Genomic DNA, 57,671 nt, shown 5'->3' on the forward strand with positions numbered 1-57,671 from the left:
AAAGACGGCGTCACATTTTCGGCTGATAGCCATTCGTGAGCGCGTGAAATCCCCGCGCCGCGACATCGGAAAAATGTGGCGGCCCATGGCTGGATTTCGTCAGGAATATGGTCCCGAACCGCATTAAGGTTCGAGAGAGAGGGCACACCAAAGATATAGGAATTTTATAGGAATTTCGGTCAAACACGGCGGCTCTAGCAGGCCGCCACCGTACGTCGGATCTGCGGCAATCGCCGATATGCGGCGCTGTCAAAAGCATGTGGATCGCCCCATATGCCCGCGGACTATCTCACCAAATAAAAAGGGCACGGTTTTCACCATGCCCCTTCATCATTCCAGGTCGCGGGACGATCAGTCCTTGGCGCGCTCGACATAGGAGCCGTCTTCGGTCGCGATGACGACGCGGGTGCCAGCTGTAATGTGCGGCGGAACGAGCGTGCGCACGCCGTTCGAGAGAACTGCCGGCTTGTAGGACGACGATGCGGTCTGCCCCTTGACGACCGGCTCCGTCTCGGTGATTTCGAGGGTTACGTGGCGTGGCAGCTCGATGGCGATCGCGAGGCCTTCGTGGATCGACAGAATGCAGGTCATGCCTTCCTGCAGGTAGGCCTTGAGGTCGCCGATATCTTCGGTCGACATGACCAGCTGGTCATAGGACTGCGGGTTCATGAAGTGGAAGCCTTCGCCGTCTTCGTAAAGGAAGGTGTGCTCGGTGTCCTCGACGAAGGCGCGCTCGACCTGCTCGGTGGTGCGGTAGCGTTCGGAAACCTTCACGCCGTCAGAAATGCGGCGCATATCGACCTGGGTGACCGGCGTGCCCTTGCCGGGGTGGAAGTTCTGAGCCGTCAGCACGACGTAGAGCTTGCCGTCGACGTCGAGAACATTGCCCTTGCGGACCGAAGAGGCGATTACCTTGACCATAAGTCTTCCTTGCAACAGAGGCTGTCGCGTCGTAGAGGAGCGCACAAAGCCTGCCCAGACGCTGATTTCAGAGTTTTCGGGCCGCACCTATCCTATATTCATGCAAATTGCCAGCGGGGCGAGCCTGCGAGGCAAAAGAAAGGCGGAAACACGCGGCGCTAGCGTCTTTTCAGCCAAACCGGAACCGATCGAATGGCAAACGCTTCGCTGACCGCTTCTCCCTGGTGGACGCCGGATGTCCATGCGGATCGACGCGGCTTCCTGCTCGGCCGCAACAAAATCCTGGCGGCCCTGCGCGGCTTTTTCGCGGAGCGCGCGTTTGTCGAAGTCGATACGGCAACCTTGCAGATATCCCCCGGAAACGAGGCGCATCTCCATGCATTCGGCACGGTTGCCATCAATCCCGATGGCAGCGAGACGCCGCTGTATCTCCATACCTCACCTGAATTCGCCTGCAAGAAACTGCTGGCGGCAGGGGAGGAGCGCATCGCCTGCTTTGCCCATGTCTACCGAAATCGCGAGCGTGGACCCCTGCATCATCCGGAATTCACGATGCTGGAATGGTATCGAGCCCGGGAAACCTATCACTCGCTGATGGATGATTGCGCCGACATGCTGGCACTGGCGGCAGACGCTGCAGGCCACGATGTACTGCGCTATCTTGACCGCACGACCGACCCTTTCGCCGCACCCGAGCGCATCACGGTTGCCGAAGCCTTTGATCGCTATGCGGGGGTCGATCTCCTTGCGTCCATCGATGGGTCCGGCGAGACGGATCGTGAAACGCTCGCCGGCAGTCTGTGCATTGCCGGTATCCGCGTCGCGCAGGATGACACCTGGGCCGATCTCTTCAGTCGTGTCATCGTTGAAAAGGTCGAACCCAATCTCGGAATGGGGCGTGCGACGATCCTCTACGAGTATCCCGTCGCCGAGGCTGCACTAGCGCGACCGACGCCGCATGACCGGCGTGTCGCCGAACGGTTCGAACTCTATGCGTGCGGCGTGGAACTTGCCAATGCATTTGGCGAGTTGACGGATGCCGGCGAGCAGCGTCGTCGCTTCGGGCTGGAGATGGCCGAAAAACAGCGCGTCTACGGCGAGACCTATCCTCTGGATGAAGATTTCCTGTCGGCACTAACAATCATGCCCGACGCAAGTGGTGCCGCGCTCGGTTTCGACCGTCTGGTAATGCTGGCAACGGGCGCACCCCGAATTGATCACGTTATCTGGGCGCCTGTCGCGGAGACCGTCCGGTGAACGCGCCGATTGCTCAACCGGTCGCCCGGTCGCTGAAAAGCGTCGAGGATCTGCATTTTGCGGGTCTGATTGCGTCAGAAGACGCACCGTCGCTTGCGGCGATCGGCGACCATTACGCCGTTGCCGTCACGCCTGCGATGGCGGCGCTGATCGACCCTACCGATGTTAATGATCCGATTGCCCGCCAGTTCATTCCCGATGCAGCGGAGCTGACCCGTCTGCCGGAAGAGCGGGACGACCCCATCGGCGATGGCGCCCACAGTCCCGTTGCCGGCATCGTGCATCGGTATCCTGATCGCGTCCTTCTGAAGGCGGTCCACGTCTGCCCGGTTTATTGCCGCTTCTGCTTCCGTCGCGAAATGGTCGGGCCCCAGGGACTGGGAACGCTGACGCTTTCGGAAATGGATGCCGCTTTCACTTATATCGCCGGCCATCCGGAAATCTGGGAAGTGATCCTCACCGGCGGCGATCCGTTGGTTCTGTCGCCGCGTCGCCTGCGTGCGATCACCGAAAGGCTGGCAGCGATCGAACATATCAAGATTGTGCGGTTTCACACTCGGGTTCCCGTCGTGGAACCTGCCCGGGTCGATGCGTCGCTGATCGAGGCCTTGAAGGCGAGCGGCAAGGCCGTTTATGTGGCGCTCCACGCCAATCATCCGCGGGAGTTTACCGAGGATGCAAGGCGCGCCTGTGCCCGGCTCGTTGATGCCGGCATCGTTATGGTCAGCCAGTCCGTGCTGCTGAAGGGCGTCAACGACGATGTCGAAACACTGGCCGCGCTGATGCGCTCCTTTGTCGAAAACCGCATCAAGCCCTACTATCTGCATCACCCGGATCTTGCGCCGGGAACCAGCCACTTACGTTTGTCGATCGAGGAGGGACAAGCCTTGGTCGGTGCCCTTCGCGGCCGCGTTTCCGGTCTTTGCCAACCGACCTACATTCTTGATATTCCAGGCGGTCACGGCAAGACCGTGGTGACCGCGACGACGATCGAAAGTCAGGGGGGCGGCTGCTACACCGTCACCGATTTCCGCGGTCAGGAGCATACTTACCCGCCCGTTGCGAAATAGGTCCCGAAGCCGTCCTTCAGTCGGGGTTGTGCGTGCCTGTCTTGTCCGTTTGGACCGTCTTTTCTCTTCCAATGCCGGTGATGCTGTGGCCGCGTTCGCGAATCCACTGGAAGGCCACGTAGAGAGCGGGAATAAGGAAGATACCGATCAACGAGGCCGCAAGCATGCCACCGGCGACGCCGGTGCCGACGGCGCGGCGGCTCAGCATGCCGGCGCCCTCGGCGATGATCAGCGGCACGAGGCCGATGATGAAGGCGAAGCTCGTCATCATCACCGCGCGGAAGCGGGTTCTCGCGCCTTCGATCGCGGCATCGATAATGCCGGCGCCCTTCTCGCGCCTGTCTTTCGCAAACTCCACGATCAGGATGGCGTTTTTCGAGGCCAGGGCAATCAGCACCACCAGACCGATCTGGGCATAGATGTTGAAAGAAAGACCTGCGACCAGAATTGCGATCAAGGCGCCGGCAACGCCGACGGCGACCGACAGCAGAACCGGCACGGGAATGGTCCAGCTTTCATAAAGGGCGACAAGGAACAGATAGGCAAACAATACCGCGAGCGCGAGAATCGCCGTCGTCTGCCCCGCGGCCTCAAGTTCCTGCAATGCCGTTCCGGTCCATTCGTAGCTGTAGCCCGAGGGCAATGTGGTCGCGGAAAGCTGCTCCATGGCAGCCAGCGCCTGGCCCGAGGAGACACCGGGAGCGGGCTGGCCGTTGAGGGTGATCGAACGGTAGTTGTTGTACCGCACGATCGATTGCGGGCCGACGATATATCGAACCTGGGCGACTGATGCCACGGGCACCATCTCGCCGGATGAATTGCGGACATGCAGGCGAGAGATATCGTCAATGGAGGCACGGTCGGCCTCGGCAGCCTGCATGGTTACTTTCCAGCTTCTGCCGAACAGATTGAAGTCGTTGATGTAATAGGAGCCAAGCGTTCCCTGAAGCGTGGTGAAGAGGTCGCTGACAGACACGCCGAGCGCCTGCAGGCGGTCTCGATCGAGATCGAGATAGAGCTGGGGCGCGCTTGCGGAATAGGTGGTGAAGGTCGGGCCAAGCAGCGGGTTCTGGTTGGCGGCAATAACGAGGCCCCCCGCCGTGGCGGCGAGTTCCGCCGGAGGCCTACCCTGCAGGTCGAGCAACTGGTACTCGAAGCCGGAACCGGTGCCGAGCCCCATGATCGGCGGCAGATTGAAAGCGAAGATCTGGGCGCCTCGAACGGCCGCACCCCTCATCATGGCCGTGCGGATGGCGGCATCCACCGAAAGCGCGGGGCTTTCACGCTCCTCGAAACCCTTCATCGTGACCAGCGCGAAGCCGCTGTTGGATTTGGACAAGCCGTCGAGGAAGCTGTACCCGCTGACGCTGAAGACGTTGGCAACGCCGTCGATCTCCTTCAGCATCGATTCGACGCCAGTCACGATATCCTGGGTACGATTGAAGGACGCGCCTTCCGGCAGGCGGACTTCCACGAAAAATGCGCCCTGATCCTCGCTCGGCAGGAAGCCCGTCGGCACGATACGGAACAGCCAGCCGCTGGCGCCGATCGCAACGGCGAGCAGCAACACGCCGATTGCGGCGCGCCGGGCGATATGACCGGCGACATAGACATAACCGTCGCGCCCATTGTCGATCCGGCGCGAAAGCCAGCCGAGAATGCCGCGTTTTTTGCCATGATGCGGTTTCAGAAGGATCGAGCAGAGCGCCGGGCTGAGCGTGAGCGCATTGATGGCGGAAAGCACCATCGATACCGAGACGGCAACGGCAAACTGCTGGAACAACTGGCCGCTGAGGCCGGGAATGAATGCTACGGGCACAAACACGGATAGAAGTACGAGTGTAATCGCGACGATCGCGCCGGTGATTTCTCCCATGGCAAGACGGGCAGCCTCGGGCGCCTCCATGCCGGGATTTTCCTCCATCACGCGCTCGATGTTTTCCACCACAACGATTGCGTCATCGACGACGATGCCGATCGCAAGCACGAGTGCCAGCAGCGAGATCGTGTTGAGGGAAAATCCAAGCGCGAGAATGACGGCGAACGTGCCGATCAGTGCTACCGGCACCGCGACCAGCGGAATGAGGGTAGCACGCCAGTTGCCGAGAAACAGGAAGACCACGAGGATGACGAGAGCAAAAGCCTCGATCAGTGTATGCACGACGTTGTCGACGCTTGCCTCGACGAACGTCGAAGTGTCGTAGTTGACCTCATATTTCAAGCCGGGCGGAAAGCTCTGTGACAGCCGTTCCATCGTGTCGCGAACACCTTTCGCTGCCGCAAGAGCGTTCGCACCGGGTGCCTGATAGGTGCCGATCATGGCGACGGGCTTGCCGTTGAAGCGGGCGCTCGAATCCGAACTTGCGGCGCCAAGCTCAACCTCGGCGATATCGCGAATGCGGATATAGGAACCGTCGGGCTGGGCCTTCAGCACCACCTCCTCGAACTGCCGGGGATCGGTAAGGCGCCCCTGGGTCTGTAGATTCAGCTGAAAAAGCGGGTCGTCGGTCATCGGCTGGGCGCCGATGCGACCGATCGCAGCCTGCACGTTCTGAGCCTTCAGCGCCGCAATGATGTCCGATGGCGTCATGTCGAGGCTGGTGAGACGATCTATGTCGAGCACGATGCGCATCGAATAGTCTTCAGCGCCGAACATCGCGGCATCGCCGACGCCGGGAATGCGCTTGATCGTATCCATCAGGTTGATGGTGGCGTAGTTCGACAGGAACAGGCTGTCGAATTCCTCGCCTTCGCCATAGATCGCAATCACCTGCATCAGGGCGGAGGATTTCTTGCGGACGCTGACGCCGGTCTGCTTCACCTCGGCGGGGAGTCGTGCCTCGGCGAGTGAAACCCGGTTCTGCACGTTGACGGTGGCGATATCCGAGTCGGTGCCGACGGCGAAGGTGACGGTGAGGTTATAGGAGCCGTCAGCGCCGCTGGTCGATTTCATGTAAAGCATGTCATCGACGCCGATGACCTGGCTTTCGATCGGCTGGGCAACCGTCGCTTCCACGACGTCGGCGCCGGCACCGGGATAACTGGCGGTGACGCTGATCTGCGGTGGCACGATATCCGGAAACTGGGCGACCGGTAGCCGGGTCAGCGCGATCAGGCCGGCAAGGGTCAGTACGATGGAGATAACCGCGGCGAAGCGCGGGCGATCGATGAAAATCTCGGAGATCATGGCTTAGCCGCCAACGGCAGGAGTTGCATCGACAGTGACGCCAGGGCGGACCTTGCCCACCCCGTCGGTGATCACGTTTTCACCTTCCTTGAGACCGGTGGAGATCACGGCCTGCCCGCGCGACGTGCGGGCCACGTCGACCCGACGAAGTTCGACCTTCTTGTCTGCCCCGACGACCATCACGAAGGCGCCCTGCTGGTCTCGCTGGATGGCCTGCTCGGGAACGGCCAGCACCTCCTGCTTATCTGCCTGTTCGAGGTTCACGCGCACAAGCGTACCGTCAAGCAGGGTGGTTTCGGGATTGTCGAATTGCGCCCTGACAATCACCGTGTCCGTCCCCTGGGACACGTTGCTGGCAATAAAGTCGATGGTTCCCTTGCCGGGGTAGGCCATGCCGCCGGGCAAGGTAATGTTGACGTTGGCGCCGCCGCTGTATCGGCCGTCCGTCACATCCTTCCGGTATTGAAGCAGAAGGGCTGTCGCGACGGGAAATTCCACATAGATCGGATTGAGTCGCGTGAGCGTGACGAGCGCGCCGCTGTCGGGACCAACCAAAGCCCCGTCATCGACGGTCGTCAAGCCGACGACACCATCGAAAGGGGCGGTTATCTTGGTGTAGGATAAATCGAGATCAGCCTTGGCCTTGGAGCCTTCGAGGCTCGTCAGGTCGGCTGCCGCCTTCTTGAGCTGGGCCTCTGCGATATCGACTTTCGATTGTGGCGTCGTGTTGGAGGCAAACAATTGTTTCTGTCGATCACGCTCAATTGCCGCCAGATCATATTGCGCCTGCGCTGCCGCAAGCGCCCCTTCGCTCTGCTGCACGACGGCGGCGTAAGATCCGTCCTCGACCTCATAAAGCACGGTGCCGGCCGTTACCTTCTGGCCCTCGGTAAAGTTTATTTTCTCCAGGAAGCCGGACACGCGGGCGCGGATGTCCACCTTCTGGATTGCAACGATACGCCCCGTGAAATCGACGCTCTGCCGGATATCCATGATCTTGGCGGGTGCGATTATAACGGCAGGCGCCGGAGCCTGCTGGGCAAGGCCGGCAATCGGCAAGAGGGCAACGGCGACAAGGGCGCCGTAGGCAAAAGTGAGGAAAAAGTTTCTCTGCAACGCCATGCTACAACCTCCCCAGAAACCGAAAATGCCCTCACGTCTTCCCGTTTATGTCCTTGTCCTCATAGACTAATCACGGAAGCGTGACTTTGGAAAGACAATTCAGATCGGGTTTCGAGGCGAGCACCGGTTCATGGATTTGCCGCACGAATTCCTTGCATTTACAACCGTATAATGGCGGGGGTTTCTTGAGCTGAGAGCCGAATATCTCTCAAGAGTTTGAAAGAGATGATCGACAACGAAAAAGCCGGCCGCGAAGGCCGGCTTGATAAATCCCGTCGATCGAGGGCGACTTAGCCTTCCTTGATCGGTGCGATCGAGATTTCGACGCGGCGGTTCTGCGCGCGTCCGGCTTCGTCCGCATTCGATGCAACCGGGCGATCCTGGCCGTAGCCGATCGCCGACATGCGACGCTGATCGACACCCTGGCTTGCCAGATAATTCGCGACCGACGCCGCCCGGCGCTCCGAGAGGCCCTGATTGTAGCCGGGATTGCCGGTCGAGTCCGTGTGGCCATCCACATCGATAAGGGTCTTGTTGAACTTGCGCAGAACGATCGCAACGGAATTAAGCGTCGAGTAGAAGCCCGGCACGACCTGGTCCTGATCGGTTGCGAAGGTGATGTTCGATGGCATGTTCAGAATGATGCGGTCGCCTGCGCGGGTCACGGAAACGCCCGTGCCCTGCAACTGCGCGCGCAGTTCGGATTCCTGACTGTCCATGTAATTGCCGATCAGGCCGCCACCGAGCGCACCAATGCCGGCACCGACGAGGGCAGCGTCGCGGCGACCGCGGGCGCTGCCGCCAACGAGCAGGCCCGTCGCCGCACCGAGGCCTGCGCCGATCAGCGCGCCGCCCGCCGTGTTCGACATTTTCTGTTCGCCCGTATAGGGGTCCGTCGTCGTGCAGCCGGAGAGATAGATGGCCGCGACGGCCACGATGGCGGTTTTCTTCATCATAGAATCAGCTGTCCTCAAAAAGTGCTTCCCTGCTTCATACTACCGATTGCGGCGGGAAGATGAAGACACGATGCTTGCCAGACGGTTCGTTTGCCCGCGCGTTTTGTTTGAAAGAGCAGCTGTGTAGATTTGGGAACAGCAAACGCCGGAGCTGAACCCCGGCGCCGCAGCTTCGCAACTATTCGGTCAGGTCGATTTCTTCAGTATTGCCGCCCTGGCAGGTGTAGCAGCAGTCATCGCAGCTTTCGGCATTTTCGGGCCCGGTGCCCCAATACGTGGCCTTATCGCCCGATACCCAGGCGCCATAGCAGATTTTTTCGCCTTCATCGCAGGCGAGCGGGATCTGTTTTGTTTCGCCATCATCAAGGTAGTAAACCTGATTGTTGCCCGGCCAAACATGGTCGCGATCCTGGCTGTAAAGCTCGACTTCTACGGCATTCGGATGGCTGTTGCGCATCTGAAAGGTGACATCGGCGGCAAAAGCTGACGCGATCGTCCCAACGAGGATTGCGGCGGAAAGCGCGCCCAGCTGCGCGCGGCGAAGAATAGACATTGACACTCCCCTTTTTCGTATCGGCGCCCCCGCCGACGAGCAATGGCTAGCATGCAAAAAGCCTAATAGAAAGACGGTCTTATCAACCCTTTTGGCGCCATTTTTGGTTCCGAATGCGGCTCAGCTCGCGCCGAGCGACTTGTAAAAGAAGGTCGATCCGCAGTAGCTGCCATCCGGCATCAGGGCGTATTGAGGGATGACGCCTACCCGTTGCCATCCGAGCCTGGTGTAGATCGCTTCCGCCGGGCTCCCCGTTGCCGTATCGAGCACCAGGACATGGCGTTTGTGGTGCCGGGCTTCTATTTCCGCCCGTTCCATCAGCAACCGTGCAAGGCCCTGACCGCGACCGCGGCGATGCACCAGAAGTTTTTTCAGGTCTGCCCGGTGGGGCTGGTTCGGCATGGTGCCTATTCCAAGCTGGACGGTGCCTAGGATTTCGTCGTTCAGCCGGGCGACGACCAGAACGGTATCGCCGGCGGCGACCGCTGAGGCTACAGTTTCCCAATAGGGCATGGCATCCGCCGGCCGGTAGGGGGACAGGAAGCCGACGGAGGCGCCGCCTTCGACGCAGTCGGAAAGAATCTCGCACAGAGCGGGCAAGGCCGCTTCAGTTTCGGCCGCGGAGAGAACGTTGAGGCTGATCTGGTTCATGGGATCACTTGCTGCGATGGAGAATGACGCTGTAATGCGCCGTTTCGTTATAGGGATTGTGGAAGATGTGGCCGTCGCCGAGTGCCATGAATAGGCAGTCACCGGCTTCGAGCATATAGGTTTTTCTGTTGTGTGTTACGTCGAGCCGGCCGCGAAACAGCCAGAGATGTTGCGTCGTGCCGCTGTCGATCTGATGCGGATCGAATACGATACGGGCTCCGGGTGGAAACTCCACCTCAACGATGTCGACCGGGGATTCGATGCCTTCCGGCGACACGGAGCGGCGAAGATAGCCGGTGTCCGGATCGCGCCATAACCGCTGGTCGCTGCGGCGCGAGAGAGGAGAGGCTGTAGGCTCGTCAGTCGCGAAAAAACGAGAAAGCGTTGTGCCCAGTGCCGCGCAAAGACGGGCGAGAAGCTGGGCTGTCGGACTTGCCTCCGCACGCTCCACCTTCGAGATCATCGCGCGGCTGACCCCTGAACGGATTGCGAGCTCGTCAAGGGTCAATCCGCGTTGTTGGCGGAGCAAGCGTATCCGCTCGCCGATATCGGCCTCAAGCTGGTCGCGTGAAATATCCATTATAGGAGAATTATAGTTTCCGATAATGGAGTCAAGCGTGTTCGGCGCCATGGTATTTATTTTCGTCATGCCGCTTTGACGATAGCGGAGCGACAGGAGCGCCTTTACGATGTGAATGGTATTCGGGCGGAAAAACCATCCCGCGCCAATATGTTAGATTGTGCTTGCGGATCGAGGGAAGGTGTCATGGCAATAGCGGGTGAGCTTGAGGAACCGCGCGTTTCCTTTCTTTCCATCGCCAGCATCGTGGTTTCGATGGCCTGCGTTGCCGTCGGCAATGGTCTCATGCTCGCTTATGTGCCATTTGTCCTCTCGCGCGAGGATGCGCCCTCATGGGTCACGGGCGCTGCCGTAACCGCGCTCGCTTTTGGCGGTTTTGCGGGATGCTTTCTCGCGGGGCCCGTCATTCGCCGGGTGGGGCATGCGCGCGCCTTTGCCTGCTCCATGGCTTTCGTCATCCTATCGGCGTTCCTGATTGCGCTTGGCGTCAATCCGCTGCTCTGGGTCGCGGCACGTGCACTCTACGGCATGTCAGGCAACACGAATTTTATCGTCGCCCAGAGCTGGATCAACCATGCCAGCGCCAACAGCTGGCGCGGAAGGGCGATGTCCGCCTTCTACATGACCTATGTCATTTGCCTCGGCGTGGGCGCCTGGATATTCGGCCAACTGCCGGCTGATGGAAACCTGCCGCCGTTGATGACGATCTTCTTCACAGCCATCGCCATTCTTCCGATCGGCCTGACGCGTTTGCCCAACCCGCCGCCGCCGGCCAAGGTGAGTGTCGATATTCCAATGGCTTGGCGCAACTCACCGGTCGCGTTCGTCGGCGTTCTCGCCGCCGGCGGGCTTTCCATGGCGGTACAAGGATTTACACCGATCTATGCGGCCACTAACGCGGTCAGCCAGCAGGACGTGGCGCTGCTGATGTTCGTCATGCAATTCGGCCTCGTCTTCATCCAGTATCCGCTCGGCGCGCTGTCCGACCGGATCGACCGTCGCATCGTGCTGATCATCACTTGCCTGCTGATTGCGGCTGCGGCGATGACCGCGTTTTTCATTCCCTTCTCTCAGCTTCTCCTGCTGATGCTGGTCTTTGCCATATGGGCCGGTGCAGTCGAGGCCGTCTATTCGCTCGCCAACGCGCATGCCAACGATCGCACTGCGCCCGCGGATTTCGTGCCGCTTGCCTCCACCATGCTTCTCTGCTGGTCGAGTTCGGCAACCGTCGTTCCGTTGGCGATTACCGTTCTGACGCCGATCTTTGGGCCGCAGACCTTCATTTACGCGGTGCTAGGCGTTGCCATTGCGTATGCGGCTTTCGTGGCCGTGCGCTTGCGCAATCGCGAGACTGTGCCCACGCATCTTCGCGAAGGCTTCGAGCTCAAGACCGCGCAGATGCCCAATGCGGAGGCTCTGGTCGAGGGCAGCGAAGGCGTGGCGAAGCCTGGAATATAGTCAATAATCCGTTCATTTCCCGCTTTGCGGCGCATCGGAGCACTGCTATATGCGGCCCATGAGCACAACACCTTCAAAGACGCCCCTGTCGCACATCCGCAACTTCTCGATCGTGGCCCATATCGACCACGGCAAATCGACGCTTGCCGACCGCCTGATCCAGACCACCGGCGGCCTTGCCGCTCGCGAGATGTCGGAGCAGGTTCTCGACAACATGGATATCGAGAAAGAGCGCGGCATCACCATCAAGGCCCAGACGGTGCGCTTGCACTACAAGGCCAACAATGGCGAAACCTATGTGCTGAACCTGATCGACACGCCCGGCCACGTCGACTTCGCCTATGAAGTTTCGCGGTCGCTGTCGGCCTGCGAAGGCTCGCTGCTGGTCGTCGATGCGAGCCAGGGCGTCGAAGCCCAGACGCTCGCCAACGTCTATCAGGCGATCGACAACAACCACGAGCTGGTCACGGTCCTCAACAAGATCGACCTTCCGGCCGCCGAGCCGGAGCGCATCAAGGAGCAGATCGAGGAAGTTATCGGCATCGACGCTTCGCAAGCCGTTCTGATCTCGGCCAAGACCGGCCTCGGCATTCCGGACGTTCTGGAAGCCATCGTGCATCAGCTGCCGGCGCCGAAGAGCGAAGGCGGCGAAGATGCACCGCTGAAGGCGTTGCTGGTCGACAGCTGGTACGACACCTATCTCGGCGTCATGGTTCTTGTCCGCATCCTGGACGGCCGCCTGAAGCGCGGCATGACCGTGCGCATGATGGGCACGGATGCGAAATATCAGATCGAGCGCGTCGGCGTCATCACGCCGAAGATGGTCACGGTCGATGAACTCGGCCCCGGCGAGATCGGCTTCATCACCGCCTCGATCAAGGAAGTGGCCGATACCCGCGTCGGCGATACCATCACCGAAGACAAGCGCCCGACGGCAAAGGCGTTGCCAGGCTTCAAGCCGGCGCAGCCGGTTGTTTTCTGCGGTCTTTTCCCGGTCGATGCTGCCGATTTCGAAGATTTGCGCGCCGCCATGGGCAAGCTTCGTCTCAACGACGCCTCGTTCTCGTTCGAGATGGAAAGCTCGGCGGCCCTTGGCTTCGGCTTCCGCTGCGGCTTCCTCGGGCTTCTCCATCTGGAAATCATCCAGGAGCGTCTCGAGCGTGAGTTCGATCTCGATCTGATCGCAACCGCACCGTCCGTCGTCTATCAGCTCTACATGACCGACGGGACGATGCGCGAACTGCACAATCCGGCCGACATGCCCGACGTCGTCAAGATCAAGGAAATCCACGAGCCGTGGATCCGCGCGACGATCCTGACCCCGGACGATTATCTCGGCGGCATCCTCAAGCTCTGCCAGGACCGGCGCGGTATTCAGGTTGAACTCACCTACGTCGGCACCCGTGCGATGCTGACCTACGACCTGCCGCTCAACGAAGTTGTCTTCGATTTCTATGATCGTCTGAAGTCTATCTCCAAGGGCTATGCCTCCTTCGACTACCAGATCACCAACCATCAGGAAGGCCATCTGGTAAAGATGTCGATCCTCGTCAACGGCGAGCCGGTCGATGCCTTGTCGATGATGGTGCACCGCATGGCGGCTGAAAAGCGCGGTCGCGACATGTGCGAGAAGCTCAAGGAGCTGATCCCGAAGCACATGTTCAAGATCCCGATCCAGGCTGCGATCGGCGGCAACGTGATCGCCCGCGAAACTATCTCGGCGCTGCGCAAGGACGTCACCGCCAAGTGCTACGGCGGCGACGCCACACGTAAACGCAAATTGTTGGACAAGCAGAAGGCCGGCAAGAAGCGCATGCGCCAGTTCGGCAAGGTGGAAATCCCGCAGGAAGCGTTCATCGCGGCGCTCAAGATGGGCGACGAGTAAGGTCGTTCTTCGCCACCCTAAAGTTCGATTTTTTGAAGGCCTCGTTTGCATCGCAGACGGGGCCTTTAATCAATTTCAAGCCGATTTTAGATAGTGCCGCCAACCGCCATAGGCGGTGATGTCGGCGGCGCCGGTCAGCGCCACGGATTCGACGAGAAAACCCTTGCATTGACTGCCGTCCGCCAGAGAAATGGTCCCAATCCCCAAGGGCGCGGGGATGGCGGCGACGAAGGTGCCGAAGGCTTCGGGCGTCAGCTGCCAGACCTCAACGTCGATGCTGGCCCCTTCGGAGCCATCGACCCGCAGCATGCCCGGTTTTGGCGGAACGGTGCCGGGCAGGGCGAAGAGCTTGTAGTCCGGCGCCGTCTGCGCGGCGCGCAGAAAGCGGGCCTTGAGAGCTTGCAGTTGATGATTCAGCGGCAGGCCGGAAAGATGGGCGCCGACGACAACGAGATCGATCATGCCCTCTTCGGACGCGGGTGAAGTATCCGGCTTCAGCGGGGGCAAAGGCAAGCCCGTGGCGCCGAGGGTGACGCCGCTCTCCCGGTGAAGGGTTTGGGCAAGCCCCGCAACAAGCGCATCCTTCCCGAAAGGTGCAAGCAGCGTGACGCTCGCGGGCAAACCGTCTTCCCGCTTTCCGGTCGGGACGGCAATGCCGCACATGTCGAGCAGGTTGACGAAGTTCGTATAGGTGCCGAGCCTAGAGTTTTCGCGGATCGGTTCGGCCTCGAGTTCCGCAACGGTGAAATGGCGTGGCGCGGTCGGAACGCAGAAGAGATCGACCGATGCGATGATCGGCGCGACTTTGCGTTTCAGTGCCTGCAAGGCGTAGAAGCCGCTAAAGGCATCTGCAGCCGTGAGCGATTTCGCGGCACCATAAATCTGCCGGGTAACGGGGTGTAGCGATTGCGGGTGCTGATCGAAGAAATCCTTGATCGCGGCATAACGCTCCGCCACCCAGGCGCCCTCATACAGCAATCGCGCCGTTGCATAGAAATCATCGAAGGGGACTTCGACGATGCGATGTCCAAGCGCGGAGAGGGTTGCGATCGCTTTTTCATAGGCGCTTTCCATGGCGTTATCGCCAAAGAATTGCCGATCATCTTTAGCCGGCACACCAATTGTCAGCGCGGGTGGCGTACTTGCTGGTGAGCGGCCCACATCACGGGAATAGGGATCGTCCGCGTCCGGTTTCGCGGCAATCTCAAAGACGCTCCAGGCATCCTCCACCGTCAGCGCAAAGATCGACACGCAATCGAGCGTGCGGCAGGCAGGCACGACGCCCGTGGTCGAAAGCGCGCCGACGCTTGGCTTCAAGCCGACGATGTTATTGAGCCCAGCGGGGATGCGGCCGGAGCCGGCGGTGTCCGTTCCAAGCGCGAAGCTGACGATGCCGCGTGCCGTCGCGACGGCGGAGCCGGAGCTGGAGCCGCCGGGTACGAGTTCAGGGTCGATGGCGTTGCGGGGGATCGGGTAGGGGCTTCGCACGCCGACGAGGCCGGTGGCGAACTGGTCGAGATTGGTCTTGCCGATAACGATGGCGCCGGCGTCTTTCAAGAGCCGCACGACGGTCGCGTCTTGCCGCGGCAGATAGGCATAGTCCGGGCAGGCGGCTGTGGTCGGCAGGCCCGCGACATCGATATTATCCTTCACGGCAAAGGGAATGCCCCAGAGCGGCTTGGCCACTGCATCAAAGGGACCAAGCGCCGATGCTGCTTCCAGAAGGGCTGCACGGTCGGCGACTTCGATGAAAATGCCGGGATCGGCAGCCTCTTCGAGGCGGGCAAAAACGAGATCGATCATCTCCGAAACCGGCCATCCGGCTGCATAGCCGGCGTGCAGGGAGCCGATGTCGAAAGCCTGAGTGTTGCTCATGCGAATTCCTCTTGCAGTATCTTCACCGGCTGATCCCACTGGATCAGCACCACGCATCCCGTATCGCTCCAGACCGAGTGTTCGCTATCCTTGCGGTTGATCACAAGACAGCCTGGGCCGTAATCGCCGGCCTCGTCCGACTGGGTACCCTGAAGCACCATGATGGTCTCTAACCCCATATGGCGGTGGCGCGGTACGGTGGCCCCGGCCTCGTATTTCAGAAGGGCGACGCCGGGCTGGTCGTTTTCGAACGGCTGAATCCAGTGAATGGTGACGCCTTCGCGGAAGGGGCCGAATTCCAGCTCCTTCCAGCCTCCGGTGGCCAGGCTTTCGCGTGTCGTTTCCGGCATCAGGCAATCCCCTCGATGATATCATCGACCGAGCCGACCCAGCCGACGATCGCGCCCTGCGCCTTGATCATGCTGATCGCGGCCGTCTTGAATTCAGGAAAGTAGCTCTCCGTCGCCTCTTCGGCGAGCAGGCATTCATAGCCGCGGTCATTGGCCTCGCGCATGGTGGTCTGCACGCAGACTTCGGTGGTCACACCGGAGAAGACGAGCTGTTCGATGCCGCGCTCCCTGAGGATATCGCCGAGCGGGGTCGCATAGAAGGCGCCCTTGCCGGGCTTCTCAATGACGATTTCGCCATCGACAGGCGCAAGCTCGGCAAGGATCTGTGTTCCCGGTTCACCTGCAATCAGCACCCGGCCCATCGGCCCCTCGTCGCCAATCTTTAGGGTGGGATTGCCGCGGTTGCGTTTTGCCGGCGGCAGGTCGGAGAGATCGGGGCGATGGCATTCCATGGTGTGGATCACCGGTAGGCCGGCGCTGCGAAAACCCTCGATCAGCCGCTTTACGTCTGGGATGATTTTGGTGATGCGGCTGACGTCATTGCCCAAGCTCGCGCCAAAGCCGCCGGGCTCGGCGAAATCGCGCTGCATGTCGATGACGACAAGGGCGATGGCGTCGCGCTTGAGCGGAAAGGAAAAGGGTTCTGCCTTAATCTCCACCATCAGTGATGCCCCGCCATATGCGCGCCGATCACGGATATATCCGCTGAAATCGCCGGCGTTTCATAAACCAGCTTGCCTTCCGACATGACCATGATGCGGTCCGACATTTCCAAGAGTTCGTCGAGGTCCTCCGAAAGCAGCAGCACCGCCGTTCCGGCATTGCGCGCCTTCATGATACGGGCGCGGATCTCCGCGACCGCGGAGAAATCGAGGCCGAAACAGGGGTTGGAGACGATCAGCAGATCGACATCGCCGGTCAGCTCACGGGCAAGTACCGCGCGCTGCACGTTGCCGCCGGAAAGGGCGGCAATCGGCGAGGAATGGGATGCCGTCTTCACCTTGAAATCGGAGATCAGCGAGGCGGCGCGCTGGCGCATACGCTTCATGTCGAGCCAGACGGCGTTGCCGCCGGCCGGCTTCACGTCGAAGGTGCGGAAGGCGAGGTTTTCCGTCACCGTCATTTTGGGCGCGCAGGCGTTGCTGAGCGGCTCTTCCGGAATGAAACGCACGTTGTTGATGCGGCTTTCCTGGCGGGTCGCACCATAGCGCGTGCCCTTGATAGAGATGCTGCCCGCCTCTGGTGGCCGCTGGCCGGCCAGCACCTCGGCCAATTCCTTCTGGCCATTACCGGAAATGCCGGCGATGCCGACGATCTCGCCGGCATGGACGGTGAGGTTGCCGATATCGATCGATTTCAGGCCGGTGCGATCCGGGGCCTTGATGCCGTTGACCATCAGGATCGGCCGGGCATCTGCGGCGACGGGTAGGCGGGTATCAAGCTCCGGCAGCTTGACGTCGCCGATCATCATCGCGGCCATGTCCTTGGTCGAAAGTTCGCTGACGAGGCCGCTGCCCGCCATCTTGCCGCGCCGGAGTACAGTGACGGCATCGGCGAATTTGGTGACCTCGTGGAACTTGTGGCTGATCATCAGCACGGTCAGTTCGCCGCGCTCAGTCATGCCGCGCACCAGCCCCAGCATCTCGTCGGCTTCCGCCGGTGTCAGCACGGAGGTTGGCTCGTCGAGGACGATGAAGCTGCGGCCGAGATAAAGCTGCTTGATGATCTCCAGCTTCTGCTTCTCGCCGGCCGCCAGTTCCTGCACCGGCCGGTCGAGCGGGATCTGGAAGGGCATTTTTTCCATGAAGGTGGCAAGCTCGCGCCGCTCCTTTGCCCAGTTGATGACGGCCGGCACATGGGCGCGGTTGATGACGAGGTTTTCGGCGCCGGTCAGCGATGGAACCAGCGTGAAGTGCTGGTATACCATGCCGAGCCCATAGGTCGCCGCATCTTTCGGCGATTGCACGACGACCTCGCGGCCATCGACGGACAGCGAGCCGGATGTCTGGTGGTAGAAACCCATGATGCACTTGACCAGCGTCGACTTGCCGGCCCCGTTTTCGCCGAGCAGCGCATGGAACGTGCCGGCGGGCACGTTGATCGAAACATTGTCGAGCGCGGTAAAACTGCCGAAGCGCATGGTCATGCCGATGGTCTGGATGCCGACGGCCTTGCCGGCCTCCGGAAGCGGCGTGTCGCGAACCTGAATCATGGTGTTTTCCTTTTCACGTCGATGGGCGGCAAACGGATGAAATCAAGGAAGTGCGGCAATCAGGTCTTTCGAATTGGAAACGGAGCCGAATACGCCGCCCTGCATCGTCACCATCTTCAGCGCGGCGAGGTGGTTGCCGTAATCAGTCGCGCCGCAGCAATCGCCGAGGATCAGGCATTCAAAGCCCCGGTCGTTGGCCTCGCGCATGGTGGTGTGCACGCAGACGTCCGTTGTGATGCCGGTGAGGATGATGTTTTCGATGCGCTTCTGATTGAGGATCAGCTCCAGATCCGTGGCGCAGAACGAGCCCTTGCCCGGCTTGTCGATGATCGTCTCGCCCTCGATCGGGTAAAGCTCCTCGATGATGTCCCAGCCGGGCTCACCGCGCACGAGAATGCGGCCGCACGGGCCGACATCGCCGATGCCGGCGCCGATACGCTGCGAACGCCAGCGCTTGTTGGCAGGCAGGTCGCCGAGATCCGGCCTATGGCCCTCGCGGGTGTGGATGATGTGATAGCCCTTGGCCCGCATGGCGGCGAGTACGGCCTTGATCGGCTCGATGGGTGCACGCACCAGCGAGAGATCGTAGCCCATATGATCGACATAGCCGCCGGGACCGCAGAAATCGGTCTGCATGTCGATGATGATCAGGGCGGTATTATCAGGGCGCAGAGCGCCATTATAGGGCCAGGGATAGGGATCGGCCTTGACGTATTGCCCGGTGGCGGTTGCCTGCGCGTCCATCGTTGTGAACTCCTGTTAAGGGGACGACCGGAGGCGGTGTCGCCTCCCGTCAGATGTCATTTCGTGATCGACAGGGCGCCGGGTGCGCCGACAAGCGCACGGGTCGGCGAGGATGTCGCGATGAGGATGGCAAGCGTCAGCACGTAGGGGGCCGCGTAGAAGAGGTAGTAGCCCTGTGTCACACCCACGGACTGAAGCGCCGGGCCAAGTGCACCGGCTCCGCCGAAGAGAAGGGCGGCGAGGAAGCAGCCGATCGGGTTCCAGCGGGCGAAGATCACCAGCGCCACCGCCATCAGGCCCTGACCGGAGGAAATGCCTTCGTTCCAGGAGCCGGGATAATAGAGCGAGAGATAGGCCCCGCCGATGGCGGCCAGCGCGCCGCCCGCAGCGGTTGCCAGAAGCCGCACCGTATCGGGGTTCAGGCCCATGGCGCGGGCCGCATCGGAGCTGTCGCCAACGACGCGCAGGATGAGGCCGATGCGGGTGTTGCGGAAGGCCCACCACAAAGCCAGCGCCAGAAGCCCGCCGACGATGAACAGCACATTGATTGTCAGTGCCGATTGCACCTGCGGAAGATCCGACCAGCCGCCGAGCGAAATCGAGGGTAGACGCGGCGCGACCGGCTGGATGAAAGGTTTGCCGAGAAAGAAGGCAAGCCCGAGGCCGAACTGCATCATGGCGATGCCGATGGCGATATCGTTGACCTTGGGGAACTTGCAGATGAAGCCGTGCACGAGCCCGAAGATCGCACCGGTCGCCATGGCCGCGAGCACGCCTATGTAGGGCGATCCGCTCATGACCGCGACGGCATAGGCCGTCATGGCGCCGAAGACGAGCGTGCCCTCAAGCCCCAGATTGATGCGGCCGGAGCGCTCGGTGATCGCCTCCCCGAGGCTGACGAAGATGAAGGGGGTGGAAACGCGGATCGCGCCTGCCAGGATGGCGAGCGGAACGCCCCAGATGCCGATGCCGTCTTCCATCACGCGCTCCTTTTCCAGAGATCGGGGTTGAACATCTTGAAGCGACCGTAGAGCGTTTCGCAGAACAGGATGACGATGAAGAGCGTGCCCTGCAGCACGAGCACAGTCGCATCCGGCAGGCCAAGACGCCGCTGGATCAGTCCGCCCGAGGCATCGATGCCGCCGAGCAGGATGGCGACGGGGATGATGGCGAGCGGGTTATGCCGGGCGAGGAAGGCGACGAGGATGCCGGTATAGCCGTATCCCGCGGCAAGCGAGGCATTGGCGCTGCCCTGTACGGCGGCAACTTCCACCATGCCCGCGAGACCGGCAAAAGTGCCGGCAAGCGCCGTGAAGCCGACAATAAGCTGGCCAACGGGCAGGCCCTGAATCTGCGCTGCCCGCACATTGCCGCCAGCGATACGGGCGGCAAAGCCGACGCTGGTCGTCTCGATGATGATCCAGGAGACGATGCAGGCGACGACACCGATCGCCAGCCCCCAGTTGACGTCCATGCCGGGGATATTGCCGAGCATATAGTCCGCCGGCAGCGGTGTGGTCGAAGGTTTGTTGAGGCTGGCGGGATCACGCAGCACGCCTTCGATGACGTGGTTCATGAGGGCGATGGCGATATAAGCGAGCAGCAGCGAGGAGATGGTTTCGTTGACGCCGCGATAGTGGCGCAGCAGGCCGGCGAGGCCGATCCAGATGCCACCCATGATCATGCCGGCGACGGCCATGATAACGAGCACGATGGCCGGTGGCAGAACGCCAATGAGCGGAAGGGCCGCCGCAGCGGCGGCAACACCGCCAAGCACCACGGCCCCCTCGCCACCGATGATGACGAGACCAAGCCGCGCCGGAAGCGCGACGCAAAGCCCTGTGAGAAGTAGGGGAGCGGCACGGCTAAGACTGTTCTGGATCGAGAACCAGCTGCCGAAGCCGCCTGTGTACATCAGCTTGAAGAGGTCGATAGGCGATTTGCCGACCAGCACGATGAAGATGGAAAAGAGCGCCAGCCCCGCCAGGATCGCCCCCAGCGAGATGACCACCGGCTCCGCCTGTCGTGCCAGCCATTCCAGCACGGCGGAGGGGTTGCGTGTCGAAAGCACAGGCTCGCTCGACAGATTGGCTTGGATCGTCATGGCGCTCTTCCTTCCGATCAGGATGTCGAGCCGACGACACCCTCGACGAGATAGGCCATGCTCTCGAGCTCGATCGCATCTTCGGCGAAGGCCTGCCCTGCCGTCACGACATCAGCGCCCTTGTTGTCCTTGAGCGGTCCTTTAAAGACCGAGAACGTGCCGGTCTTGATTTCGGCGAGCGTCGCATCGAATTTCTTGCGGGCTTCTTCTGAAACGCCCGGCCCGAGCGGGCTCATCTTGACGAAGCCATCCTTCAGGCCGCCCCGGACGAAGTTGCCGAGCGGTTCGCCGGCCTGCGCCTTCTTGATGAAGTCGGTGTAGACATTGCCCCAGGCCCATTCGGCGCCCGTGAGATATTTTTCAGGCGCAAGCGGGCTCTGGTTGGCGTGGTAGCCGCAGATAAAGGCACCACGGCCGGCAGCGGTTTCGACCACCACCTTCGGGCTATCGACATGGCAGGTGATGACGTCGGCGCCCTGGTCGATCAGCGCGTTGGTGGCTTCGGCTTCCTTGACGGCCAGCGACCATTCGCCGGTGAAGATCACCTGGCAGGTGATCGTCGGATCGACGGAGCGGGCGCCGAGCAGGAAGGAGTTGATGTTCTGCAGCACCTGCGGGATCGGTTTGGCGGCGACGAAGCCGATCTTCTTGCTCTTGGTCGCATAGCCGGCATTGATGCCATTCAGGTACTGGCCCTGACCGATATAGCCGAAATAGGAGCCGGTGTTGGCGGGGTTCTTGCCCTCCTGCCAGAGGCCGCCGCAATGGCGGAACTGAACGTCCGGGTACTTCTCGGCCATCGCCAGCATATGAGGGTCGAAATAGCCGAAGGAGGTCGGGAAGATCAGGCCCGCGCCATCGAGGTTGATCATGGATTCCATTGTCTTCTGGACATCCACGGTTTCCGGCACGTTTTCCTCTTCAATAATGGTGACGCCCGGCAATGCTTTGATAACCGCGGCGCCTTCGGCATGGGCCTGGTTGTAGCCGTAGTCGTCCTTGGGGCCGACATAGATGAAGCCGACGGTCAGCGCCGTTTGCGCCGATGCCGAGCGATAGAAGAGGGAGTTGGATAGACCGAGGGCGGCAGTGCCGGCGACGGTTGTCTGAAGAAAACTGCGGCGGGTCATCGGGGTCATGATCAGTCTCCTCGCGGCTCATGCCGGGTTCACAAAAGGTCACAAGAAACTGTATGCAATGTGCATGCCAATTTATAAGAAGCTGTTTTGTAAAGGTTTTGATAAGCTGTTTTGATAGACGTGGATAAACTGTATGCAGTTTTCAGGAAAAATAAGCTATAAATTCGCCATTGTCTAAAATTTACGCATTTCCGTGGATACGGATAGCGAATTATCGTCGGTTTGGAGGTCTCTGCCGAAAATTCCAGGAAAAACGCAATTTTTATAATAGCTTGTATGATATTTGACATCCATGGATGTTCGTTGCATCTGTATGCACTGTGATTGGTTGGATAACATGCCGTCGTGAAATCAGTTCGAAAGAGAGAAATCGTGCGTTCCGGCACCACCGTCGAGCAGATGGTTCGGGCGATTGCGGATCTCATCGTCACCGGCGCCATGCAACCGGGCGACCGGCTGGACGAAATCTCGCTTGCCAACCGCTTCGAAGTGTCGCGCACGCCGGTTCGCGAGGCGCTTAGCCAGTTGTGCGCCATGGGCCTTGTGGATCGACAGCCGAACAAGAGTGCCGTGGTCACCAACGTTACGCAAAAACATCTGACCTCGATGTTCGAGGCGATGGCGGAACTTGAAGGTATCTGCGCGCGTCTTTGCGCCGAGCGCATGACACTGGAAGAGCGAAAGCTTCTGGAGGCAGAGCATCTTGCATCTGCCCGTCTCGTGCATCGCGGTGCCGAGGAGGAATACGAGGCTCACAACACCGAGTTTCATAGCCGGCTCTATTACGGCGCCCACAGCGACCATATCACCGAACTCGTCACCCAGACCCGTGCACGCCTTGCGCCTTTCCGCCGCGCGCAGTTCCGTATCGCCGGGAGACTTGCGCAATCCTTCGCGGAACATGACAAGATCGTTACGGCCATTCTGCAGGCAGATGGCGCCGCCGCAGGACAGGCGGCTTACGCCCATGTCTCGATCGTGCGAGAGGCGAGCAGTGTTTTCGCCACGGTTCCAGTCAAATAATCTCAAACCAGACGGTCGGCCACCATTTGGTAATACCGTACCAGTTCGGGAAGTGCGTCAGGTAGCTCGGAGAAGGCAGGATCTCCGGCATCAAGCGTCCCTCCATATTTGCGCTTCAGAAATTCTTCGTGCTTGGTCCGGGCGGCTGCCGTCGCCTTGTTTAGCACGGTGAACACGGGCGAGAGTGTCGTGCGACCCTTGACCTTGATGCTGTCTAGTTCGACGGTGATGAACTGGCTTGCCGCAAGCCGTGCCGTCTCTTCGCCAATCAAAAGCGGAACCCCGTAGTTCTTCGATTCGCCTTCCAGCCGCGATGCCAAATTGACGCTGTCGCCCAGCACCGAATAGTCGAAGCGCCGGGTAGACCCCATGTTGCCGACGACACACTCGCCGGTATTGATGCCGATGCCGATCTTCAGCACATGCGGTTTGCTGAGGACCGCATCGGCTTCGCGTTTCAGCTCGGCGTTCAGCACCTCGATCGCGGCAAGCATTTTCCGCGCCGCATCAACGGCATGAATTGCGTGGTCCGGATCATCCAATGGGGCATTCCAAAAGGCCATCAGGCAATCGCCGATGTACTTGTCGATCGTGCCCCCGCTTTCCAGCACGATTTCCGAGAGTGGCGTCAGCAGCCGGTTGATCAGCGTCGTGAGTTGTTCGGGATCGTCTTTCAGCGCCTCGGAGATCGTGGTGAAGCCGCGCACGTCGCAGAAAAGGATTGTCAGGGTGCGGCGCTCGCCACCGAGCTTCAACTGGCTGGGGTCGTCTGCCAGGCGTTCCACGAGCGCCGGCGAAAGATAGCGGGAAAAGGCGTTGGTAATGTCCCGCCGGCTGCGGCGCTCCGCAGCGTAGTCGAGCGTCGCCTGTCCCGTGACAACAAGCAGAAAGGCAAGCGCCGGGCCGGCGGGCGAAAGGAAGGTTCCATTCACCGTCAGGGCAAGAAAGCTCACCGCTGCGAGGAGCGGCAGGACAACCAGAGTGACGGCGGCTGTCTCCCATCCGGTCGAGCGCCAGCAAAGAGCGGCGGCCGCCAGTGCCGCGAGCGTGATCGCCGCGATCACCGCACCATGGCTGGCGCGGGCGATGAACAGGTCGTTGGTGATGTTGTCGAAGATCGTTGCCTGGATCTCGGCGCCTGAAACCAGATGGCCGGTATGCACGGTAAAGGCGGTTGCAAACGTATCGGTACCACCTTTTTCCAGTGTCGGCGCGTTCTGCAGGCTGAGCCCGATAATGACGACGCGATTCTTGAAAATATCCGGCGGCAGGAACTCATCAGGTTTCAGAGCCTGGTAGTAGGATACGGTCGGATAGGTGCGAGCCGGCCCGAACATCTGGATCAGCTGGTTTCCGGCGTCAGCCGATACCGGGCGCCCGGCAATGCGGGCAAGCTCGGCGGCAAAGCCATCGCCATAAGGCGGGATCTGCCGCAGGGTTCCATCACGGTCCAGATGAACCGATGCAATACCTGTCGAGGCGCCCCGGGCTATGAACTCTGCCAGCGGTTCGGTCCGGATGAACTGTTCTGCTTGGGGTGTAACGATCAGGCTTTCGTCGCCGGCCAGCACCACGTCGGGTCCAAGGGCGGCTGCCAGCGCCACGTCGTTTTGCGGATCTGCAGCCGGCTCTGCGAAGATCACATCGAGGCCGATCGCTTTCGCTCCTGCCGCGCGCAGCGCTTTGACGAGCTCCGCATGCAGGGCGCGGGGCCAGGGCCATTGACTGCCAATCTCCGCCATCGACGGTTCGTCGATGGCAACAACGATAGGGCTGTCTTGAGGGATGGCTGGGGGGTGAAGGGTGGAGAGATAATCGAAACTGCGAAGCTCGATCAGAGACCACGGCGACGTATAGGAGAAGAGGGCGAGCGCGATAGTCACCAGAAAGCCCAGAAGCACGAGGCCTGCCTGCCGCCGCCGCGTCTTTTGCTGCTGGGTACGCGCCTGCCCGTTCCTGCCCTTGCCCGCCATTAGAACCGCACCGAAAGCGTACCCTTGACCGTCGGCCCCCAGCCCTTCACGCCTGGCGCCAGTTCGAAATCCTCGTCAAGCAGGTTGTAGCCCGACAATTCCAGCTCGATCTGCTTGTCGAACGGCTCCCAGACGAGCGATGCGTCGAGCGTCCAGTAATCGTCGAGTGTTTCACCGCCCCCGCCTTGCCGCTCGCCGACATAGTTGGCTGCGAGCGTAGCCTTGACGTTGATGGGATTGACCCAGGTGAGCGCGACCTGACCCGTCTGGTCCGGCACGAAGATCAAAGGATCGCCGTAGTCGGCGGAACTCGGGTCAAGATTCTTCGAGTCCAGCCGGGCATAGGTTGCGGACAGGCCGAAACCGTGGCCGAGCGCGAGATTGGCATTGAAGGCCGCGCGATCAATGCGTGCATCTTCGAAATTAAGGGTTGCCACAGCGAGCGGCTGGGCCAGAGAAACTCTTTTTGCATCCTGATGCTGGTAATCGAATGCGGTAAAAAACCTGTCGGACCATTGCGCATCCCAACGGAAAGCGAAGGTATCAATATAGCCGTTATCGGCAAGCCCTATCTGATTGCTTTGCAGGCCAACGACGCCAATTGGTGCAAGGGTCGGCGAGGAAAAGTTTTCACCCTCTCGTAAATAACCAAAGCGCAACCATTGGTCATCGATCGGGCTCCATGCAAGACCAAGCCGAGGCTCGAAACGATTTGTGTGATCCGTATCGGTATCGAGAAACCGCCCGAAAATCGCTGCCTCAAGTGTCAGATCGGGCGCCGCCTCGTAGCGCAGGTCTATATAGGCGCGGCCGACCCGGGTGGTATCATCGATTGAGTTATAGCGAACAGGAGTGGGATCAGGCACGCTGGGTATATCGATATCGATATCGATATCGAGTATTGATATCCCTTGATTTTTAACAACGCCGCCTTCCACACCGTATCGCCAGACAAGATCGTCGTCACCGACCATGTGGCTGATCGCTGCGATGTAACTTCTGGATCGGACCTCATCCTTTTTGGTCAAAGAAACCGACGCAACATCCGGAAACCCGTCGCCATTTATATCATCACCTACCCCATCTTCATCTATATCTATGGGTCTTTCATTGGTCACTGTCTCAGAGATCGAGGCTTTGTTAGCCGTATAAAACAGGCCGGCATTCAGAACGTTTTCGTATCCAAACGTATGGCTCCAAGCCAAGCCTGTTGAAAGATCAGAGGCATCAACGCCGAAATTGCGGCCGGCGACATCCGGTTCGTTAAAAACATCCTGCACATCGTCTGCCGTGGAATAGGTCGTAAAGGCAACGATCCTGTCGTCCGGAGTGGGAGACATCGTTACGTAGCCGTTGCCGCTGGAAATATCGACATCGTGATTGACGCTTATTCCGTTCGCGAAGTTGAATTCATCTCGCGGTCGGCTCCAGCTTATGTCGCCCTGAATGCTGATCGGAAACGGCGCGAAGGTGAAACCGCGGATCTCGGCCCCGCCCGTGTAGGTCGTCTCCCGTCCACCGGTCAGAAAGCCGCCCGTCAGTTCGGTCTCGAAAAATGGCTCATCGAGAAGGTTTGTCGTTCGCTCCCGGCCGGTTAGCATATGCGGTCCCAGCATCAAACCTTGGATGTAAGCGGAATCACTGTCCTGGTTGCCGATCGGCGACCAGGGGGCGAGGCTGGTCGAATAGATGTTGAGAAACGGGCTGACGCTACCACGCACGGACTGGTCAAAATAGCTGGTTGCTGTAAACGGATCGAAGACAGCATCGCCATAATATTGCCCCCATGCGTCCAGTCCCTGCAGCCGGAAGGCATCGTTGAGGGTAGAGCCGGCGGTCTGGTTGGCGCCAAGCGAGGCATAGTCACCGCCGCGGGCGCGCGTCAAACGCATGATCTCCTGAGCGTAGCGAATGGCGCCCTCGGCATCATATTCATCGATGGCGATTGCAGTACGGACAATAGGAATAACGGGATCGTAAGGATCAAGTCGCTCGGCATTATCGAGTGCCTGAGCTGTCGGGTCGCGTTCCTTTTTCGCGTAGTGAGCTGCGGCCAACAGAACCTGGGTGTTCGACACGCCGGGATTGGAGGCAGACGCCGCCAGCAGATCCTGCATGCCCTTGTCGACCTCCCCCATCTGCAGATGATATCGCCCGCGCGCGAGAAGCACCAAGTCGAAACTCGGGTCGATCTTTGTGACGAGATCGATCTCCCGCTTGGCTTCTTCCATGCGCATCTCGTCGAGATAGAGAATGGCAAGGTTGGCATGGGGAAGCGGATCGAGTGGATCGAGCTCGATCGCCTTCTTCAATGCTTCCTCAGCCTTGCGATTGTCATCGCGGTCAGAATGGGCGAGCCCCAGCGTATTCCAGACGCCACTGTCTCCGGGGGCAACCTCAGCGGCGCGCAGCAGGTCATCGACGGCACCCTCGCGATCGAAGCTGATGCCCATTTTGTAGGTGGCGCGCGCTTCAAGCGCCGTCGGGTTATCCGGATCAAGCATCAAAGCTCGATCAATAGCATGCTTTGCTTCAGTCTCATCTGCCAGCAGGATGGCAAGCTGCGCACGGCCGGCCGGCAGCGAAGCATCGTTCGGGTTGGCCTTCTCCGCCGCTTTTACGATCTCGAGAGCTGTACGGATATCGTTGCGGAAGCCGGCGATCCACGCCTTGCCGATCACCGCAGACGCGCTGTCGACGACATCGGGGGGTGTTTCGATACGATTGGGGTCGGCCAGCGATCGCGCGATGAAACCGCCGTAGCGGGCGATGTTGGCCCGGCGCTTGTCAAGATTGCGTTGCGTCTCGGCAAACAGTTTCGCCGCGTCCGCATAGCGATTTTCCGAGCCGGCGATCATTGCTTCCAGCAGCGTGACGCGGGCGCGCTGGCGGCGGTCAAGCCCCTTTGCCTTCGCCGCTTCCATGGCCTGACGTGTCTTCTGCTTGCCGTCAAGCGTCAGGCCAACTTCGGCAAGAGACAACCAATCCTCGGCGCTTCGGGTGCCTTCCGGCTGTGCCGCGATGCGATCCCGTGTCTGACGCTGTTCTTGCGCCGTCAAATCCGTGGGCGGCATCCAGCGGAAGGAATCGCGCAGCTGCAGGCTGAACAGCATCTGTTCGCGTTCCTTCGGCTTGGCGATGATGATCTTGGCGGGCGCCTTACCGATCGAAGCGACCGCACCTTCACCCTGATTGACTTCGACGCTGCCGAAGTCGTTCCTGAGCTCCACCTTGCCTTCCAGAACGATCAGCGATGTCTTGCCGTCAGCACCGACCGTCAGGGTCCAGTCCGTGCCGCGAATGGCGGCTGCCGCGGCGGGCGTGCCGACCGTCAATCCTTGCCCGCCGCGTTCGGCGCGGGCCCAGATGGTGCCGGATTGAAGCTCCAGATCCGTGTCGCCGTCCGTCCGCATGGCCTTGACCAGAAGCGAGGTGTTGCGGCCAAGGCGGACCTGGGTGCGATCGGCAAAAAGCACGGCGAGCTGGCCGTTGGCATTGGTGCGCAACACGTCGCCCGTCAGCAAATCCTGCTGAAGATCGACATAACGCCAGCCGGATACATCGACGAAACGGACCTCTTCACCGGATTTTCGCGCGATAACGGAGCCGGCCGCCGGCAGGTTACGCGGCAGCGGATCTGCCAATGCCGTCGTGGCAAGGCAAAGTAATGCCGTTGCAGAAAGCCGCCCCAATAATACATGCGTCATGCAAGTTCCCCGTATTGCACAGTGGATCACTGGCCAGCACGGTAGAAAATGTCAAGTCGGAAGGGTGTTACCAAGGTTTCCTGGCGGAAAAACTCAATAACGATCGTTGCGCATCAGGTATTTTCCGAGCGCAGAAAGTCCTTCGCGTAGGTCGAGATGGCCAAAGCCGACACGCAGCCGATCCTGCGGCACGGGACCAAGGTCGGAACGATAAACGCTGGAAGGCAGGAAGAAGACGCCAGCCTCTTCCACGAGCTTTTGCGTGAAAGCCTCGACGCCGTCCGGTCCTTTGTAGCGGATGAAGGCGACGCATCCTCCATTCGGTTCCTTCCAATCAAAGATATGGGAATAGTCGGCAAAGAAATCGTTCAGCAGGCCAATATTGTTGCTGACGATCCCGCGGGTGCGGGCAAGAACCGTTTCACGGTTGCGCAGCGCGATGCGTGCCAGAACCTCCGATGGGGCGGAATTGCAGATCGAGAGATAATGCTTGTAGCGCTCGAACCGCTGCAGCAGCGCGCGGTCCTTGCAGGCGATCCAGCCGATGCGCAGGCCCGGCAGGCCATAGGCCTTGGACATGACGTTGAGCGAAATGCCGCGTTCATAGACATCGACGGCCTGCGGCAGGCGCAGCTCCGGCGTGCGCTCGATCAGGCGGTAGACCTCGTCGCTGAACAGCCAGATGCCATGTTTGCGGCAGAGCGTGACAAGTGCGTCGAAGGTTTTGCGCGGCAGAATCTTGCCGGTCGGGTTGTTGGGAAAGTTGATGGAGATCAGCTTCGTGTTTGGACGGATAGCGGCTTCCACCTTGTCGATATCGAGCGACCAATCATCATTCTCGTCGAGCGCAATGCCGGTAACGGCGCAGATGGAGAGCGGTATCGTCTCCGCGGCCTGATAGTTGGGCGTGATGACGATCGCATGGTCGTCAGCGGTCAGCAGCACCTTCATGGCGATATAGATGCCCTCTTCGGCGCCAGCAAAGCAGAGAATGTCTTCCGGTGCGGTGCTGTCATAGGTGCGGCTGATTTCGGCGCGCAGGGCCGGGGCGCCATAGGTCTGGGTGTAGCTGAGGCTGAGGTTTTCGAACTCCGCGCGCTCGCCGTCATTGGCCAGCGCAAGCAGATCGGGCAAGCGCAGGCTTTCTGCGTCCGAGCCGGTGAGATTGTAGCGGGCAACGAATTCCCATTTCGACATATAGGCTTCGAGCGCGAAATCGCGCATCGCAGGAGCTTCGGTCATCTGGTTTCTCCGGAAGAGGGGCGGCGGCCACGGGCGGCGGCGAGGCGATTGTAGATGGTGGCGCGCGACAGGCGCAGGATTTCGGCGACATAGGGCACCGCCTTGCGGATTTCGAAGATGCCGCGGGCTTCGAGCAGCAGTAGCAGGTCGTCGATATCGCCGCTGGTGAGGCCGGCAAGCGAGGTATTGCGTTCGGAAAGATGGTCCCCGACGACAGCGTTGATCGTCTCGCGCCAGTCACCCGCCATCAGGGCGGAGGTTCCAGGTGAAGGTTCCGGCAGAGAGAAAAGGCTTTTCAGCTGATCGCCGAGCGCGGCAAAAGTCTCGATATCCTGATTGATGCAGAAGAGCCCGATCGCCTTGCCGCCCTTATCGCGAAGAACCGCGGTGATCGATTTCAGCCGCCGGCCGTCCCAGTTTCGCTTGGCGTAGGGGCCGATGAGGTCGGCGTCGCCATCGGCGCCAATGCCGTCATCCGTCAGCGAGGCATCGCCGGGGCGGCGCTTCGAATAGCCATTGGCGATATGGGCGATCTTACCCGTCGCAAGGTCGTGCAGCACCACCTCGACATGGGGAAAGAATAGTCGCGCAATCGCGTCGGCAACCGGAATATGGGCATGGATCGGGTTCGTCATGCCCGGATCATGATAGTGATAATACAAATTGTCAATATTAGATTTTTTGTCTAAATTGGCTTTGGCGAACCTGTTGCTGCCGCAATCCGGGCGAAGTCCGGATCACGCGCGGCAAGCCGCTTGTAGAGATGCACCATCATCGCGCCGGCAAAGAGCGGCGTCGTCAGGTTCAGAATCGGAACGGCGAGGAACGCGGCGATAATCACGCCGGCGGCAAGCACTGTGCGTGAATGTTTGGCGCGGAATTCCCGCGCCGCTGCCGGCGGCAAATGGCGCATGGCGGCGAACTCGAAATATTCGCGGCTCAACAGGTAGGCGTTGACGGCGAAGAATGCGATCAGGTTGATGCCGGGTATCAATAGCAGGAAGAGGGCGCAGAGGTTGCCGATGATGACGATGCCGAGAAACTTGATCGTCGCCCCAATGGCTTCTGCGAGCGGCAAGGCGCGACCCGGCGGGTCGGCGGGATAATCGCGGCGCTCGATTGCCTCGGCCACGTCATCGAGAAAAAATCCGGCAATCAGCGCCGTCACGGGCGCCATCAACAGCGCGAGCCCCAGTGCCAGCCCTAGGCTTGCAAAAAGTCCGAGAACGAAGGTGAGCCAACCTGCCCAGTCCGGCGTTCCCGGCATCCACTGGTCAATGAATGGCAAGGCGAAATAGATGAAGCTTTCTCGCAGCGCAAGCCAGAGACCGACAAGCACGAGCAGCGTCAGGCCAATGACCTTCCAGAGAACCGAGCGTGCTTCCGGTGCGAAGAGGTTGCCAAAAGCGAGCCGTGCCGCGTCAAAAATCATGCTGGTTTGTCTCCATTGTCTTCAGAGCATGTAGGCAGGTTCAGAACCTGCGGCAAGGCGGTCGGTTTGAACTTGGAAATGCGGATGAAAATTCATGTGCGCGGAGGGGGAAATCGCTGCAAAAGCCGTGACGGAACGGTAAGGTGCCGCGCGAATGTCCATACGGAGAATGACGATGGCACAGATTGATGCAAACCGGTCCATCGCGAGCTTGAGCGCGCTTTTGCAAACTGGTGCTCTCGATGCCGTCCAACTGACGGAAACCGTGCTGGAGAAGATAGCCGGCTATGCGGATAGTACCGTTTTTACCGAGCTTTTGCCGGAGCGGGCCCGCAAGGAAGCTGCCGCCGCTGCAGAACGCCTTTCGGCCGGCCGCTCGCTTGGGCCGTTGGACGGTATTCCCTTCGCCTGGAAAGATCTTTTCGACACTAAAGGCAACGTGACAATGGCAGCCTCGGCTTTCATGAAGGGCAATGCGCCCGCCGCTGCCGATGCGCCGGTCGTGTCGTCGCTTGCGAGCGCCGGCATGGTGAGCATAGGCCGCACCAATCTGAGCGAGTTTGCTTTCTCCGGCCTCGGCATCAACAAGCATTTCGGTACACCGGAAAACGCCGCATCGACCGATGGTCCGCGCATTCCGGGCGGCTCCTCCTCCGGTTCCGCCGTCGCCGTTGCCGCTGGCCTCGTGCCTGCGGCGATGGGCACGGATACCGGCGGCTCGATCCGCATTCCCGCTGCCTTGAACGGCATTGTCGGCTACAAACCCAGCCGTGGGCGTTATCCGATGCAGGGCATCTTTCCGCTTGCGACCAGCCTCGATTCCATCGGACCGCTCACCCGTACGGTACAGGATGCCGTCTGGATCGACGCGGCCATGCGCGGCTTGACGGCTTCGCCTTTGCGGCGTGGCGCGCTTTCCGGCGTCAAGCTGGTCGTCGCCGAAACGGTCGTCTTTGATGATGCGGAAGCTGAAGTCGTGGCAGCCTTCGAAAAGGCGTTGGAGCGTCTTTCCGCCGCTGGAGCTGTAATCACCCGACGTTCGTTCCCCGTCTTTTCCGAGGTTTACGAACTTGCCGCCCGTCATGGCGCGCTGGTGGTGGCGGAAGCCTATGCGCTGCACCGCGAGCGTCTGCAGGGGCCGCAAGCAGACCTTATCGACCCTCGCATTGCCGCTCGTATCCGTCTCGGAGAAAAGATCACGGCGCCGGATTACATTGCCATTCTCTCCGAGCGGCAGCGCCTGATCGATGCGTTCGAAACCTCCTTCGCGCCGGATGAACTGATCGTGCATCCGACGGTACCGCATGTGGCCCCGACGATCGCATCGCTCGATGCCGATCAGGATCTTTTCATGAAAACCAATCTCAAGACGCTGCGCAACACGACCATCGGCAACGTGCTTGATGGCTGCGGCATCTCCATTCCTTGCGGAGCGGGCGATGCCGGCATGCCGGTCGGTTTCCTGTTGTCGGGTCGTCGCAACGAAGACGAGCGGCTGCTCTCCGCAGCGCTGGCGACTGAGACTGTCATTCGCGGTGAGGCATGATCGCCTGTTTCGACATTGGCGGCTCTGCGATCAAGTCCGCCTACGCGCGGACAGCCGACGAGATCTTCACGCTGTCGCGGGAGGTGACGCCGCTGCAGAGCTTCGATCATTTCGTCTCGGTAATGAAAAATGCGATTGACGGCTTGCCAGAGAGACCGGAGCGCATCGCGATCTCCATCACCGGTGTCATCGACCCCGAAACGCACAGGATCACCTGCGCCAATATTCCCTGCATCGACGGTCGAAGGCTTGCGGACGATCTTTCTGACAAGCTTGGCTTGCCGGTGCTGATCGCCAATGATGCCGATTGTTTCGCTTTGGCCGAAGCCGGTCTCGGCGCGGGACGTGGTCATCGCATCGTGCTCGGCGCGATCTTCGGAACGGGCATCGGCGGCGGTCTGGTGGTCGATGGCAGGCTGATCAATGCCGATGGTGGCTTTGCCGGCGAGTGGGGCCATGGTCCGGCCGTGGCGCTCCGGGCCGGCGATCCGCCGGTTGATATTCCGCATTTCGATTGTGGCTGCGGTCAGCGCGGCTGCGTCGATTCGGTCGGTGCCGCGCGCGGCATGGAGCGGCTGCACAAGCTTTTGCATGGCGTTTCGCTGACCAGCGCCCAGATCACCGCCCGTTGGGAAGAGGGTGACGTCGATGCCGCCCGCACCATCGATGTGCTGGTCGATCTCGTCAGTTCGCCACTGGCGCTCACCATCAATATCACCGGTGCGACCATCGTTCCGGTTGGTGGAGGGCTTTCCAAGGTCCCGGCCTTGATCGAGGCTATCGACCTGACCGTTCGAACCCGCACGCTTCGGCGCTTCGAGCGGCCGTTGGTCGTTCCGGGTGAATTGCAGATTGAGCCGGGCCTGATCGGCGCCGCTCTTCTCGGTCTCGGTGCCGGGGAGGCCGGCCGATGAGCGGATGCCGTCTCGAAGTCTGTGTGGATGATGCCGCCGGTGTCGATGCCGCCGTTTCCGGCGGTGCCGATCGCATCGAGCTTTGCGCCGCGCTCGCGACCGGTGGCCTCACGCCGCCTCCGGGCCTGATGGCCTATGCGGCGCAGGCGCCTGTTCCAAGCTATGCGATGATCCGCCCCCGCGCCGGCAGCTTCGTCTTCGATGCCAGCGAAATCGATCTCCTGCTATGGGATATCGATGCCGTCCGCCGGGCGGGGCTTGCAGGGGTTGTGCTGGGGGCGAGTCTGCCGGATGGCCGTCTGGATGAGGCGCTGTTGCGCCGGCTTGCCGGGCATGCTCAGGGCCTGGGTCTGACCCTGCACCGGGCATTTGACCTCGTGCCGGATTTTGCCGAGGCGGTCGAGATCGCCGTTGAACTCGGCTTCGAGCGGATTTTGACATCGGGTGGGGAAAAGACAGCGCTGGAAGGCATCGAGGCTCTGGCGAGCGTCGTCGATCACGCTGCCGGGCGGATCTCGATCATGCCCGGTTCAGGGGTTTCGATCGCAAATGCCGGCCACTTCCGGCAGAGGCTTGGCGTGAGCGAGCTGCACTCCTCCTGCTCAGTGGCGGTTCGGCAAGCAGATGCGCGCCTTGTCTCGCTGGGTTTTGCCGGCGAGACGGCACGCCGCACGGATGCGGCTGTCGTCAGAGCCTTGAAGGAAGCTCTCTCTATGTGACAGCCAGCTGCCCGGAGGCGGTCAGCGATCGTTTCACGCTGTATGGACGCAGGCTCCGCCGATATAGGTGGCGGCGATGTCGAGCGTTTTGGCAAGCACGACAAAGTCGGCATCGTAACCGGCTGCAAGCCGTCCCTTGCGATCATCGACCCGCATGGCTTGCGCGGCATAGGCCGATCCCATGCACAGCGCTTCTTCCAATGCGATGCCGAGTTTTTCATGCACGAAGCGCACGGAAGACAGCATATCGATATCGGCGCCGGCCAGCGTGCCGTCAGCCAATGCCAGCCGTCCGTCCTTGCGAAAAATCTCACGGCCGTTGAGGAAGAAACCGGTCTGGTCCGAGCCGATGGTCGACATGGCGTCGGTCACGATGAAAATCTTGCCCGGTCCCTGCTTTGCGCGGAGAGCCGCCCGCATGCTGGCCGGATCGACATGGATACCGTCGGCAATAATACCGGCATAGAGGCTTCCGAGATCAAGCGTGGCGCCGACGACGCCGGGTTCGCGGTTGCCGAGCTGGCTCATAGCGTTGAAAAGATGGGTCACGGTCCGTGCGCCGGCATCCGCATAGGCCTTCACCGTTGCGTAGCCGACATCGGTATGGCCGAGGCTGACGATGATGCCGGCTTCGGCGAGCGCCGCGACCTGCTTCAACGTCGTGTTTTCCGGCGCGACCGTCACCATCAGGCCGTCGAAAGCGTCGGCACAGGCGAGCATGGCCTGCAGGTCCGCGTCTTCCATCGGCCGGATCAGCGACGGGTCGTGCACGCCCTTGCGCGCGACGGAAAGATGCGGGCCTTCGATGTGTAGGCCGAGAAAGCCCGGAACACCGGCCTTCCTCGCTTCGATCCCCGCAGCAATGGTCTTGGCGCGAATGTCGAAGGTGTCGGTGATCAGCGTCGGCAGAAGCGCCGTCGTGCCGAATTTCGCATGGGCGGCGCAGATCTGCCTGATGGCATCCACATCCTGCTGATGGTTCAGCAACACGCCGCCGCCGCCATTGACCTGCAGGTCGATGAAGCCCGGAACGATCAGCTTCCCGTCGGCGGAGATCGTCTCGATGCCGGCGGGCAGGGCGCTTTCGGTGCGGATATCGGCGATCTTGCTGTTCTCGACCAGCAGCGCCTTGCCGTCATGCCAGATGTCGCCGTCGAAGATGCGGGCGCCGGTGATTGCGGTCTGAGCGCTCATCTCGTCTCCGTCACTTTCTTCAGCGCCACCGGGGCGTCGGGATTGAGACCGCGCGAGCGCGACCAGGATTCGACGAAACCATAGAAGGGCAGGATTAGCGTCAGGGCGTCGGTGATCGGGTGACCGGTTTCGACAAACGGCAATGCCTTAGCCGTCTTGAGCTTGGAAGACGTCGCGAAGGCAAGCGCGCCCTTGGCGCCGAGGCCATCGACGATATCCACGACCGAGTTCTCGGCCGCATCGCGCGCGGCAAGGCCGATCACCGGGAAGCGGCGTTCGACCAGCGCCACCGGGCCATGCAGCACTTCGGCGGCAGAATAGGCCTCGGCATGCATGCCGGAGGTTTCCTTGAATTTCAGTGCAGCTTCGGAAGCGATCGCCAGGGCGGGACCACGGCCCAGCATATAAAGCGATTCCGCCTCCCCGAGATTGTCGGCCAGCAGCTGCCAGTCGAGCTTCACGGCCTTTTCGAAATGGCCGGGCAGGGCTTTCACGGCTGCGCCAAGAGCCTCATCACCAGTCCATTCGGCAAGAACGGCAAGCCCGGCGACAATCGAGTTCACATAAGACTTGGTGGCGGCGACGGCGAGTTCCGGGCCGGCCTGGATATCGAGCGGATGGGTGCTGGCTTCCGAGATTGGCGAAGGCAGCGTGTTGGTGAGTGCGATCGTCACCGCGCCGGCCTTGGTTGCCGCTTCCGCCATGGCGACGATGTCCGGGCTCTTTCCGGATTGCGAGATGGCGATGGAGGCGGCGCCCGCAAGCTCCATCTTCGCGCCGTAGATCGAGGCCAGCGACGGGCCGAGCGAGGCTACGGGACGACCGGTCGAAAGCTCGATCGCGTATTTCAGGAAAAGTGCGGCATGGTCGGAAGAGCCGCGGGCAATGGTCACCAGAAAAGCCGGGTTCTTTTCGCGCAGCGCGGCACCCGCCTTGCGGATAGCGTCACCGGAACGGTCGAGCAGGCGGGCTGTTGCTTCCGGGATTTCGTCGATCTCGCGCCGCATATTGGTCTGCATGGTCTTGTCTCTTTCTCGGTATGGGATCAGCTGTCCGAAAGTGTCAGTTCAGCAACGAAGTCGTAGGCGTCGCCGCGATAAAGCGAGCGGGTGAATTCCACCACCCGGCCGGAGGCCAGATAGGAAATACGCTCAATGGAAAGGCTGGCGGAGCCGACAGCCACGCCCAGCATGGCGGCGTCGGGATCTTTCAGGGCACAGGCGGAAATGCGCTGCACCGCGCGCACCGGTCGCGACCGGGTCTTGTCAAGTTCGGCATAAAGCGAGGACGTAACGCGCGTCGGGTCCGGCAGGAATTCCGCGGAAATACTGGCGCGCTCAATGGCAAGGGGCAGATCGTCTGCAATACGCAACCGGCCGAGACGGGCGACAAGGCCGTCGGCCGGTAGGCCGAGCGTCATGATCTCATCCGGCGAAGGCTGAAACAGCCCGCGTTCGATCCACTGCGCCCGCGTGTTGAGGCCGCGCCGCGCCATGTCTTCGGTAAAGGAGGTGAGGCGCGACAGGGACTGCTGCACGCGGCTCACGGGCTTGACGACAAAGGTGCCTGATCCATGGCGGCGCACGAGAAGCCCGTCGCGCACGAGATCGTCCACCGCCTTGCGCACGGTCACGCGGCTGATGTTGGCGTAGTCGGCAAGATCGCGCTCCGGCGGCAATGCGTCGCCGTGATTGAGCTTGCCGGACACGATCGCCTCTTCGAGCGATTGCCGCAGTTTCAGGTACAGCGGGCCGGAGCCGCCGGCTTGCAGCCCTTCGAGCGGAAGAATGGCCTGGAGATGCTGTGTCATGCGTTCACCTCTTTAGCGAGGACGAAACGATGCGCGGCGAGAGCTACCGATCCGGTTAGCGCATCGGCTTCTGCGTCCGCGAAAAGAGACTGATGCCGCTCTGCCAGGAAAGGTCGATAAAGCGGCGCCAAACCGCCCAGGAGGCAAATACGCCGGCTGCCACGCCCGACCACGACATCAAGTGCCTCGTCGATCGCCTGCGCAGATGCCTTGAGCAACGCCAATGCCACCGGGTCCTGTCGCTCGGCATGAGCAAAGACTTTCGGTGCATAGCGGCCGAATTCGCCGGGATGGGCGAGGCGTGCGAACTCGACGACATCGCGCGGATTATTGTTGAATTCCGCCAGCACTTCATCTGTCAGGGGGGAAGAGGGGTGTATGCCGTCATAGGCCAGCAGGCTTTCCTGCAGCAACGCATGGCCGAGACGGCCGCCGCTGCCGAGGTCGCCGACTTTAAAACCCCAACCGCCGATATAGGAGACGTCGCCAGCGATGCGGGAGATATAAATGGTGCCGGTGCCGAGGATGGCGACGGCACCGTCACGATCGCCGATCGCGCCCTGCAGGGCGATCAGGCCATCGGATTCGATATCTGCGTGCGCGAAGGGCAGTCGCTCTTTTACATAATGCACGGCATCGCCGACATTGCTGCCGGCCACGCCGACGAGCGCATCGGTATTGGCGAAACCTTCCGGATCGATGCCGGCATCGTCAAACGCCGCCTGCACCGCTCCGATGATGTGCTTCAGCGCGGTGTCGGGGTCCGTCAGGATGTTGGCGGCGCCGCTTTTGCCGCGCCCGATGATGCGGCCATCCGCGCCGGCAAGCGCCGCGCGGCAGCTTGTCCCGCCGCCGTCTATACCGATGATGTAATGTGGCATGGATACCTCCGGAAAAAAGAATACCAAAAAAATACCATTAACCAAGCGAAATTCTTAGGTTTCGAGAAATGAAAGTTAATCGTATGATTATTTTCGATATTTTCTGCAACGCCACTTTTTCTTTAGAGCGGCATTAATTTTTCCTAGACAATTGGTATTTTTTTGGCATTAATTTGCGGCAGAGGAGTTTGCGCGTATGCCATCTGTGAAAACCGAAGAGCGTCACGAAAAGGCAATCGGACTGGATGTGGCCCATCCGGCCATGGCATTGCGTATTCTCGCATCCGGCCAGCAGGCTGCCGCCAAGGCTGTCGATGGCGCGATCGAGAGCATCGCGGCTGCCGCGGCGATTGCCTCCGATGTGCTTTCATCCGGTGGCAAGCTTGCTTATGCGGGCGCAGGTTCTTCCGGGTTGATGGCGATGGCCGATGCGCTGGAGCTTCCGGGCACCTACGGTATCGCGCATGACAAGGTCGTCGTGTTGCTTGCCGGCGGTGCTGCAAGCTTGGTCGATCTGGCCGGCGGTTACGAGGACGATATCGAGCTTGCTCGCAACGACGTCAGGAATGCCGGCATCGGCAAGGGCGATTGCCTGATTGCCGTTTCGGCGAGCGGCTCGACGCCCTATGCGCTGGCGGCCCTTGATGAAGCCCGTAGCTGCGGCGCGCGGGTAATCGCCATGGCGAACAACCCCGGTGCTCAGCTTTTTGCAGACGCAGAGGTTTCGATACTGTTGCAAACGCCGCCGGAAGTCGTTTCCGGCTCGACCCGCATGGGTGCAGGCACCGCGCAGAAGATTGCCTTCAATATGTTTTCGACACTGGTCGGCATTCAGCTCGGCCACGTCTATGACGGCCATATGGTCAATCTCAAGGCCGACAACATCAAGCTGCGCGGCCGCGCGGTACGCATCGTGTCGGATATCGCCGGCGTTAGTGCGACCGAGGCCGGACATCATCTCAATACTGCATCGGGTTCAGTCAAGATCGCCATTCTGCTTGCTGCTGGGGCGGGCACGGTGGCGGCTGCGCAAGTGGCACTTGCGGCATCACGGCAGAATTTGCGCAAGGCCCTCAAAGGGCTTGCAGCGCAAGGCTAGAGCGGCTCCGGCGTGTCGGCCGAGGCTTGAAAACGAAAAGATCCTGCGCGCTCGCTAGCGCGCATGGTCAGGAAGAACTGGGTTCCAAAACGCGCCAGACCGGCGCTTATAAAAGGGAGAACGTAATGACCCGTACGACTTTGAAAGGTCTGCTGCTTGCGACCAGCATTCTCGGCTCCGCCGGACTGGCCCATGCCGAAGACGTAACGCTGACCATCGAAAGCTGGCGCAATGACGACCTGTCGATCTGGCAGGAGAAGCTGATCCCGGCCTTCGAAGCCAAGAACCCCGGGATCAAGGTGGTGTTCGCGCCGACCGCGCCAACCGAATACAATGCTGCGCTGAACGCCAAGCTCGACGCCGGCACCGCGGGCGATCTCGTCACCTGCCGCCCGTTCGATGCTTCGCTCGAACTCTACAACAAGAAGCACCTTGCTGACCTGACCGGCCTGCCGGGCATGGAGAACTTCTCTGATGTCGCCAAGTCAGCCTGGACGACGGACGATGGCGCGGCCACCTTCTGCGTGCCGATGGCGTCTGTTATCCATGGCTTCATCTACAACAAGGACGCCTTCGACAAGCTTGGCATCGCCGTTCCGGCGACCGAAGCCGAATTCTTTGCGGCGCTCGACAAGATCAAGGCTGACGGCACCTACATCCCGATGGCCATGGGCACGAAGGATCTCTGGGAAGCCGCAACCATGGGCTACCAGAACATCGGCCCGACCTACTGGAAGGGTGAAGAAGGCCGCGCTGCCCTCATCAAGGGCGAGCAGAAGCTGACCGACGCCGGCTGGGTCGAGCCCTACAAGGTCCTCGCCAAGTGGAAGGATTATCTCGGCGACGGCTTCGAAGCCCAGACCTATCCGGACAGCCAGAACCTGTTCACGCTCGGCCGCGCCGCCATCTACCCGGCAGGCTCGTGGGAAATCGGCCTGTTCAACAGCCAGGCAGACTTCAAGATGGGCGCCTTCCCGCCGCCGGTTAAGACCGCTGGCGACACCTGCTACATCTCCGACCACAACGACATCGGTGTTGGCCTGAACGCCAAGAGCGCCCATGCCGAGCAGGCCAAGACCTTCCTCTCGTGGGTTGCTTCGCCGGAATTTGCTGAAATCTACGCCAACTCGCTGCCGGGCTTTTTCAGCCTGAATTCGACGCCGGTAAAGATGGCGGATCCGCTCGCTCAGGAATTTGTGTCCTGGCGCGAAAAGTGCAAGCCGACGATCCGCTCGACCTACCAGATCCTGTCGCGCGGCACGCCGAACCTCGAAAACGAGACCTGGGTCGAATCCGCCAACGTGATCAACGGTACGGATACGCCGGAAGTTGCTGCTGAAAAGCTGCAGAAGGGCCTCGACAGCTGGTACAAGCCTGCGAAGTAATCTTTGGGTAGGGCTTATCCCTCACCCTTGCCCTCTCCCTGCTTGCGGGGGGAGGGGATTACCAAGTCAAGTGGCTTTTCCCTTCTTCCCGTCTGCGGGAAAAGGTGCCGAAGGGCGTATGAAAGGCAGCACTTGTGGCAGGATGCTTCATGCGAAAAAGCAGATCATCCAGCCGAAAATATGTAATCTGAAATCGTAAGCGTGAGCAGCGGGAATTGGCTGTAGGGCGTGCGCGGTGCAAACCGGCGGCACGGGCTTTCGCTTACCGCATACATTGAACAAAACACGTCGGAGCGGCAGAGCCATGAGCAGCGCCACATATTCTGAAGACGAGATAAAGATCGCGCCGCGCGCAAGACGCTGGCACATCGCCGTCTTCCTGTTGCCGGCCTTTCTTGTCTATACGGCGGTCATGATCCTGCCGCTCGTCGAGACGCTCAGGCTCTCGCTGTTCAACACCGTCGATGGTCAGTCTACCTTTGTAGGGCTTCAGAATTTTCAGGTGCTGTTCGGCGACGCACGCTGGGCGCATGACTTCTGGAATGCGCTCAAAAACAACACGATCTTCTTTGCGATCCACATGCTGGTGCAGAACCCTCTCGGCATCGCGCTCGCCGCCATGCTGTCGATCCCGAAGCTGCGGCTTGCGCCGTTCTACCGCACGGCGATCTTCCTGCCGACATTGCTTTCCTTCGTCATCGTCGGTTTCATTTGGAAGCTCATTCTTTCGCCGATCTGGGGCATCACGCCGTTCTTCATGGATCTGGTCGGCTTGAAATCGTTCTTCGGTCCTTGGCTCGGCAAACCCGACTCCGCCCTGATCACGGTCTCGCTGATCTCCGTCTGGCAAAATGTCGGTATCCCGATGATGTTGATCTACGCGGCTCTCCTCAACATCCCGGACGAGGTGATCGAGGCGGCAGAGTGTGACGGCGTCACCGGCTGGGCGCAGTTCTGGAAGATCAAGCTGCCGCTGGTGCTGCCGGCGATCGGCATGGTCTCGATCCTGACCTTCGTCGGCAACTTCAACGCCTTCGACCTGATCTACACCGTGCAGGGCGCCCTTGCAGGTCCCGATGGCTCGACCGACATTCTCGGCACGCTGCTTTACCGCACCTTCTTCGGTTTCCAGTTGCAGCTTGGCGACCGCTCGATGGGCGCGACGATCGCCACCGTCATGTTCCTGATTATCCTCGCCGGCGTCTCGCTTTATCTGTTTACGATCCAGCGGCGCATCCGCCGCTACCAGTTCTGAGGAGGCCGAGATGTCCAAAGCCCGTATCTCCCCGGTCCGCTCCGGTTTCGTCCATCTGGCTCTTGCCGGCTATACAGCCATCGCGCTGTTTCCCGTCCTGCTGACGATCCTCAATTCGTTCAAGGACAAGAATGCCATCTTTCGCTCGCCACTGTCGCCGCCGACCATGAAAAGCTTCAGCCTGATCGGCTACGAGACGGTGCTGAAGCAGGGCGATTTCGTCGGCTATTTCCAGAACAGCCTGATCGTCACCGTCGTCTCGATCTTCTTCGTACTGCTGTTCGGCGCCATGGCGGCCTTCGCGCTGTCGGAATATCGTTTCCGCGGCAATACGCTGATGGGGCTTTATCTGGCGATCGGTATCATGATCCCGATCCGCCTCGGCACGGTCGCGATCCTGCAGGGCATGGTCGCCGCCGGCCTCGTCAACACGCTGACGGCGCTGATCCTCGTCTACACCGCACAGGGCCTGCCGCTGGCGATCTTCATCCTCTCGGAGTTCATGCGAACGGTCTCTGACGACCTGAAGAATGCCGGTCGCATCGATGGGCTCTCCGAATATGCGATCTTTTTCCGTCTCGTGCTGCCGCTGATCCGGCCGGCGATGGCGACGGTCGCGGTCTTCACAATGATCCCGATCTGGAATGATCTCTGGTTCCCGCTGATCCTCGCGCCGGGTGAAGCCACCAAGACCGTCACGCTCGGCAGCCAGGTCTTCATCGGCCAGTTCGTCACCAACTGGAATGCGGTCCTCTCCGCGCTCTCGCTGGCGATCTTCCCGGTCCTCATTCTCTATGTGATCTTTTCGCGGCAGCTGATCCGCGGCATTACGGCAGGAGCAGTCAAGTGAGCATGCCAGAAAAACCGATCCGCGTTCTCGTTGCCGGTCTTGGAAACATGGGCCGCAGCCATGCGCTCGCCTATCACAACAATCCGGGCTTCGAGATCGTCGGCCTCGTCAATCGCTCGAAGCCGACGCTTGCGCCCGAGCTTGGCGGCTACGAAATCCTGCCGGATTTTGAAAAGGCCTTGCAGGAGCTGAAGCCCGATCTCTGCTCGATCTGCACCTATTCGGACAGCCATGCGGATTATGCCGTCATGGCCTTCGAGGCCGGTTGCGATGTCTTTATTGAAAAGCCGCTGGCAACGACGGTCGCGGATGCAGAGCGCGTCGTGGCGGCGGCGAAGAAGGCCGGCAAGAAGCTGGTCGTCGGCTATATCCTGCGCCACCATCCGTCCTGGATCAGGCTGATCGAGGAAGCTCGGAAACTAGGCGGCCCTTACGTCTTCCGCATGAACCTCAACCAGCAATCGTCAGGCCCGACCTGGGAAACCCACAAGTCGCTGATGCAGACGACGCCGCCGATTGTCGATTGCGGCGTGCATTATGTCGATGTCATGTGCCAGATCACCGACGCGAAACCCGTCGAAGTCCGCGGTATGGGCCTGCGTCTGTCGAACGACATCGCACCGGATATGTACAACTACGGCCACCTGCAGGTGATCTACGAGGATGGTTCCATCGGCTGGTATGAGGCCGGCTGGGGGCCGATGATCTCGGAAACCGCCTTCTTCGTGAAGGACGTCATGTCGCCCAACGGCGCGGTCTCGATCGTCATGGACCCGAATGCCAAGTCCGACGATATCGACACGCACACCAAGACGGCCGTGATCCGCGTCCACAAGGCAGAGACCGGCCCGGATGGCAAGTTCCTGCACAAGGACGAAGACCTGAAGATGGACGGTGAGCCGGGCCATCAGGAACTCTGCGACCGTGAGCAGGCCTATGTCCTGAAGGCCATCCGCGAAAACATCAATCTCGACCGCCACATGGACGATGCCGTCCAGTCGCTGCGCATCTGCCTTGCGGCGGATGAAAGCGTGCGCACCGGTCATCCGATCAAGCTTTAAGGGGGCTTCCGTGGGATCGCTTCAACTGAAATCCATCCGCAAGGCCTTCGGCACCCATGAAGTTCTGAAGGGCATCGACCTTGAGGTCAAGGACGGCGAGTTCGTAATCTTCGTCGGCCCCTCCGGCTGCGGCAAGTCCACGCTGCTGCGCGTTATCGCCGGTCTTGAAGACGCAACTTCCGGCAGCGTGCAGATCGATGGCGCCGAGGTGATCAACACGCCGCCCGCCAAGCGCGGTATCGCCATGGTCTTCCAGTCCTACGCGCTCTATCCGCACCTGACGGTCAAGGACAATATGGGTCTCGGCCTCAAACAGATGGGTGCACCCAAGGCGGAGATTGATGCCAAGGTGGCCAAGGCCTCTTCCATGCTGTCGCTGGAGCAGTATCTCGCTCGCCGCCCTGCCGAGCTTTCTGGCGGCCAGCGCCAGCGTGTCGCCATCGGCCGCGCCATTGTCCGCGAACCGAAACTCTTCCTCTTCGATGAGCCGCTGTCGAACCTCGATGCCGCACTGCGTGTCAACACCCGTCTCGAGATCGCCCGCCTGCACCGCAGCCTCAAGGCGACGATGATCTATGTGACGCATGATCAGGTCGAGGCGATGACCCTTGCCGACAAGATCGTCGTGCTGAATGCCGGCCAGATCGAGCAGGTTGGCTCGCCGATGGAGCTTTACAACAAGCCGGCTAACACCTTCGTCGCCGGCTTCATCGGCTCGCCGCAGATGAATTTCATCGACGCAGGCCGCCTCGGCGACAGCGCCGCCAAGACCATCGGTATCCGGCCGGAGCATATCACGCTGGCCCGCGACGCCGGCGAGTGGAAGGGCAAGGTCATCCATGTCGAGCATCTCGGCGCCGATACGATCGTCTATCTCGAAACCGAGACAACCGGCCTGCTGACGGTGCGCCTTTTTGGCGAGCACAGGTTCGCAGTCGATGACATCGTCTACGCCACGCCGGACACATCGCTGATGCATCGCTTCGGCGGGGACGATCGCGTTCTTCGCTGATCTTCCATCAAATCGAAATGCCGTTTGTAACCGGATGTTGCCGAAAGGCGGCGTCCGGTAACGTTTTATTGTGCGCCGCGTCATCCGCTTGATTCCGTACGGAAATTAACATACGAGTTTGTTTGTATAATTTGATGCGCCAGCCAGAGTTCCCGTCTGGCCAGGCGTATCAGTTTGAATTTCTTGATCTTCCGGTCACATTTCCTTGCTTTGGGGAGGGGATGGTGAGAGCCGGAGTTTTTCATATGGAAACGACCATGCGGATGAACCGACTGATCCTGACTGCTGCCGTGGCAAGCCTGGCGCTCCTCGCCGGATGTCAAAAAGAGGAGGAGCAGCAGGCTGCTCCCGCATACCCCCCGGCGCAGGTCTCTGTCGTCACGACGAAGGCTGAAGAACTGCCGATCATCAACGAACTGCCGGGACGGATCGCGGCCACCCGCGTCGCCGAGGTCCGCCCGCGCGTATCTGGCATCGTCGTCGAGCGTGTGTTCGAGCAGGGCTCGGTCGTCAAGGAAGGCGACGTGCTCTACCGGATCGACCCGGCACCCTTCCAGGTCCAGGTTGACAGCGCTGCGGCCACGCTTGCCCGCGCCAAGGCCGTCCAGCTTCAGGCCCGCCAGACGGCCGATCGTCAGGACCAGCTGCGTAAGGCCAATGCCGCCAGTGCCCAGGCTTATGATGACGCCATCGCCCAGCTTGCCCAGGCCGATGCCGATGTCGCGGGTGCGCAGGCAGGCCTCGCAACGGCCGAACTCAATCTTCAATACGCCAGCGTGACGGCGCCGATCAGCGGTCGTATCGGCCGTGCGCTGATCACCGAAGGCGCGCTTGTCAGCGCAAACGGCACGGAAAATCTCGCAACGATCCAGCAGCTCGATCCTGTTTATGCCGACTTCACGCAGCCGGCGACCGATCTCATTCGCCTTCGCAAAGCGCTGCAGGACGGCCAGATGATGACCGACAAGAACGAGGCAACGGTACAGTTGATCCTTGACGACGGCACGCCCTACGATCAGAAGGGCAGGCTGTTGTTCTCCGAAGCTGCCGTCGATGAAACGACCGGCCAGATTACCCTTCGCGGCGAATTCCCAAATCCGGATAACGATCTTCTGCCGGGCATGTATGTGCGCGTTCAGGTCCAGCAGGGTGTTGAAAAGAACGCCATTGCCGTTCCGCAGCAGGCCGTGCAGCGCAATGCTGGCGGCCAGCCGCAGGTCTATGTCGTTACTGCTGACAACAAGGTGGAATTTCGTACGATCACGCTTGGCCGCACCATCGGTAATCGCTGGCAGGTCGCCAGCGGTTTGAAGCCGGATGAGAAGGTCATCGTCGAGGGCTTCCAGAAAATCGGCCCCGGCGCCCCCGTTGTTCCGTCCGAGTGGGACCCGAATGCAAAGCCGGCAGCTGACGCACCGGCAGACGCCGCTGCCGAGCCTAAGGCTGGCGACGAGGCAAAGCCCGCAGCCGAAGGCGCCGACAAGGCTGCGGCATCGGCTGAGGGCGAACAGCCGGCCGAGCAGAAGTAAGGATCGCAAGATGCCCAGTTTCTTTATCGACAGGCCGATTTTCGCCTGGGTGGTTGCGATCTTCATCATGATCGCAGGCGCCATCGCCATTCCGATGCTGCCGATCTCGCAGTATCCGGACGTCGCCCCGCCCCAGATATCCGTCAACACCAGCTATCCCGGCGCATCCTCTCAGGACACCTACCAGAGCGTCACGCGACTCATCGAAGACGAGTTGAACGGTATCGAAGGCCTTCTTTACTTCGAATCCACCTCAAGCGCCTCCGGCTCGGTGGAAATCAGCGCGACTTTCGCGCCAGGCACCGATCCCGGCGATGCCGCCGTCGATGTTCAGAACCGTGTTCGCCGCGTCGAGCCACGTTTGCCGGACAGCGTCAAGCAGCAGGGCGTTCAGGTCGATGAAGCCGGCTCCGGTTTTCTGCTGATCATCGCGCTCACCTCGACCGATGGCACCATGGATGCGATCGGTCTCGGTGACTATCTGAACCGCAACGTTCTCTCGGAAATCCAGCGTGTTCCCGGCGTCGGCCGGGCGCAGCTTTTTGCCACCGAACGCTCGATGCGCGTCTGGCTCGACCCGGACAAGATGCTCGGCCTCAACCTGACGGCAAGCGACGTGACGGCGGCCATTGGCGCTCAGAACGCGCAGGTTGCCGCCGGCTCCATCGGCGCTCAGCCCAACCCGATTACCCAGCAGATCGCCGCTCCTGTGATTATCAAGGGCCAGCTGACGTCACCGGAGGAATTCGGTGCGATCGTGCTGCGCGCCAATCAGGATGGTTCGGCAGTCCGTCTGCGTGATGTCGCCCGCGTCGAAGTCGGTGGCGAAAGCTACAGCTTCACCACCCGCCTTAACGGCAAGCCATCCGCTGCTATCGGCGTTCAGCTTTCGCCAACCGGCAACGCGATGCAAACCTCCGCCGCCATCCAGGAGCGGATGAAGGAGCTTTCGACCTATTTCCCGGAAGGTCTCGAATATTCGATCCCTTATGACACCTCGCCATTCGTCAAGGTGTCGATCGAGAAGGTTCTGCACACGTTGCTCGAAGCCGTGGCGCTGGTGTTCCTCGTGATGTTTCTGTTCCTGCAGAACATTCGCTACACCATCATCCCGACGCTGGTCGTTCCGGTTGCCCTTCTCGGCACATGTGCCGTCATGTACGGCATGGGCTTCTCGATCAACGTGCTCACCATGTTCGGCATGGTGCTGGCGATCGGCATTCTCGTCGATGACGCGATCATCGTCGTTGAAAACGTCGAGCGCATCATGTCGGAAGAGGGGATCTCCCCCCGCGAAGCCACCCGCAAGGCGATGAAGCAGATTACGCCGGCCGTTATCGGCATCACGCTGGTTCTGGCCTCGGTGTTCATTCCGATGGCCTTCTTCCCGGGCGCCGTCGGCGTCATCTACCGCCAGTTCTCGCTGACCATGGTCGTGTCGATCCTGTTCTCGGCCTTCCTCGCTCTGTCCCTGACACCGGCACTTTGCGCCAGCTTCCTGAAGCAGGTTCCAAAGGGCCACCATCATGCCAAGCGCGGGTTCTTCGGCTGGTTCAACCGCGGCTTCGACAAGACCTCGCACGCCTATAGCGGCTCGGTCTCGTGGCTGATCCGCCGCGCCGGGCGCTTCATGCTGATCTACGTCATCATCCTCGGCGGCCTCGGCTATCTCTTCGTGAAGCTACCCTCGTCGTTCCTTCCCGATGAAGACCAGGGCTTCGTCATCGTCCTGATGCAGTTGCCTTCGGAAGCGACGGGACACCGCACGGATGAGGTCATTGCCAGCGCCGAAGGCATCTTTGGCAAGGAAGAAGCCGTCGACAAGATCGTTGCGATCAACGGCTTCTCCTTCTTCGGCGCCGGCCAGAACGCAGCACTCGCGTTCGTGACGCTGGACGACTGGGCAGAGCGCGACGCGAACAACTCGGCCCAGTCGATTGCCGGTCGCGCGACGATGGCGATGAGCCAGATCAAGGATGCGATCTCGTTTGCGCTGTCGCCACCGCCGATCCAGGGTCTCGGTACGACGGGCGGCTTCTCCTTCCGCCTGCAGGATCGCGCCGGTCTCGGCGAGCAGGCGCTGGCGCAAGCCCGCGACCAGCTTCTCGGCCTTGCGGCCCAGAGCCCAGTCCTGGCCGGCGTGCGCTTCGAAGGCATGCCCGATGCGGCCCAGGCAAATGTCCTGATCGACCGCGAGAAGGCAAACACCTTCGGAGTGACGTTCGCCGACATCAACTCGACGATCTCGACCAATCTCGGCTCGTCCTATGTCAACGACTTCCCGAATGCCGGCCGCATGCAGCGCGTGACGGTGCAGGCGGACGAGAACAAGCGCATGCAGACGTCTGATCTTCTCAATCTGAACGTCCGAAACTCGAATGGCGGCATGGTGCCGATTTCTTCCTTCGCCACGGTGGAGTGGGTCAAGGCACCGACACAGACGGTTGGCTATAACGGCTACCCCTCGGTGAAAATCAGCGGCGATACCAAGCCGGGCTACTCGTCCGGTGACGCGATTGCCGAGATGCAACGCCTGATGACGCAGCTGCCTGCAGGCTTCGGCTATGAATGGACGGGTCAGTCGCTGCAGGAAATCCAGTCCGGTTCGCAGGCGCCGATCCTGATCGCGCTCTCGTGCCTTCTGGTCTTCCTGTGCCTGGCTGCACTCTATGAAAGCTGGTCGATCCCGGTCTCGGTCATCATGGTCGTGCCGCTCGGCGTTATCGGCGCGGTGCTTGCCGTGACGCTGCGCGACATGCCAAACGACGTATACTTCAAGGTCGGCCTGATCGCGATCATTGGCCTATCCGCCAAGAATGCGATCCTGATCATCGAGTTCGCCAAGGAGCAGATGGAGGCAGGCAAGTCCCTGTTCGACGCCACGATCGAGGCATCGCACCTGCGCTTCCGCCCGATCCTGATGACTTCTCTCGCCTTCACGCTCGGCGTTCTGCCGCTGGCGATTGCCACGGGCGCAAGCTCTGGCAGCCAGCGCGCCATCGGCACCGGCGTCATGGGCGGCATGATCTCGGCGACCGTCCTCGCCATCTTCTTCGTTCCCGTGTTCTTCGTCTTCGTGATGCGGCTTTTCGGAACGAAGTCGGTGCATGTGAAGAACGAAAAGACAGAGACGCCGACCGCTCCGGCCGAATGATAAGGGAAGGGCCCGCCGGACAAAGGCGGGCCTTTTCATGGGAGGACGTATGAGAAGGACAAAGGCCGAGGCAGAGGAGACGCGCCAGAACATTCTGAGTGCGGCGGAACAAATCTTCTTTGAAAAGGGCGTTTCCAATGCGACGATGGAGGAGGTTGCCACCGCAGCCGGCGTCACCCGGGGTGCCATCTACTGGCATTTCGCCAACAAGACCGATCTTTTTCTCGAACTCTACAATACCGTCAAAATTCCCCAGGAAGACATGGTCGCGCGGGATATCGAGACGGATCAGTCCGAAGATATTCTCGGCGATATCGAGCGTGTCGCGAGCGAATGGCTGGATGTCATGAGGATCGACGAGCAGCGCCAGCGCGTTTTTGCCATTCTGTTGCGCTGTGATTATGCGGGTGATCTGGCTCCCGTGCTTGAGCGGCAGCAAGAAGTCCATGACTACCACACCAAGATCCTGAATACGGCCTTTGAACGGGCGCTGAACCGGGGCCAGATGGATGCGCGCTGGACGCCCCAGGCGGCGACCAATCTTTTACGCTGGACCATGCAAGGTCTCTGCAGCGAATGGCTGCTTTTCGGTCGTCGCTTCGATCTGCCTGTCGAAGGCAAGAAAGGCCTCAGACAACTTTTCTCAAGTTTCCGGTCTGCAGCGGGTTAGACAACTGCCCCTCTCCAAAACGGCGAGGGCTTGTTGCCTTTCTCAGTGCGCCTCATCCCAGTTATGGGCCGCACGCGCATCGACCTTCAGCGGCACCTTCATGTCGAGCGCCGGCATCGCCGCGTTTTCCATGACGGAAACGATCAGCGGTATCGCCCGCTCGACATCTGCGTCCTCGACCTCGAAGATCAGCTCATCATGCACCTGCAAAAGCATGCGGGCGCGCTCGGAAAGCCCGGCCTGCACGAGCGCCGGCTCCATCTTGATCATGGCCCGGCGGATGACGTCGGCGGCCGAACCCTGGATCGGGGCATTGATTGCGGCGCGCTCGTTAAAAGCGCGCAGTGACGGGTTGGATGAGCGGATATCGGGATAATGCGCCCGGCGACCGAAAATGGTTTCCACATAGCCGTTTTCGCGGGCAAAAGCCTTGGTCGTTTCCATGTAGTCGCGAATGCCGGGGAAGCGCTCGAAATACTTCTTGATGTAGTCGCCGGCTTCCGAGCGCTCGATGGAGAGCTGGTTGGCAAGCCCGAAGGCTGAGATGCCGTAGATGATGCCGAAGTTGATCGCCTTGGCGCGGCGACGGATTTCGCTCGGCATGCCTTCAACCGGTACGCCGAACATTTCCGAGGCCGTCATCGCATGAATGTCGACCCCATCGGCAAAGGCCTGGCGCAGCTGCGGGATATCGGCCACATGGGCGAGCACGCGCAGTTCGATCTGGCTGTAGTCGGCCGACACCAGCTTGTGGCCGGGCGTCGAGACGAAGGCGGTGCGGATTTTGCGACCTTCGGCCGTGCGCACAGGAATATTCTGCAGGTTCGGATCGGAGGAAGAAAGGCGGCCCGTCGTCGTTGCGGCCAGCGCATAGGACGTGTGGACGCGCTTCGTCTGCGGATGCACGAAGCCGGGAAGGGCGTCGGTGTAGGTGGATTTGAGCTTGGTCAGCTGGCGCCAGTCGACGATCTTGCGCGGCAGCTCGTGGCCGGCGGCGGCGAGATCTTCCAAGACCTGAGCCGAGGTCGACCATTGACCGGTCTTGGTTTTCGATGCACCCGGCAAGCCCATGCGGCCAAACAGGATGTCACCGAGCTGCTTTGGCGAGCCGATATTGAACGTCTCGCCGGCGAGCTTGTAGATTTCGTCTTCAAGGGCGGCAGCGCCTTGAGCCAACTCGCCGGAAAGACGGGACAGAATCTGGCGGTCGATGCTGATGCCGCGTTCTTCCATGCGGGCGAGCACCGGCACCAGCGGGCGCTCCAGTCGCTCATAGACGGCGCTGAGCTTGCTTGCCGCGAGCCGCGGTTTAAGCACCTGCCAGAGGCGCAGCGTCACGTCGGCGTCTTCGGCGGCATAGGCAGTGGCGCGGTCGATATCGACATAGTCGAACGTCACCATGGTTTTGCCGCTGCCGGCGACGTCCTTATAGGCGATCGGCTTATGGTTCAGCCAGCGCTCCGAAAGCGTGTCCATGCCATGGGTGCCCGTGCCGGCATCGACGACATAGGACATCAGCATCGTATCGTCGAAACCCTCGACGGTAATGCCGTAGCGCTTCATCACGAGGTAGTCGTATTTCAGGTTCTGCGCCACCTTCAGAACGGAAGGATCTTCCAGCAAGCCCTTCAGCCGGTCGAGCGCATCGCGGGTCGAAATCTGGTTCTCGACCAACCCGCCACCGAGCAGATCGCCGACGCCGCTCTTGTGAATCAGCGGCACATAGGCGGCCTTGATCGCGGTTCCCGTCGGGTCCTTGGCATTGTCGGCAACGGCGAGCGAAAAGCCGACGAGCTCAGCCTGCATGGCATCCAGTGAGGTGGTTTCCGTATCGAAGGCGACGATGCCGGTTTCACGGGCAAGGGCGATGAAGGCATCAAGCGAGGCGAGGTCGCGGATGGTCAGGTAGCCGCTATGATCGATCTTTGCCTCGGCAAAGATCCGGGCGCGGGATTGTGCCAGCGATTGAGCGGTATTTGCGTCTTCCGCAGCGGTACGACCGGCTGCGATGAAGGCGCTTGCCGCTTCGGCGGCGGTCTCGCCGTCAGGGGTAGCATCTGCTCCTGATGTGGCGGCTTCGCCCTTGTCGAGATCGGGGCCATGGGCTTCCGCGCCCCACTCCACAGGCACCTTGGCGGCCTCGACTGCATCGGCATCCGTTTCGGTCGCGGCAGCGACGCGTCGCGTCAGCGTCGTGAATTCCATGGCCTTTAGGAAGGCAATGAGCTTTACGCCATCCTGTGGCTCAAGCCCTAGCTCTTCGAGCGGCACATCGATTGGCGTGTCGATCTTCAGTGTCACCAGCTGGCGCGAGAGGCGGGCGAGATCGGCATTGGCGATGATGTTTTCACGGCGCTTCTGCTGCTTGATTTCGCTGGCGCGGGAAAGCAGCGTGTCGAGATCGCCGAACTCCTCGAGCAGCTGCGCCGCCGTCTTCGGACCGATGCCGGGGATACCGGGCACGTTGTCGGTCGAATCGCCGGTCATCGCCTGCAGGTCGATCATCTTGTCCGGCGTCACGCCCCATTTCTCGATGACCTCGGGAATGGAAATCTGCTTGTCCTTCATGCTGTCATACATCGAGACGTTTTCAGTCACGAGCTGCATGAGGTCCTTGTCGGAAGAGACGATGGTGACATCCGCGCCAGCAGCTTCCGCAAGCCGTGCGTAGGTGGCGATCAAGTCATCGGCTTCGTAACCTTCCTTCTCGATGCAGGGCAGGTTAAAGGCGCGGGTGGCGTGGCGGATGAGGCCGAATTGCGGGATCAGGTCTTCCGGCGGCGCCGTGCGGTTCGCCTTGTAGAGATTGTAGAGATCGTTGCGGAAGGTCTTCGAGGAATAGTCGAAAATGACGGCGAAATGGGTGGGCGTGACGCCGACAGAGGTGTCGCGCGCATCCGTCAGCAACTTCCACAGCATGTTGCAGAAACCCGAGACCGCATTGACCGGCAGGCCGTCCGACTTGCGGTTCAAAGGGGGGATGGCGTGAAACGCCCGGAAGATGAACCCGGAGCCGTCAACGAGGAAGAGATGATCGCCTTTTTTCATAGCGACAAGGGATAGCGCGGGCCGTCTCCAGCGTCCATCTTTCATTCCGGGTGTCATGGGATTTTTGCGCCGTTCCGCGTTCACGCGAACGTTACGAATTTGTAATCCATGGCCGGCGATGCTCTCCCTTGAAAAGCCACATTTGCACACCCAAATCCCAGTCAACGGCAAACGAACACGCCGTCTTCTGGCAAGTGGCCTGTCCCCCGCCCGCGTCAGATGCAAGGACAAAGGCCTATCCCCCTCTCCGGGCCTTTGTCCACTTTATGACAAAACCGCCATGGCTCCGCCTCCGCCATGGCGGTTTTTATTTTGCGGCATCAAAAACCCGTGAAAAGCCTGTCAAACAGCCGTGTTACGTCAATGTAACTTGTCATAAATCGACGGGGGGCGTACCCATTGGACATGGCCTTCGACAGAATGGATTCTGCGACTTACCTGGCCAGTCTGCTGGCCAAAAATTTCTCCCGCGCCTTGCAGGAGAGAGGTCAGAAACTCGGCTTCGCGCCGGGCCAGTTTCCGGTGCTCCTGGAACTCTGGAGCGAGGAAGGGTTGACCCAGCGCCAACTGATCGATCGGCTGGATATCGAGCAGGCCACCATGGCCAATACGCTTGCGCGCATGGAGCGCGATGGTTTGATCGAGCGCCGCCGCCACCCCACGGACAAACGCGCCCAGCAGATTTTTCTCACCGACAGGGCCCGGGCGATGGAAGCGGACGCAAAGGAAGCCGCTGCCGCCGCCGACCAGTCGCTGTTCAGCGGTTTCCGCCGCTTCGAGCGTGAGCTGATGCTCGAATATATGCGCATGGCGATCGCCAACAGCGCCCGTGAATAGGTGGATCAAAAGTTTTTGCTTAAAGCCGTCCTCGTCTTTGTCTAGGTTCCGCTCCAAACGAAAGGAATCGGACATGACGCAAAGCGTTCTCACCCGCGCGGACGAAAACCTCAATGCCAGCCTGGAGCGGCTCTTCGATCTGGTGCGCATCCAGTCGATCTCGACCGACCCGGCCTACAAGGCGGAATGCCGCAAGGCGGCAGAATGGCTGGTGGCGGAACTCAACAGCCTCGGCTTTGCCGCCTCGGTGCGCGACACGCCCGGCCATCCGATGGTCGTTGCTCATCACGAAGGCGCCATGCCGGACGCGCCGCACGTGCTCTTCTATGGCCACTATGACGTCCAGCCGGTCGATCCGATCGAGCTTTGGGATACCGCGCCGTTCGAGCCTACGATCAAGGAGCTCAATGGCAGCAAGGTTATCACCGGCCGCGGCACGGCCGATGACAAGGGCCAGCTGCTCACCTTCGTCGAAGCCTGCCGCGCCTATAAGGAAACCGTCGGTTCGTTGCCGTGCAGGGTCACGATCCTGTTCGAAGGCGAAGAGGAATCCGGTTCGCCGTCGCTGAAGCCGTTCCTTGAAGCCAATGCCGCCGAACTGAAGGCGGACTATGCTCTCGTTTGCGATACCAGCATGTGGGACCGTGATACGCCCGCCATTTCCGCCGGCCTGCGCGGTCTCGTCGGCGAGGAAATCGTCATCACCGCCGCCGATCGCGATCTGCACTCCGGCTATTTCGGGGGTGCTGCTGCAAACCCGATCCATATCCTGACGAAGGTGCTTGCCGGTCTGCACGACGATCAGGGCCGCGTGACGCTTGATGGCTTCTACGAAGGTGTCGAGGAGACCCCGAGCCAGATCAAGGCTGCCTGGGAAACGCTTGGCCTGACAGCCGATAAATTTCTCGGAGAAATAGGTCTTTCCATCCCTTCCGGGGAAAAGGGACGTTCGGTTCTGGAACTCACCTGGGCGCGTCCGACGGCCGAGGTCAACGGCATCTGGGGCGGCTATACCGGCGAAGGATTCAAGACCGTGATTGCAGCCAAGGCTTTCGCCAAGATTTCCTTCCGCCTTGTCGGTCAGCAGAACCCGGACAAGATCCGCGAAGCCTTCCACGCTTATGTTCGCGCGCAGATACCGGCCGATTGCTCGGTGGAGTTCCATCCGCATGGCGGCTCGCCGGCCATCCAGCTTCCATATGATTCGGCTCTCCTGAACACCGCCAAATCAGCACTTTCGGACGAATGGCCAAAGCCTGCGGTCATCATCGGCATGGGCGGCTCGATCCCGATCGTCGGTGATTTCCAGAAGATGCTCGGCATGGAATCGCTGCTTGTCGGCTTCGGTCTTTCTGATGACCGCATCCATTCGCCGAACGAGAAGTATGAACTTCAGTCGTTCCACAAGGGCATCCGCTCCTGGGTGCGTATTCTGGACGCGATTGCGACTGCATGATTCCTTAAATCGAAGCCGATTTAAGGGAAAATTATGCCGCAAATTCAAATATTACCGCGGCCCTCGCTGCGTCATGAATGACGAGCGGCACCGCATTGATTAACGGCAAAGCGCTGCGACTTCCCCGGCCATGACTTGACCCCATAGGCCGGGGATGGTCTCTTTTATGAATGAACGACTGCTTGCTTTTGAAATTTCCTGCCGCATGAAGACTGCGCGCAAATTCATCTGGCCCGTCATTGGACTGGCCGCAATCCTCTTCTCGCTTTATGGTCTCTACCACGAGTTGCGCGGCCTTTCGCTCGATGACGTGCTTGCGAGCCTTGCGAATGTTTCCCTGAAACAATGGATACTCGCCGGTTGCGCCACGCTCACGGCCTATGCCGCGCTTGCGGCTTACGACCATCTGGCGCTGGAGCATCTGGGCAAACGGATTTCCATCTGGTTCATCACCATCTGCTCGTTCACGGCCTATGCGCTTTCGCATACGGTAGGTGCATCGGTGTTTTCCGGAGCGGTCGTGCGTTACCGGGCCTATGGGTCGCAGGGGCTTTCAGCCGGTGAAACCGGCATTCTCGTCGCCTTCTGCTCCTTCACCTTCGCGCTGGGCACGCTGCTCCTCTCGGCCATCGTGCTGTTGCTCGAGCCGGATATCATGGCGCGCTTTGCCTCGTTCTTGTCCGTGGAGGCATCGATTTCGACCGCGGTCTTGATCCTGCTTCTGATCGGGCTTTATCTGCTTGGCAGCCTTGCAGGCTTCCGTCCCGTGCATACCAAATGGTTCAGGCTGGAATATCCGAAGCCAAAGCTGGCATTAAAGCAGTTGTTCATTGCGCCATTGGAATTGATCGGGGCAGGGGCGATCATCTATTTCGCGCTGCCGGCCGAGGGGAACCCTGGTTTCCTGATCGTGCTCGGAATTTTCCTCGCCTCGTTCTCCGCAGCGCTGCTCTCCCACGCGCCCGGAGGACTTGGTGTGCTTGAACTGGTGTTCATTGCAGCGCTTCCGGAGATCGATCCCGCTGCCGTTCTCGCAGCGCTTGCCATTTTCCGGCTGTTTTACCTGATCCTCCCCTTCATCATGGCGCTCGGTGTCGTCGTGTTCTTCGAACGGGCGCAGTATGTTGCCGAGCGCAAAAGGGAATCTGCGGACATCGGCGGCTGAGCCGAAATCAGGACGGCGTATGGCAGACCTTCGGCAGGGCCTGGTCAAAGGGCTGGTCGACCTCCTCCAACTCGGCGCTGTCGATCTGAAGCGGTATGAAGGGTGGCTCCTGCAGCGTCGCATCGCCGAGCCGGGTGACGTAGCAGCCGGCAAAGACATGCTCCTTGCCCGCCTTGTCAACCGAGCGCACGGCAACCGGAACCGGCATGTAGACACTACCGGCAGCACCCTCCGGGGTGACCGTGCCGGTCTTTACCTCGACCTCGACCGTATCCGCGTAGCCTTCCGCAAACTTGCTGAATTCGGGAAGTTCGCTCTTGTCGGAGAAATAGCTGTAGGCGCGGGCATATTCCTTGCGCGAAACGGCATTATAGAGCGAGCGGATGAGGGCCGCGCCATCGGAGCGATCATCGATGTAGGCGGGCTCCTGGGCAACCGACGCCACGGGGCAGGATATCAGGCAGGCTGCGAGAAGAAGACGCTGGAACATGAAAGCCTCCTGGGAAAACGATACGTCGAGAATTGAAGGGGACTTGAGGCAGGAGTGTGTCTGCCGACACAAGAAGGAGACGGTATCGCCAGATACCGTCTCCCCGAAAAAACTATTCGTCCATATTACTGGATGACCTGCACGACCGTATGGGT

General features: G+C 60.6%; 47 protein-coding genes (1 of these 47 only partly in view). 20 read left to right on the forward strand and 27 right to left on the reverse strand.

The annotated features are described in order from the left end of the window. Nucleotides 1-351 precede the first annotated feature (351 nt). Complete coding sequence (efp, locus tag BLX89_RS09615; protein WP_075290522.1) at nt 352-921, reverse strand: elongation factor P; 570 nt, start codon at nt 919-921, stop codon at nt 352-354. Nucleotides 922-1,113: 192 nt separating this feature from the next. On the opposite strand from efp, the gene epmA reads away from it, so the two are divergent. Then, nucleotides 1,114-2,178 (forward strand): EF-P lysine aminoacylase EpmA, encoded by a 1,065-nt coding sequence (epmA, locus tag BLX89_RS09620; protein ID WP_075290524.1) that lies wholly within the window; start codon nt 1,114-1,116, stop codon nt 2,176-2,178. Then, nucleotides 2,175-3,248 (forward strand): lysine-2,3-aminomutase-like protein, encoded by a 1,074-nt coding sequence (locus BLX89_RS09625; RefSeq protein WP_245292800.1) that lies wholly within the window; start codon nt 2,175-2,177, stop codon nt 3,246-3,248. Before epmA ends, BLX89_RS09625 begins: the two co-directional genes overlap by 4 nt. A gap of 16 nt (nt 3,249-3,264) precedes the next feature. Here the strand turns inward: BLX89_RS09625 and BLX89_RS09630 are convergent, their stop codons facing one another. From BLX89_RS09630 to BLX89_RS09655, 6 genes are all read right to left on the reverse strand, one after another. Continuing rightward, nucleotides 3,265-6,435, reverse strand: coding sequence for an efflux RND transporter permease subunit (locus tag BLX89_RS09630; RefSeq protein ID WP_075290526.1), 3,171 nt, complete (start codon nt 6,433-6,435; stop codon nt 3,265-3,267). Between the two features lie 3 nt (nt 6,436-6,438). Further along, entirely contained in the window at nt 6,439-7,557 is a 1,119-nt protein-coding gene (locus BLX89_RS09635; RefSeq protein ID WP_075290528.1) for an efflux RND transporter periplasmic adaptor subunit, read from the reverse strand. 290 nt (nt 7,558-7,847) lie between these two features. After that, nucleotides 7,848-8,513, reverse strand: a complete 666-nt coding sequence (locus BLX89_RS09640; RefSeq protein ID WP_075290530.1) for a YiaD family glycine zipper/OmpA-like lipoprotein — start codon at nt 8,511-8,513, stop codon at nt 7,848-7,850. 178 nt (nt 8,514-8,691) lie between these two features. Beyond that, a complete protein-coding gene (locus tag BLX89_RS09645) occupies nt 8,692-9,066 on the reverse strand; it encodes a hypothetical protein (RefSeq protein WP_075290532.1) in 375 nt (124 codons plus the stop codon). Between the two features lie 120 nt (nt 9,067-9,186). After that, complete coding sequence (locus BLX89_RS09650) at nt 9,187-9,717, reverse strand: GNAT family N-acetyltransferase (RefSeq protein ID WP_075290534.1); 531 nt, start codon at nt 9,715-9,717, stop codon at nt 9,187-9,189. 4 nt (nt 9,718-9,721) lie between these two features. After that, the gene (locus BLX89_RS09655; protein WP_075290535.1) at nt 9,722-10,297 is read right to left on the reverse strand and encodes a helix-turn-helix domain-containing protein; all 576 of its coding nucleotides are present in this window, start codon (nt 10,295-10,297) and stop codon (nt 9,722-9,724) included. A gap of 186 nt (nt 10,298-10,483) precedes the next feature. On the opposite strand from BLX89_RS09655, the gene BLX89_RS09660 reads away from it, so the two are divergent. Continuing rightward, nucleotides 10,484-11,755 (forward strand): MFS transporter, encoded by a 1,272-nt coding sequence (locus BLX89_RS09660; protein ID WP_075290537.1) that lies wholly within the window; start codon nt 10,484-10,486, stop codon nt 11,753-11,755. A 58-nt stretch (nt 11,756-11,813) separates the two neighbouring features. Further along, nucleotides 11,814-13,640, forward strand: coding sequence for a translation elongation factor 4 (gene lepA / locus BLX89_RS09665; protein ID WP_425348604.1), 1,827 nt, complete (start codon nt 11,814-11,816; stop codon nt 13,638-13,640). A gap of 75 nt (nt 13,641-13,715) precedes the next feature. On the opposite strand, the gene atzF is transcribed toward lepA, so the two are convergent. The 8 genes from atzF to BLX89_RS09705 are packed head-to-tail and all read right to left on the reverse strand — an operon-like array spanning nt 13,716 to nt 22,064. After that, entirely contained in the window at nt 13,716-15,515 is a 1,800-nt protein-coding gene (gene atzF, locus BLX89_RS09670) for an allophanate hydrolase (protein WP_075290541.1), read from the reverse strand. After that, nucleotides 15,512-15,865, reverse strand: a complete 354-nt coding sequence (locus tag BLX89_RS09675) for a cupin domain-containing protein (RefSeq protein WP_075290543.1) — start codon at nt 15,863-15,865, stop codon at nt 15,512-15,514. Before BLX89_RS09675 ends, atzF begins: the two co-directional genes overlap by 4 nt. Beyond that, complete coding sequence (locus BLX89_RS09680; protein ID WP_075290545.1) at nt 15,865-16,527, reverse strand: cysteine hydrolase family protein; 663 nt, start codon at nt 16,525-16,527, stop codon at nt 15,865-15,867. The genes BLX89_RS09675 and BLX89_RS09680 overlap by 1 nt, the downstream gene beginning before the upstream one ends. Next, entirely contained in the window at nt 16,527-18,077 is a 1,551-nt protein-coding gene (locus BLX89_RS09685) for an ABC transporter ATP-binding protein (protein WP_075290547.1), read from the reverse strand. The genes BLX89_RS09680 and BLX89_RS09685 overlap by 1 nt, the downstream gene beginning before the upstream one ends. Nucleotides 18,078-18,119: 42 nt before the next feature. After that, on the reverse strand, nt 18,120-18,821 hold the full coding sequence (biuH, locus tag BLX89_RS09690; protein WP_075290549.1) for a biuret amidohydrolase: 702 nt from the start codon (nt 18,819-18,821) through the stop codon (nt 18,120-18,122). Between the two features lie 56 nt (nt 18,822-18,877). Beyond that, entirely contained in the window at nt 18,878-19,804 is a 927-nt protein-coding gene (locus BLX89_RS09695) for an ABC transporter permease (RefSeq protein WP_075290551.1), read from the reverse strand. Beyond that, a complete protein-coding gene (locus tag BLX89_RS09700; RefSeq protein WP_075290553.1) occupies nt 19,801-20,925 on the reverse strand; it encodes an ABC transporter permease in 1,125 nt (374 codons plus the stop codon). Before BLX89_RS09700 ends, BLX89_RS09695 begins: the two co-directional genes overlap by 4 nt. Nucleotides 20,926-20,942: 17 nt before the next feature. Continuing rightward, the gene (locus BLX89_RS09705; RefSeq protein ID WP_075290555.1) at nt 20,943-22,064 is read right to left on the reverse strand and encodes a BMP family ABC transporter substrate-binding protein; all 1,122 of its coding nucleotides are present in this window, start codon (nt 22,062-22,064) and stop codon (nt 20,943-20,945) included. A gap of 345 nt (nt 22,065-22,409) precedes the next feature. Here BLX89_RS09705 and BLX89_RS09710 point away from each other — a divergent pair, with 345 nt between their 5' ends. Beyond that, nucleotides 22,410-23,087 (forward strand): GntR family transcriptional regulator, encoded by a 678-nt coding sequence (locus BLX89_RS09710; protein ID WP_075290557.1) that lies wholly within the window; start codon nt 22,410-22,412, stop codon nt 23,085-23,087. Nucleotides 23,088-23,089: 2 nt separating this feature from the next. On the opposite strand, the gene BLX89_RS09715 is transcribed toward BLX89_RS09710, so the two are convergent. The 5 genes from BLX89_RS09715 to BLX89_RS09735 form a co-directional block, all read right to left on the reverse strand. After that, nucleotides 23,090-25,060: a CHASE2 domain-containing protein gene (locus BLX89_RS09715; protein ID WP_075290559.1), complete on the reverse strand. Its 1,971-nt coding sequence runs from the start codon at nt 25,058-25,060 to the stop codon at nt 23,090-23,092. After that, nucleotides 25,060-28,767: a FecR domain-containing protein gene (locus BLX89_RS09720; RefSeq protein ID WP_075290561.1), complete on the reverse strand. Its 3,708-nt coding sequence runs from the start codon at nt 28,765-28,767 to the stop codon at nt 25,060-25,062. The genes BLX89_RS09715 and BLX89_RS09720 overlap by 1 nt, the downstream gene beginning before the upstream one ends. Before the next feature lie 93 nt (nt 28,768-28,860). After that, a complete protein-coding gene (locus tag BLX89_RS09725) occupies nt 28,861-30,009 on the reverse strand; it encodes an aminotransferase class I/II-fold pyridoxal phosphate-dependent enzyme (protein ID WP_198935138.1) in 1,149 nt (382 codons plus the stop codon). Then, on the reverse strand, nt 30,006-30,644 hold the full coding sequence (locus BLX89_RS09730; RefSeq protein ID WP_075291082.1) for a helix-turn-helix transcriptional regulator: 639 nt from the start codon (nt 30,642-30,644) through the stop codon (nt 30,006-30,008). Before BLX89_RS09730 ends, BLX89_RS09725 begins: the two co-directional genes overlap by 4 nt. A gap of 50 nt (nt 30,645-30,694) precedes the next feature. Then, nucleotides 30,695-31,441: a sulfate transporter family protein gene (locus tag BLX89_RS09735; protein WP_075290563.1), complete on the reverse strand. Its 747-nt coding sequence runs from the start codon at nt 31,439-31,441 to the stop codon at nt 30,695-30,697. 175 nt (nt 31,442-31,616) lie between these two features. Between BLX89_RS09735 and BLX89_RS09740 the strand changes: the two genes are divergently transcribed. From BLX89_RS09740 to BLX89_RS09750, 3 genes are read left to right on the forward strand one after another with little or no spacing between them, the layout of a single operon-like run. Continuing rightward, on the forward strand, nt 31,617-32,987 hold the full coding sequence (locus BLX89_RS09740) for an amidase (RefSeq protein WP_075290565.1): 1,371 nt from the start codon (nt 31,617-31,619) through the stop codon (nt 32,985-32,987). Continuing rightward, nucleotides 32,984-33,901, forward strand: a complete 918-nt coding sequence (locus BLX89_RS09745) for an ROK family protein (RefSeq protein ID WP_075290567.1) — start codon at nt 32,984-32,986, stop codon at nt 33,899-33,901. Before BLX89_RS09740 ends, BLX89_RS09745 begins: the two co-directional genes overlap by 4 nt. Further along, complete coding sequence (locus tag BLX89_RS09750) at nt 33,898-34,620, forward strand: copper homeostasis protein CutC (RefSeq protein WP_075290569.1); 723 nt, start codon at nt 33,898-33,900, stop codon at nt 34,618-34,620. Before BLX89_RS09745 ends, BLX89_RS09750 begins: the two co-directional genes overlap by 4 nt. Nucleotides 34,621-34,653: 33 nt before the next feature. Here BLX89_RS09750 and nagA read toward each other — a convergent pair whose 3' ends face one another. The 4 genes from nagA to BLX89_RS09770 are packed head-to-tail and all read right to left on the reverse strand — an operon-like array spanning nt 34,654 to nt 38,505. Further along, nucleotides 34,654-35,814 (reverse strand): N-acetylglucosamine-6-phosphate deacetylase, encoded by a 1,161-nt coding sequence (nagA, locus tag BLX89_RS09755; protein ID WP_075290571.1) that lies wholly within the window; start codon nt 35,812-35,814, stop codon nt 34,654-34,656. Next, the gene (locus BLX89_RS09760) at nt 35,811-36,833 is read right to left on the reverse strand and encodes an SIS domain-containing protein (protein WP_075290572.1); all 1,023 of its coding nucleotides are present in this window, start codon (nt 36,831-36,833) and stop codon (nt 35,811-35,813) included. The genes nagA and BLX89_RS09760 overlap by 4 nt, the downstream gene beginning before the upstream one ends. Nucleotides 36,834-36,859: 26 nt before the next feature. Continuing rightward, the gene (locus tag BLX89_RS09765) at nt 36,860-37,624 is read right to left on the reverse strand and encodes a GntR family transcriptional regulator (protein ID WP_075290574.1); all 765 of its coding nucleotides are present in this window, start codon (nt 37,622-37,624) and stop codon (nt 36,860-36,862) included. Beyond that, nucleotides 37,621-38,505: a glucosamine kinase nucleotide-binding domain-containing protein gene (locus BLX89_RS09770; RefSeq protein WP_075290576.1), complete on the reverse strand. Its 885-nt coding sequence runs from the start codon at nt 38,503-38,505 to the stop codon at nt 37,621-37,623. The genes BLX89_RS09765 and BLX89_RS09770 overlap by 4 nt, the downstream gene beginning before the upstream one ends. 196 nt (nt 38,506-38,701) lie before the next feature. On the opposite strand from BLX89_RS09770, the gene BLX89_RS09775 reads away from it, so the two are divergent. The 9 genes from BLX89_RS09775 to BLX89_RS09815 all read left to right on the forward strand — a co-directional run bounded on the left by BLX89_RS09775 (nt 38,702) and on the right by BLX89_RS09815 (nt 50,520). Continuing rightward, a complete protein-coding gene (locus tag BLX89_RS09775; protein WP_075290578.1) occupies nt 38,702-39,604 on the forward strand; it encodes an N-acetylmuramic acid 6-phosphate etherase in 903 nt (300 codons plus the stop codon). A gap of 125 nt (nt 39,605-39,729) precedes the next feature. After that, nucleotides 39,730-40,989: an ABC transporter substrate-binding protein gene (locus tag BLX89_RS09780; RefSeq protein ID WP_075290580.1), complete on the forward strand. Its 1,260-nt coding sequence runs from the start codon at nt 39,730-39,732 to the stop codon at nt 40,987-40,989. 304 nt (nt 40,990-41,293) lie between these two features. Next, on the forward strand, nt 41,294-42,244 hold the full coding sequence (locus tag BLX89_RS09785; RefSeq protein ID WP_075290582.1) for a carbohydrate ABC transporter permease: 951 nt from the start codon (nt 41,294-41,296) through the stop codon (nt 42,242-42,244). A gap of 10 nt (nt 42,245-42,254) precedes the next feature. After that, a complete protein-coding gene (locus BLX89_RS09790) occupies nt 42,255-43,094 on the forward strand; it encodes a carbohydrate ABC transporter permease (RefSeq protein WP_075290584.1) in 840 nt (279 codons plus the stop codon). Next, nucleotides 43,091-44,155: a Gfo/Idh/MocA family protein gene (locus BLX89_RS09795; protein WP_075290586.1), complete on the forward strand. Its 1,065-nt coding sequence runs from the start codon at nt 43,091-43,093 to the stop codon at nt 44,153-44,155. The genes BLX89_RS09790 and BLX89_RS09795 overlap by 4 nt, the downstream gene beginning before the upstream one ends. A 10-nt stretch (nt 44,156-44,165) precedes the next feature. Next, a complete protein-coding gene (locus tag BLX89_RS09800) occupies nt 44,166-45,167 on the forward strand; it encodes an ABC transporter ATP-binding protein (protein WP_075290588.1) in 1,002 nt (333 codons plus the stop codon). 257 nt (nt 45,168-45,424) lie between these two features. Beyond that, the gene (locus BLX89_RS09805) at nt 45,425-46,696 is read left to right on the forward strand and encodes an efflux RND transporter periplasmic adaptor subunit (protein WP_245292812.1); all 1,272 of its coding nucleotides are present in this window, start codon (nt 45,425-45,427) and stop codon (nt 46,694-46,696) included. Between the two features lie 10 nt (nt 46,697-46,706). After that, nucleotides 46,707-49,850: an efflux RND transporter permease subunit gene (locus tag BLX89_RS09810; RefSeq protein ID WP_075290591.1), complete on the forward strand. Its 3,144-nt coding sequence runs from the start codon at nt 46,707-46,709 to the stop codon at nt 49,848-49,850. A gap of 49 nt (nt 49,851-49,899) precedes the next feature. Then, nucleotides 49,900-50,520 carry a TetR family transcriptional regulator gene (locus tag BLX89_RS09815; RefSeq protein WP_075290593.1) on the forward strand — a complete coding sequence of 207 codons (621 nt, stop codon included), beginning with the start codon at nt 49,900-49,902 and terminating at the stop codon, nt 50,518-50,520. Between the two features lie 42 nt (nt 50,521-50,562). On the opposite strand, the gene polA is transcribed toward BLX89_RS09815, so the two are convergent. After that, a complete protein-coding gene (polA, locus tag BLX89_RS09820; RefSeq protein ID WP_075290595.1) occupies nt 50,563-53,568 on the reverse strand; it encodes a DNA polymerase I in 3,006 nt (1,001 codons plus the stop codon). Nucleotides 53,569-53,973: 405 nt separating this feature from the next. Between polA and BLX89_RS09825 the strand changes: the two genes are divergently transcribed. From BLX89_RS09825 to BLX89_RS09835, 3 genes are all read left to right on the forward strand, one after another. Further along, nucleotides 53,974-54,405, forward strand: a complete 432-nt coding sequence (locus BLX89_RS09825; RefSeq protein ID WP_075290597.1) for a MarR family winged helix-turn-helix transcriptional regulator — start codon at nt 53,974-53,976, stop codon at nt 54,403-54,405. A 73-nt stretch (nt 54,406-54,478) separates the two neighbouring features. Continuing rightward, entirely contained in the window at nt 54,479-55,861 is a 1,383-nt protein-coding gene (locus BLX89_RS09830; protein WP_075290599.1) for a dipeptidase, read from the forward strand. A gap of 205 nt (nt 55,862-56,066) precedes the next feature. After that, the gene (locus tag BLX89_RS09835) at nt 56,067-57,026 is read left to right on the forward strand and encodes a lysylphosphatidylglycerol synthase domain-containing protein (protein WP_075291083.1); all 960 of its coding nucleotides are present in this window, start codon (nt 56,067-56,069) and stop codon (nt 57,024-57,026) included. A gap of 7 nt (nt 57,027-57,033) precedes the next feature. Here BLX89_RS09835 and BLX89_RS09840 read toward each other — a convergent pair whose 3' ends face one another. Both BLX89_RS09840 and BLX89_RS09845 read right to left on the reverse strand, forming a co-directional pair. Beyond that, on the reverse strand, nt 57,034-57,516 hold the full coding sequence (locus BLX89_RS09840; protein ID WP_075290601.1) for a hypothetical protein: 483 nt from the start codon (nt 57,514-57,516) through the stop codon (nt 57,034-57,036). Nucleotides 57,517-57,641: 125 nt separating this feature from the next. Next, nucleotides 57,642-57,671, reverse strand: partial view of a DUF1236 domain-containing protein gene (locus BLX89_RS09845; protein ID WP_075290603.1) — the final stretch only. It continues 366 nt past the right edge of the window; 30 of the gene's 396 nt are visible here — the last part of the coding sequence; its start codon lies beyond the right edge, outside the window — the gene reads right to left on this strand; it ends in the stop codon at nt 57,642-57,644.

It is taken from the genome of Pararhizobium arenae (assembly GCF_001931685.1).
GTDB lineage: Bacteria > Pseudomonadota > Alphaproteobacteria > Rhizobiales > Rhizobiaceae > Pararhizobium > Pararhizobium arenae.

Coding starts and splice junctions, on each gene's coding strand:
- efp (WP_075290522.1), bottom strand. CDS start 921: ATGGTCAAGGTAATCGCCTCTTCGGTCCGCAAGGGCAATGTTCTCGAC.
- atzF (WP_075290541.1), bottom strand. CDS start 15,515: ATGAGCAACACTCAGGCTTTCGACATCGGCTCCCTGCACGCCGGCTAT.
- BLX89_RS09705 (WP_075290555.1), bottom strand. CDS start 22,064: ATGACCCCGATGACCCGCCGCAGTTTTCTTCAGACAACCGTCGCCGGC.
- BLX89_RS09720 (WP_075290561.1), bottom strand. CDS start 28,767: ATGACGCATGTATTATTGGGGCGGCTTTCTGCAACGGCATTACTTTGC.
- nagA (WP_075290571.1), bottom strand. CDS start 35,814: ATGAGCGCTCAGACCGCAATCACCGGCGCCCGCATCTTCGACGGCGAC.
- BLX89_RS09770 (WP_075290576.1), bottom strand. CDS start 38,505: ATGCCACATTACATCATCGGTATAGACGGCGGCGGGACAAGCTGCCGC.
- BLX89_RS09650 (WP_075290534.1), bottom strand. CDS start 9,717: ATGAACCAGATCAGCCTCAACGTTCTCTCCGCGGCCGAAACTGAAGCG.
- epmA (WP_075290524.1), top strand. CDS start 1,114: ATGGCAAACGCTTCGCTGACCGCTTCTCCCTGGTGGACGCCGGATGTC.
- BLX89_RS09830 (WP_075290599.1), top strand. CDS start 54,479: ATGACGCAAAGCGTTCTCACCCGCGCGGACGAAAACCTCAATGCCAGC.
- BLX89_RS09725 (WP_198935138.1), bottom strand. CDS start 30,009: ATGACCGAAGCTCCTGCGATGCGCGATTTCGCGCTCGAAGCCTATATG.
- BLX89_RS09775 (WP_075290578.1), top strand. CDS start 38,702: ATGCCATCTGTGAAAACCGAAGAGCGTCACGAAAAGGCAATCGGACTG.
- BLX89_RS09750 (WP_075290569.1), top strand. CDS start 33,898: ATGAGCGGATGCCGTCTCGAAGTCTGTGTGGATGATGCCGCCGGTGTC.
- polA (WP_075290595.1), bottom strand. CDS start 53,568: ATGAAAAAAGGCGATCATCTCTTCCTCGTTGACGGCTCCGGGTTCATC.
- BLX89_RS09630 (WP_075290526.1), bottom strand. CDS start 6,435: ATGATCTCCGAGATTTTCATCGATCGCCCGCGCTTCGCCGCGGTTATC.
- BLX89_RS09805 (WP_245292812.1), top strand. CDS start 45,425: ATGCGGATGAACCGACTGATCCTGACTGCTGCCGTGGCAAGCCTGGCG.
- BLX89_RS09835 (WP_075291083.1), top strand. CDS start 56,067: ATGAAGACTGCGCGCAAATTCATCTGGCCCGTCATTGGACTGGCCGCA.
- BLX89_RS09765 (WP_075290574.1), bottom strand. CDS start 37,624: ATGACACAGCATCTCCAGGCCATTCTTCCGCTCGAAGGGCTGCAAGCC.
- BLX89_RS09675 (WP_075290543.1), bottom strand. CDS start 15,865: ATGCCGGAAACGACACGCGAAAGCCTGGCCACCGGAGGCTGGAAGGAG.
- BLX89_RS09825 (WP_075290597.1), top strand. CDS start 53,974: ATGGCCTTCGACAGAATGGATTCTGCGACTTACCTGGCCAGTCTGCTG.
- BLX89_RS09660 (WP_075290537.1), top strand. CDS start 10,484: ATGGCAATAGCGGGTGAGCTTGAGGAACCGCGCGTTTCCTTTCTTTCC.
- BLX89_RS09740 (WP_075290565.1), top strand. CDS start 31,617: ATGGCACAGATTGATGCAAACCGGTCCATCGCGAGCTTGAGCGCGCTT.
- BLX89_RS09735 (WP_075290563.1), bottom strand. CDS start 31,441: ATGATTTTTGACGCGGCACGGCTCGCTTTTGGCAACCTCTTCGCACCG.
- BLX89_RS09730 (WP_075291082.1), bottom strand. CDS start 30,644: ATGACGAACCCGATCCATGCCCATATTCCGGTTGCCGACGCGATTGCG.
- BLX89_RS09840 (WP_075290601.1), bottom strand. CDS start 57,516: ATGTTCCAGCGTCTTCTTCTCGCAGCCTGCCTGATATCCTGCCCCGTG.
- BLX89_RS09790 (WP_075290584.1), top strand. CDS start 42,255: ATGTCCAAAGCCCGTATCTCCCCGGTCCGCTCCGGTTTCGTCCATCTG.
- BLX89_RS09700 (WP_075290553.1), bottom strand. CDS start 20,925: ATGACGATCCAAGCCAATCTGTCGAGCGAGCCTGTGCTTTCGACACGC.
- BLX89_RS09640 (WP_075290530.1), bottom strand. CDS start 8,513: ATGATGAAGAAAACCGCCATCGTGGCCGTCGCGGCCATCTATCTCTCC.
- BLX89_RS09815 (WP_075290593.1), top strand. CDS start 49,900: ATGAGAAGGACAAAGGCCGAGGCAGAGGAGACGCGCCAGAACATTCTG.
- BLX89_RS09715 (WP_075290559.1), bottom strand. CDS start 25,060: ATGGCGGGCAAGGGCAGGAACGGGCAGGCGCGTACCCAGCAGCAAAAG.
- BLX89_RS09645 (WP_075290532.1), bottom strand. CDS start 9,066: ATGTCTATTCTTCGCCGCGCGCAGCTGGGCGCGCTTTCCGCCGCAATC.
- BLX89_RS09655 (WP_075290535.1), bottom strand. CDS start 10,297: ATGGATATTTCACGCGACCAGCTTGAGGCCGATATCGGCGAGCGGATA.
- BLX89_RS09760 (WP_075290572.1), bottom strand. CDS start 36,833: ATGCAGACCAATATGCGGCGCGAGATCGACGAAATCCCGGAAGCAACA.
- BLX89_RS09780 (WP_075290580.1), top strand. CDS start 39,730: ATGACCCGTACGACTTTGAAAGGTCTGCTGCTTGCGACCAGCATTCTC.
- BLX89_RS09635 (WP_075290528.1), bottom strand. CDS start 7,557: ATGGCGTTGCAGAGAAACTTTTTCCTCACTTTTGCCTACGGCGCCCTT.
- BLX89_RS09745 (WP_075290567.1), top strand. CDS start 32,984: ATGATCGCCTGTTTCGACATTGGCGGCTCTGCGATCAAGTCCGCCTAC.
- BLX89_RS09680 (WP_075290545.1), bottom strand. CDS start 16,527: ATGGTGGAGATTAAGGCAGAACCCTTTTCCTTTCCGCTCAAGCGCGAC.
- BLX89_RS09785 (WP_075290582.1), top strand. CDS start 41,294: ATGAGCAGCGCCACATATTCTGAAGACGAGATAAAGATCGCGCCGCGC.
- BLX89_RS09685 (WP_075290547.1), bottom strand. CDS start 18,077: ATGATTCAGGTTCGCGACACGCCGCTTCCGGAGGCCGGCAAGGCCGTC.
- BLX89_RS09810 (WP_075290591.1), top strand. CDS start 46,707: ATGCCCAGTTTCTTTATCGACAGGCCGATTTTCGCCTGGGTGGTTGCG.
- lepA (WP_425348604.1), top strand. CDS start 11,814: ATGAGCACAACACCTTCAAAGACGCCCCTGTCGCACATCCGCAACTTC.
- biuH (WP_075290549.1), bottom strand. CDS start 18,821: ATGGACGCGCAGGCAACCGCCACCGGGCAATACGTCAAGGCCGATCCC.